At 59.0% G+C, this 57,671-nt stretch carries 53 protein-coding genes and 1 riboswitch (1 of these 54 running past the window's edge); of the genes, 29 read left to right on the plus strand and 24 right to left on the minus strand.

Annotated features, from left to right (window positions below; all coding sequences use genetic code 11):
- The 5 genes from SMC1_RS07945 to SMC1_RS07965 all read left to right on the plus strand — a co-directional run.
- On the plus strand, positions 1-933 hold a 933-nt coding region (locus SMC1_RS07945; protein ID WP_165849346.1), incomplete at its 5' end, for a PQQ-binding-like beta-propeller repeat protein.
- A gap of 119 nt (positions 934-1,052) precedes the next feature.
- Positions 1,053-2,627, plus strand: coding sequence for a hypothetical protein (locus SMC1_RS07950; protein WP_119086248.1), 1,575 nt, complete (start codon positions 1,053-1,055; stop codon positions 2,625-2,627).
- 34 nt (positions 2,628-2,661) lie between these two features.
- On the plus strand, positions 2,662-4,734 hold the full coding sequence (locus SMC1_RS07955) for a hypothetical protein (RefSeq protein WP_119086249.1): 2,073 nt from the start codon (positions 2,662-2,664) through the stop codon (positions 4,732-4,734).
- The gene (locus SMC1_RS07960) at positions 4,735-5,208 is read left to right on the plus strand and encodes a hypothetical protein (RefSeq protein ID WP_119086250.1); all 474 of its coding nucleotides are present in this window, start codon (positions 4,735-4,737) and stop codon (positions 5,206-5,208) included.
- Between the two features lie 225 nt (positions 5,209-5,433).
- Positions 5,434-6,288 carry a YihY/virulence factor BrkB family protein gene (locus tag SMC1_RS07965; RefSeq protein ID WP_119086251.1) on the plus strand — a complete coding sequence of 285 codons (855 nt, stop codon included), beginning with the start codon at positions 5,434-5,436 and terminating at the stop codon, positions 6,286-6,288.
- Between the two features lie 60 nt (positions 6,289-6,348).
- On the opposite strand, the gene SMC1_RS07970 is transcribed toward SMC1_RS07965, so the two are convergent.
- The 8 genes from SMC1_RS07970 to SMC1_RS08005 all read right to left on the minus strand — a co-directional run bounded on the left by SMC1_RS07970 (position 6,349) and on the right by SMC1_RS08005 (position 13,316).
- The gene (locus SMC1_RS07970; protein WP_119086252.1) at positions 6,349-6,825 is read right to left on the minus strand and encodes a molybdenum cofactor biosynthesis protein B; all 477 of its coding nucleotides are present in this window, start codon (positions 6,823-6,825) and stop codon (positions 6,349-6,351) included.
- Complete coding sequence (locus tag SMC1_RS07975) at positions 6,822-7,277, minus strand: MOSC domain-containing protein (protein WP_119086253.1); 456 nt, start codon at positions 7,275-7,277, stop codon at positions 6,822-6,824. Before SMC1_RS07975 ends, SMC1_RS07970 begins: the two co-directional genes overlap by 4 nt.
- Complete coding sequence (gene moaC, locus SMC1_RS07980) at positions 7,274-7,756, minus strand: cyclic pyranopterin monophosphate synthase MoaC (protein WP_119086254.1); 483 nt, start codon at positions 7,754-7,756, stop codon at positions 7,274-7,276. Before moaC ends, SMC1_RS07975 begins: the two co-directional genes overlap by 4 nt.
- 1 nt (position 7,757) lies before the next feature.
- Positions 7,758-8,723, minus strand: a complete 966-nt coding sequence (gene moaA / locus SMC1_RS07985; RefSeq protein WP_119086255.1) for a GTP 3',8-cyclase MoaA — start codon at positions 8,721-8,723, stop codon at positions 7,758-7,760.
- Positions 8,723-9,955, minus strand: a complete 1,233-nt coding sequence (gene glp, locus SMC1_RS07990) for a gephyrin-like molybdotransferase Glp (protein ID WP_207799364.1) — start codon at positions 9,953-9,955, stop codon at positions 8,723-8,725. The genes moaA and glp overlap by 1 nt, the downstream gene beginning before the upstream one ends.
- A gap of 37 nt (positions 9,956-9,992) precedes the next feature.
- Positions 9,993-10,778, minus strand: coding sequence for an ATP-binding cassette domain-containing protein (locus SMC1_RS07995; RefSeq protein ID WP_119086257.1), 786 nt, complete (start codon positions 10,776-10,778; stop codon positions 9,993-9,995).
- A complete protein-coding gene (locus SMC1_RS08000) occupies positions 10,759-11,478 on the minus strand; it encodes an ABC transporter permease (protein ID WP_119086258.1) in 720 nt (239 codons plus the stop codon). The genes SMC1_RS07995 and SMC1_RS08000 overlap by 20 nt, the downstream gene beginning before the upstream one ends.
- 26 nt (positions 11,479-11,504) lie before the next feature.
- Positions 11,505-13,316, minus strand: a complete 1,812-nt coding sequence (locus tag SMC1_RS08005) for a substrate-binding domain-containing protein (RefSeq protein ID WP_119086259.1) — start codon at positions 13,314-13,316, stop codon at positions 11,505-11,507.
- A riboswitch (molybdenum cofactor riboswitch) is annotated at positions 13,306-13,423 on the minus strand. Its footprint overlaps the gene before it by 11 nt.
- A gap of 371 nt (positions 13,424-13,794) precedes the next feature.
- Between SMC1_RS08005 and SMC1_RS08010 the strand changes: the two genes are divergently transcribed.
- The 8 genes from SMC1_RS08010 to SMC1_RS08045 all read left to right on the plus strand — a co-directional run bounded on the left by SMC1_RS08010 (position 13,795) and on the right by SMC1_RS08045 (position 28,198).
- Complete coding sequence (locus SMC1_RS08010; RefSeq protein ID WP_119086260.1) at positions 13,795-16,935, plus strand: S8 family serine peptidase; 3,141 nt, start codon at positions 13,795-13,797, stop codon at positions 16,933-16,935.
- A gap of 9 nt (positions 16,936-16,944) precedes the next feature.
- On the plus strand, positions 16,945-19,986 hold the full coding sequence (locus SMC1_RS08015; RefSeq protein ID WP_119086261.1) for a stalk domain-containing protein: 3,042 nt from the start codon (positions 16,945-16,947) through the stop codon (positions 19,984-19,986).
- Positions 19,987-20,258: 272 nt separating this feature from the next.
- Positions 20,259-23,132 (plus strand): UPF0182 family protein, encoded by a 2,874-nt coding sequence (locus SMC1_RS08020; RefSeq protein ID WP_119086262.1) that lies wholly within the window; start codon positions 20,259-20,261, stop codon positions 23,130-23,132.
- A 118-nt stretch (positions 23,133-23,250) separates the two neighbouring features.
- On the plus strand, positions 23,251-24,162 hold the full coding sequence (locus SMC1_RS08025) for a DMT family transporter (protein WP_119086263.1): 912 nt from the start codon (positions 23,251-23,253) through the stop codon (positions 24,160-24,162).
- Positions 24,159-25,064, plus strand: a complete 906-nt coding sequence (locus SMC1_RS08030) for a DMT family transporter (protein ID WP_126855194.1) — start codon at positions 24,159-24,161, stop codon at positions 25,062-25,064. Before SMC1_RS08025 ends, SMC1_RS08030 begins: the two co-directional genes overlap by 4 nt.
- Before the next feature lie 54 nt (positions 25,065-25,118).
- Positions 25,119-25,556: a chromate resistance protein ChrB domain-containing protein gene (locus tag SMC1_RS08035; protein WP_119086265.1), complete on the plus strand. Its 438-nt coding sequence runs from the start codon at positions 25,119-25,121 to the stop codon at positions 25,554-25,556.
- 82 nt (positions 25,557-25,638) lie between these two features.
- Complete coding sequence (gene eno / locus SMC1_RS08040) at positions 25,639-26,925, plus strand: phosphopyruvate hydratase (RefSeq protein WP_119086266.1); 1,287 nt, start codon at positions 25,639-25,641, stop codon at positions 26,923-26,925.
- A gap of 121 nt (positions 26,926-27,046) precedes the next feature.
- Positions 27,047-28,198, plus strand: a complete 1,152-nt coding sequence (locus SMC1_RS08045; RefSeq protein WP_413814609.1) for an MFS transporter — start codon at positions 27,047-27,049, stop codon at positions 28,196-28,198.
- On the opposite strand, the gene SMC1_RS08050 is transcribed toward SMC1_RS08045, so the two are convergent.
- Entirely contained in the window at positions 28,156-28,890 is a 735-nt protein-coding gene (locus SMC1_RS08050) for a phosphatase PAP2 family protein (protein WP_165849347.1), read from the minus strand. The genes SMC1_RS08045 and SMC1_RS08050 overlap by 43 nt on opposite strands.
- 116 nt (positions 28,891-29,006) lie before the next feature.
- Between SMC1_RS08050 and SMC1_RS08055 the strand changes: the two genes are divergently transcribed.
- From SMC1_RS08055 to SMC1_RS08065, 3 genes are read left to right on the plus strand one after another with little or no spacing between them, the layout of a single operon-like run.
- Complete coding sequence (locus SMC1_RS08055) at positions 29,007-29,726, plus strand: L-2-amino-thiazoline-4-carboxylic acid hydrolase (RefSeq protein WP_165849348.1); 720 nt, start codon at positions 29,007-29,009, stop codon at positions 29,724-29,726.
- A complete protein-coding gene (locus tag SMC1_RS08060) occupies positions 29,723-30,844 on the plus strand; it encodes a pyridoxal-phosphate dependent enzyme (protein WP_119086270.1) in 1,122 nt (373 codons plus the stop codon). The genes SMC1_RS08055 and SMC1_RS08060 overlap by 4 nt, the downstream gene beginning before the upstream one ends.
- 15 nt (positions 30,845-30,859) lie before the next feature.
- Entirely contained in the window at positions 30,860-31,741 is an 882-nt protein-coding gene (locus SMC1_RS08065; RefSeq protein ID WP_119086271.1) for a fumarylacetoacetate hydrolase family protein, read from the plus strand.
- Between the two features lie 3 nt (positions 31,742-31,744).
- Here SMC1_RS08065 and SMC1_RS08070 read toward each other — a convergent pair whose 3' ends face one another.
- Positions 31,745-32,029 (minus strand): hypothetical protein, encoded by a 285-nt coding sequence (locus SMC1_RS08070; RefSeq protein WP_126855196.1) that lies wholly within the window; start codon positions 32,027-32,029, stop codon positions 31,745-31,747.
- On the opposite strand from SMC1_RS08070, the gene SMC1_RS08075 reads away from it, so the two are divergent.
- From SMC1_RS08075 to SMC1_RS08085, 3 genes are all read left to right on the plus strand, one after another.
- On the plus strand, positions 32,010-32,459 hold the full coding sequence (locus SMC1_RS08075) for a hypothetical protein (RefSeq protein WP_119086273.1): 450 nt from the start codon (positions 32,010-32,012) through the stop codon (positions 32,457-32,459). The genes SMC1_RS08070 and SMC1_RS08075 overlap by 20 nt on opposite strands.
- Positions 32,460-32,791: 332 nt before the next feature.
- The gene (locus SMC1_RS08080) at positions 32,792-33,106 is read left to right on the plus strand and encodes a hypothetical protein (RefSeq protein WP_119086274.1); all 315 of its coding nucleotides are present in this window, start codon (positions 32,792-32,794) and stop codon (positions 33,104-33,106) included.
- 45 nt (positions 33,107-33,151) lie between these two features.
- Positions 33,152-33,469, plus strand: coding sequence for a hypothetical protein (locus SMC1_RS08085; RefSeq protein ID WP_119086275.1), 318 nt, complete (start codon positions 33,152-33,154; stop codon positions 33,467-33,469).
- A gap of 504 nt (positions 33,470-33,973) precedes the next feature.
- On the opposite strand, the gene SMC1_RS08090 is transcribed toward SMC1_RS08085, so the two are convergent.
- The 6 genes from SMC1_RS08090 to SMC1_RS08110 all read right to left on the minus strand — a co-directional run bounded on the left by SMC1_RS08090 (position 33,974) and on the right by SMC1_RS08110 (position 38,511).
- Positions 33,974-34,633: a CBS domain-containing protein gene (locus tag SMC1_RS08090; protein WP_119086276.1), complete on the minus strand. Its 660-nt coding sequence runs from the start codon at positions 34,631-34,633 to the stop codon at positions 33,974-33,976.
- Positions 34,634-34,651: 18 nt separating this feature from the next.
- Positions 34,652-35,359 carry a class I SAM-dependent methyltransferase gene (locus SMC1_RS08095; RefSeq protein ID WP_165849352.1) on the minus strand — a complete coding sequence of 236 codons (708 nt, stop codon included), beginning with the start codon at positions 35,357-35,359 and terminating at the stop codon, positions 34,652-34,654.
- A gap of 215 nt (positions 35,360-35,574) precedes the next feature.
- A complete protein-coding gene (locus SMC1_RS11135) occupies positions 35,575-35,700 on the minus strand; it encodes a hypothetical protein (RefSeq protein ID WP_279386572.1) in 126 nt (41 codons plus the stop codon).
- A gap of 48 nt (positions 35,701-35,748) precedes the next feature.
- A complete protein-coding gene (locus SMC1_RS08100) occupies positions 35,749-36,168 on the minus strand; it encodes a hypothetical protein (RefSeq protein WP_126855197.1) in 420 nt (139 codons plus the stop codon).
- A gap of 61 nt (positions 36,169-36,229) precedes the next feature.
- Positions 36,230-37,657 (minus strand): NADPH-dependent glutamate synthase, encoded by a 1,428-nt coding sequence (gltA, locus tag SMC1_RS08105; RefSeq protein ID WP_119086279.1) that lies wholly within the window; start codon positions 37,655-37,657, stop codon positions 36,230-36,232.
- Entirely contained in the window at positions 37,654-38,511 is an 858-nt protein-coding gene (locus SMC1_RS08110) for a sulfide/dihydroorotate dehydrogenase-like FAD/NAD-binding protein (protein WP_119086280.1), read from the minus strand. The genes gltA and SMC1_RS08110 overlap by 4 nt, the downstream gene beginning before the upstream one ends.
- Before the next feature lie 398 nt (positions 38,512-38,909).
- Between SMC1_RS08110 and SMC1_RS08115 the strand changes: the two genes are divergently transcribed.
- The 3 genes from SMC1_RS08115 to SMC1_RS08125 are packed head-to-tail and all read left to right on the plus strand — an operon-like array spanning position 38,910 to position 42,804.
- Positions 38,910-39,857: an AAA family ATPase gene (locus SMC1_RS08115; RefSeq protein ID WP_207799366.1), complete on the plus strand. Its 948-nt coding sequence runs from the start codon at positions 38,910-38,912 to the stop codon at positions 39,855-39,857.
- A gap of 26 nt (positions 39,858-39,883) precedes the next feature.
- A complete protein-coding gene (locus SMC1_RS08120; protein ID WP_119086281.1) occupies positions 39,884-40,879 on the plus strand; it encodes a DUF58 domain-containing protein in 996 nt (331 codons plus the stop codon).
- Positions 40,876-42,804 carry a transglutaminaseTgpA domain-containing protein gene (locus tag SMC1_RS08125; RefSeq protein ID WP_119086282.1) on the plus strand — a complete coding sequence of 643 codons (1,929 nt, stop codon included), beginning with the start codon at positions 40,876-40,878 and terminating at the stop codon, positions 42,802-42,804. Before SMC1_RS08120 ends, SMC1_RS08125 begins: the two co-directional genes overlap by 4 nt.
- Positions 42,805-42,833: 29 nt before the next feature.
- Here SMC1_RS08125 and lpdA read toward each other — a convergent pair whose 3' ends face one another.
- Entirely contained in the window at positions 42,834-44,198 is a 1,365-nt protein-coding gene (gene lpdA, locus SMC1_RS08130; protein ID WP_119086283.1) for a dihydrolipoyl dehydrogenase, read from the minus strand.
- 164 nt (positions 44,199-44,362) lie between these two features.
- On the opposite strand from lpdA, the gene SMC1_RS08135 reads away from it, so the two are divergent.
- The gene (locus SMC1_RS08135) at positions 44,363-45,631 is read left to right on the plus strand and encodes an MFS transporter (protein ID WP_119086284.1); all 1,269 of its coding nucleotides are present in this window, start codon (positions 44,363-44,365) and stop codon (positions 45,629-45,631) included.
- Here the strand turns inward: SMC1_RS08135 and SMC1_RS08140 are convergent, their stop codons facing one another.
- A complete protein-coding gene (locus SMC1_RS08140) occupies positions 45,632-46,285 on the minus strand; it encodes an MBL fold metallo-hydrolase (protein WP_165849354.1) in 654 nt (217 codons plus the stop codon).
- A 122-nt stretch (positions 46,286-46,407) separates the two neighbouring features.
- Between SMC1_RS08140 and SMC1_RS08145 the strand changes: the two genes are divergently transcribed.
- From SMC1_RS08145 to SMC1_RS08170, 6 genes are all read left to right on the plus strand, one after another.
- Positions 46,408-46,740 carry a PadR family transcriptional regulator gene (locus SMC1_RS08145; protein WP_119086286.1) on the plus strand — a complete coding sequence of 111 codons (333 nt, stop codon included), beginning with the start codon at positions 46,408-46,410 and terminating at the stop codon, positions 46,738-46,740.
- Positions 46,737-47,654, plus strand: coding sequence for a hypothetical protein (locus SMC1_RS08150; RefSeq protein ID WP_119086287.1), 918 nt, complete (start codon positions 46,737-46,739; stop codon positions 47,652-47,654). Before SMC1_RS08145 ends, SMC1_RS08150 begins: the two co-directional genes overlap by 4 nt.
- Positions 47,655-47,778: 124 nt before the next feature.
- Positions 47,779-48,201, plus strand: coding sequence for a 4Fe-4S binding protein (locus tag SMC1_RS08155; protein WP_165849355.1), 423 nt, complete (start codon positions 47,779-47,781; stop codon positions 48,199-48,201).
- Positions 48,188-49,954, plus strand: coding sequence for an aldehyde ferredoxin oxidoreductase C-terminal domain-containing protein (locus SMC1_RS08160; protein ID WP_119086288.1), 1,767 nt, complete (start codon positions 48,188-48,190; stop codon positions 49,952-49,954). Before SMC1_RS08155 ends, SMC1_RS08160 begins: the two co-directional genes overlap by 14 nt.
- A gap of 30 nt (positions 49,955-49,984) precedes the next feature.
- Positions 49,985-50,884 (plus strand): hypothetical protein, encoded by a 900-nt coding sequence (locus SMC1_RS08165; protein ID WP_119086289.1) that lies wholly within the window; start codon positions 49,985-49,987, stop codon positions 50,882-50,884.
- A 61-nt stretch (positions 50,885-50,945) separates the two neighbouring features.
- A complete protein-coding gene (locus SMC1_RS08170) occupies positions 50,946-51,965 on the plus strand; it encodes a class I fructose-bisphosphate aldolase (protein WP_207799367.1) in 1,020 nt (339 codons plus the stop codon).
- Between the two features lie 169 nt (positions 51,966-52,134).
- Here SMC1_RS08170 and SMC1_RS08175 read toward each other — a convergent pair whose 3' ends face one another.
- The 6 genes from SMC1_RS08175 to SMC1_RS08200 form a co-directional block, all read right to left on the minus strand.
- Positions 52,135-52,839 carry an ABC transporter ATP-binding protein gene (locus SMC1_RS08175; RefSeq protein ID WP_119086325.1) on the minus strand — a complete coding sequence of 235 codons (705 nt, stop codon included), beginning with the start codon at positions 52,837-52,839 and terminating at the stop codon, positions 52,135-52,137.
- 4 nt (positions 52,840-52,843) lie between these two features.
- Positions 52,844-53,608: an ABC transporter ATP-binding protein gene (locus SMC1_RS08180; protein WP_119086290.1), complete on the minus strand. Its 765-nt coding sequence runs from the start codon at positions 53,606-53,608 to the stop codon at positions 52,844-52,846.
- On the minus strand, positions 53,608-54,609 hold the full coding sequence (locus SMC1_RS08185; RefSeq protein ID WP_119086291.1) for a branched-chain amino acid ABC transporter permease: 1,002 nt from the start codon (positions 54,607-54,609) through the stop codon (positions 53,608-53,610). Before SMC1_RS08185 ends, SMC1_RS08180 begins: the two co-directional genes overlap by 1 nt.
- Position 54,610: 1 nt before the next feature.
- Positions 54,611-55,516: a branched-chain amino acid ABC transporter permease gene (locus tag SMC1_RS08190; RefSeq protein WP_119086292.1), complete on the minus strand. Its 906-nt coding sequence runs from the start codon at positions 55,514-55,516 to the stop codon at positions 54,611-54,613.
- Positions 55,517-55,579: 63 nt separating this feature from the next.
- Complete coding sequence (locus tag SMC1_RS08195) at positions 55,580-56,725, minus strand: ABC transporter substrate-binding protein (protein ID WP_119086293.1); 1,146 nt, start codon at positions 56,723-56,725, stop codon at positions 55,580-55,582.
- Positions 56,726-57,397: 672 nt separating this feature from the next.
- Positions 57,398-57,671 carry the 3' portion of an ABC transporter permease gene (locus SMC1_RS08200; protein ID WP_119086294.1) on the minus strand. Its footprint extends 176 nt past the window's final position, so the window shows 274 of its 450 coding nt (coding positions 177-450); its start codon lies beyond the right edge, outside the window; it ends in the stop codon at positions 57,398-57,400.

Below are 57,671 nucleotides of genomic sequence, written 5' to 3' on the forward strand. Positions count from 1 at the left end.
ACGGGTGCAACCGTCTGGCAAAGTACTCCAACAGTCACGTCACCTTTTGTCTTTGGAGTTCGCGGCAACATTGCCGTGCATATCAATGAGCAGAGCCATACAGCAGATCGCGTCTACGTTATTGGTGAAGAAGAACGAACGTCAACCTCAGTTCCCACTACGGAGGAAGTGCGTCACCCAGGTATATGGATCTGGGATGCGACCACTGGTGCATCGCTTGATCGTATCGACTGGACTGCACTGCCCATTGACTCAGAGACATCTGGACAGCTGTTGTGCGATGGCGCGACGTTGTATGCCGTTATTCTCGAATCCGTGTCTCCAACATCACGCTCCGCTCTTATAGCTTTCAATTGCGATACGAACAAGACGCTATGGACAGAACATGTCAGCGGAGAAGCAACAGATCTCATCAAGCAGGGCGATACGCTGTCAGTCTTATTGTCCAACAGCAAGCAAGAACGGTCGATCGACGTGTGGAAGATGCGTACAGGATTGTTCGACAAGACAGAGCGGCTCTGGACGCGTCAGATTGACACAAACCCGGCCCATTTCGCTGTCGATGAGGCGAATGTCTACCTTCAAGGCAGCAACGGAGTGCTTATGGCTCTTGACCTTGCCACGGGAAAGGAAGCATGGAGACATCAATTTGCATCGTACAAGACGCCCATCACAGACGGTCCCAATATGGGAAAGTTATATGATCTATACCCAGACATGACACTGACAACAACAACAGATGTCCTGTACGTTCAGGATGGCGGCGGACTCGTGGCAGCTCTTGACCCTGCTACCGGCAAGGAGTTGTGGAACAAGCGCATCTCTCAGGTTGTCTGGAACCAGACTTCTGTCGACAACACGTTTGTGTTTCACCCCGTGGACAAAGGATTCCTTGTCATTGCTTCGGATGGCAAAGTCGATCTGTGGAAGTAGATGTATCTGATGAGAATTGCCAATAGCGCAGACCACGATTTCTATTGTGGTGCGCTGACGGCGCTGGTGACCGGGTTCACATACACTCTCATATCAGGAAGGGAATTGGAGGGCAAGGAATGAAATTGAACAAGTTGATTGCAATTGTCATTTTGGTGTTGCTGGTGGGTATGGTTGCATGGGGTTGTTGGAACTGGCTTAGTCCTAAGAAGGCTACTCCTACGGTTGACCTTCCTGTCGGTGACGACATGGCAACACAAATCAAGAAAGGGACAACCATATACACAACAGAGAATGTCCCTGCTTTCGTCCTGAATGGAACGGACGCAGTCACTACGGATTTTTCGGCCACTGTGAAAGTCATAAATGTTCTGGACACGAGAACTATCAGAGTGGAGATACTCTCTCCTGTCTCGTTCAGCCACCAGGGGCCCGGAAATATGGGGTATCTCTATCTCTGCGTACCGCTCTCAACCAAGGCAGACCAGCTTGCTGATGGGAGCGAAGTGTTTGGCGGCAATGGGTATCCCCAGATTATCGCGGGGCAGGAATATAACATTTCCGGAGTTCTCCAACCTTATTGGCTGGATTATCCGCGTGTTTATATCCCCAGTGCGGTTGAGTTCAAGCGGGCACCTGTTTCGCTAGAAGGTCCGCAGATCAACATGATGGGGGAAATCAGCACAACAAGATATGATGTAGTTCCGCTCTCGTGGAATGTCGGGTGGAACACACTGCAGGCATCTGAATCGCCCGTTGTCTATATGAGCGATGTCAATAACGGGGGTCCGCTGTGCTGGCAACCTGGTCCACCTGTTCGAGTCGTTCAACAATGGAGCTATCTAAGCAAGAAACCCCTCATAACAACGATATCCAAGGATGTAAATCTTCTGACTCCTCCTGAGGGAATGCAGTATTTATCAACCAAAGATGGGGAAATCAAACGATGGTACGTACCAGAGGAAAATGTTTTCGTAACCGTCCCAGGGGAATTGGACACTCTGCCGCCATATCAAACGCTGGGTGGCAAGACTCTTACTATAACGGAACAAGGTATTTCTTCTGGTTCAAAGGCGAAAACACTGACCGTTCCTGTCCCTTCTGCCCTGACGCAGATAGTTGTAGTTTATGGAAGCGGCAGCATCAACAATGGGTTTGCTCTTATTGAGGCAGCAAACAAAGGAAAATACCAGGCATTTGATGGCATATGGCTTCTTCGTATGAGCGATGGGAAAGCGACGTGGATACAATGTGGCAACAGAGTTGCATTTACTGAAGGTTTCATCGCGGATCAGGAAGCAAGCTTTGCTCGTGTTGGGTCGCTCCTCTACTTCACCCATAGCCATAACGGACAAATTGGCTGCATCGATACGGCAGCGGCCTTGCCCTCAATAACCTTGCCAGAGAAAATCAATATATTGCTCCCCCAACTTTACAGTAAAGGTCCAACAAGTGAACAAACTGTAGGACCCCTTCAGGCACAGCTGGCAAGCGACAATGGTACGTTGATCATTGAGTATCCCGATGCCAACTGGGACTCTCTATATTATGCTGTAGATGCGTCTGGAACAGTTCTTGGAAACTTGCATATAGACAAGACTTCGATAACAAGTTTTGACGCAAAGGGAAAGCAGGGCTCATCCATTAGCACACCAGGCGGTATCTCCTTCCCTTCTATCGACCTTTTTGAATAGGCTGTTTATTGAAAACACGTGTTGGAGGCGCAGAATGAACAAGAGATTTCTAATTGCTGCTGCAATTGTTCTGCTTGTTGTAGTTGTTTTCGTCGCAGGGTTCTTCTTCTGGAATTCTATAAATCCAAACACGATCAAAAAAGATGAAAAAGCTGAGGTAACTGCTCTTGTTGAGAATTTCGGCTCCAAATTGAAGGAAGTTCGTTTATCCGATCCCGAGGAAATGGTTTCTCAAGAAATAAAACAAGTCTATACCCCCTTTGTAAGTTCTAACTTTTTATTGGATTTGATAAACGATCTATCTAAAGCGCCTGGAGGAGTTGCCTCAAGCCCCTGGCCTGAGAAAATTGAGATCATTTCTATGGAAAAGCTGGACTCCCATACGATACAGGTAAAAGGAAAAATCGTCTATATGACGAGCGTGGAGATGACACAAGGTGGCAATGCAGGAGAAACCCCAATAATGCTTTGGGTGAGGAACTATAACGCTAATGGCGCATGGCTTATAGACCAACTTTCGTTTGGAGATTATGCCTTTTATGACGGTAAGGAACTTTACAACATTTTGAAAAATGCATTCCCCAATATGAGCATAATTGGAGGAAGAGGAGAACCTTTTGTTGCCCAGAGTATCGATATTACAGGCGACTACATTCCCGAAGCTATTGTTGACATGCAAATAGGTGGGGCATATACAGAATACTATACTGTATGCAGGTTTGTAAATGGAAAGCTTGAGGTTGCACAGTTCAAAGATAAAAATGGGAATGTTTCTACAATGTTCATTTATGAAGGCGCTTCTGTTCAGCATGAAGTAAAGTTGAGTTTTATAAACGATGGCAAAGGCAATCATGCCATATATCAATATACGATAAATAAAAGTACTTCAGATCCAAAGGTTATTTCCACAATTACTGTCGAAGCCTATAAGTGGAATGAGGCAACAAAGCTGTTCGAATATAACGAAGAGCTTTCTATAGAATTTGAGCAAGAAGAAGAAAAACTCTTGATGCCCAAAATTGTTGCTTTTTCGTCTCTGAAATATAAGGAAATAAGGAGTTCTTTCCCTATAATTACTTCCGTTTCCGCTTTTAACGGAAAAGTTGCTTTTGCCACTGGAACGGGCAAGATAATCGTAAACGACTTTAAGGCTGCAAATACTAACCATCTCGTAATTTATGATGCCCAAAGTGGAAAACTGGAATACTCAACTAGCATAGATAAAAGTTGGGCAAGAATTTCAGGCGTACAAATAAATGACAATTGGGTTCTATTTGAGGCAATGGAAGACCCAGGAGAGATCCCTTCCGAGTGTTTTGCCATCAATAGAAAAACCAATGGACTCATCAAGTTGCTTCCCGACTACAACTGGGGTGAGAAGGTTTCGCCCGACACTACTGTTTTCACGGTGTTCAATCGAACTCTTCTTCAGGGCGACTATGCGTATCTGGTCATAATGAGCGAAGATATGGTGGCCAGCGGCGATTCTACTGTCTTTCGAGGTGGAGTTGGAGGAACGAGATTCATCCGGGTGAACTTGAAGGATGGGAAACAGGACAGCATTTTCACACCTCCAGTGCAGTCTTTTTCGATATCGCAGCTATGGGCACTTGATAACGATTCCGTTGCGTTTGGTACGTCAGAAGTCATGGCTAATGGTGATATAAAAGATCAGGTGTACTTCTACAGCCCATCGACCACCACCCTTAAGCCAATTGTTATTGATCAATGGAAAGATTCGTCGGACCCGAGATCTATTGGCTCCTATACCATCACGCCGGACAAGAGGATAATCTACTCCTCCAACAACAAGATTGTGATTGCCCCCGTAGCAACACTAGGTGCTTCTACTGAAGTTGGGATAGCCGCATCTCATGACTACATCTCTGACTATATTGTCGCTTCCAACAATTACATTGTTGCAAGACTTGATAATGGAGACATTTTTGTGTTCAATAGAAAAACCGGAGAAAGAACCCTTATTAAAGGGGCAAAGGTTAAGGACACAATTACTATCAATGCCGATGAAATAAGTTTTATTAACCGTCAAGAAAAGACAAACGATAGTGTCGTTTATCTTGATTTGAAGGGCCTTTCGCGTCCGTAATTGGTCATAACCGATAGTACTGGGAACATCTCTGACAAGACAAAACTTCCAAAAGGCGTCAGCGGGAAAGAAGTATATGCCTATCTACAGAGCAATGTCTTGCAGCCCAATCTCAGTGGAAAGATGTTCTGCGCTTACAGCCTGTTTGGGAGTGAAGTCAAGAACAACAAGACGTACATGTGTTTCTGGGCGCTATGGGAGGAATATCGTTCGGAGAATAGAAAACTTGTAGAAGGAACTGGCATGGGTTGCCCAATTACGCTGATAGCCACACCTTCTCAACAAGGTTACACAATAACTGAACATCAGCTACCAGAGAATGGAGCCGCCTATGCACCAAGTATCAAGAAGATGTTTCCACTGGAGTATTACAACGAGATATTCTCAAAGACACAACTGTTTAACACCGTAATAGCCAAAGAACTGATGGATAATGTCGAGCAGCAGGCAAGGAAATACTACAGCCTGCAATAGGAAAAGCACAGGACACAAGCCTGATCGGTCACGAAGTCCAGCTCACCCGCGACGAGCAGTCAATTAGCTGGAACGAAGAAAAAGGGTACTGACAGAGGGTGAACCATGTGCAGATGACTATCGGATGAATGTGGCAAAAAGCCATGTGCGCATTTCAGACGCAGATTTCGGGATTGAAGTATACTCTCAATAGATAGCGGTCATTTGTTTCCTGGAGATAATGTCATGAGAAAGATGAAGTCCTGGGAATTCCTCAAAGATGTGTATGCCAGATTTATGAATGATGACCTGCTTTCAATAGGAGCCCAGGCAAGTTTCTTTCTGCTTTTTTCTCTTTTCCCTTTTCTCATATTCTTGATTGCGCTTATTACCTATATGCCTATGGTCAACCTTCAGGACAGTATCCAAGCCCTTGCCGCGCTTATGCCTGCAAATGCCTATCTGATCCTGCGGGATATGGTCAATCAGACACTAGCCAATAGGAGCGTTACGCTGTTATCTTTTGGCGTGTTGTCTGCATTGTGGTCGTCTGCGAGTGGCGTTACTTCTCTCATTCGGGGCATAAACAGGGCGTATGATCAGGAAGAAACGCGTCGCTCCTGGAAGATAACAGCTGTTTCACTATATTTTACGCTCGAACTTGCTATTGCGATTATCTTCTCCTTGATCCTTATCGTTTTTGGTAAAGTCCTGGGAACACAGCTTTTTCACTTTTTGGGCTTCTCGGACGCATCCCTGCAGGTTTGGAACTATGTCGGATACATCATTACCCTGATCACAACCATCCTTGTTTTCATTTCCCTTTATCAAAATACCCCAAACCGTCGATCAAAGTTCAGAGAGGTCGTACCTGGTGCAGTAGTTGCTTCCCTCGGCTGGGTCATTATTTCTATTGCCTTTTCCTATTACATCGACAATTTCGGCAATTACTCCAAGGTATACGGAAGCCTTGGCGGTATCATTGCCTTGCTTATGTGGCTCTATGTGAGTAGCATCATCATTTTGATGGGCGCTGAAATAAATGCTTCTCTCATGTTTTCAAAGATGGGACTCGAAAAACTGAAATTCAAACGGTACTAGAATCGCGTCCAGTTTTCCCCTATCTGTTGAAGACAGACTGATAGGTTTCTCTATGCGGCTCTAGTGTCCCTTCCCCGCGATCATTTCCAGGGCGTGCGGGAGGAGAGGGATGAGGACGTCCATGCCGTCCTGGACAGCCTTGAGGCTGCCGGGGAGGTTGACGATGAGGGTGGCGCCTCGCAGGCCGGCTTCGGCGCGGGACAGACAGGCGGTTGGGACGCCCTTGTTCAGGCCGTAGAGACGGATGGCTTCACTGATGCCAGGTGCGCGGCGGTCGACGACAGACAGCGTTGCCTCGGGGGTGACGTCACGGGAGGAGAAGCCCGTGCCACCCGTGGTGATGATGGCGTTCACATGGCGTTCCATGGACCACTGCTCAAGGATTCCGGCAATTTCGGCCTGCTCGTCGGGGACGATCGTCGTTTCCTCAATGGTCCAGCCGGCATCCGTGAGACGCTTTACGATGGCGGGCCCGCTCTCGTCGACGCGGCTCCCGGCGGCGCAACTGTCGCTGACGGTCAGAACTGCTGCTTTCATGGGGTTCCTCCTTTGTTGATAACAGTGATGATGTCGCCGACCTGAATTGTGCCGGACGTGATGACGCGGGCGAAGATGCCCTCGCGGGGCATGACGCAGTCGCCGACCAGCTTGCGGATCTCACAGCCCAGGTGGCACTCCTTGCCGATCTGGGTGACCTCCATCGTGACGACGGTGCCGATCTGGAGGTGTGTCCCGATTGGCAGGGTCAGCAGGTCCAGGCCCTGTGTGGTGATGTTCTCGGCGAAGTCGCCGGGCTGCAGCACTAGGCCGTGGCCCTGCATCTTGTCGATGCTCTCCTGCGCCAGAAGGCTGAGTTGACGGTGCCAGTCGCCTGCGTGGGCATCGGCTTGTATGCCCAGCACGGTGATGGTAACGGGGCCCTCCACGGGGTGCTTGCGCGTGCCCTTCTGCTCGGAGATGTTGACCGCAACGACAATGGGCTGGCTCACGCTCTCTCCCACGTTCCGGACTGTCCACCGCTCTTGCGGACGAGGCGCAGGTCCGTGATGCGGATGCCCCGTTCGACAGCCTTGCACATGTCATAGACGGTGAGGGCGGCGGTAGAGGCGGCGACCAGGGCTTCCATCTCGACGCCGGTCTCGGCCTTGGTACGGGCGGTGGCCTCGATGTCGACGGTGTGATCAGCCTCGTTCAGCGTCAGCGTCACGCCGACGAAGGTCATGTTGATCTGGTGGCAGAGGGGGATCAGCTCCCATGTGCGTTTGGCTGCCTGGATGCCGGCAACCTGCGCGACCGTCAGGACGTCGCCTTTCTTGAGGTTGCCCGCCTTGACCAGCTCGAAGGTAGCGGGCGCCAGTAGGACGCGACAGCGAGCGACGGCTTCCCGGGCTGTCTCCAGCTTGCCGCCGACGTCCACCATGCGCGCGTTGCCCTTGTCGTCCAGATGTGTCAGTTCATTGCTTCCCATGCTATCCTCCTATGCTGCCCATGGCGCGGCCGTAGTCGCCAGCCGTCTCCGGCATGCACTCGGGTTTCTGCTGCATTGCCCGCACCAGCAGTGCGCGCAGCGCCTCCTCGTTGACGACGGGGCGCAAGGCGGGCTTGGTGTCGATCTCGTCGGCGCCAAACAGGCACAGCCGCAGGTGGCCGTCGGCGAGCAGGCGCAGGCGGTTGCACGTGGGGCAGAAATGCTCGGTCACGGGCGCGATCAAGGCAACGGTTCCGGGCGCTCCGGGGATACGGCGATATTCCTGTGCGGGACCGTTGCCCCGCGGCTTGTCGGCCGGCTCAAGAGGGGCCAGTGCTTCCAGCTTGCGTCGCAGTTCGGCGGCGGGTACCAGGTAGTGGTCCTCACCCAGCGGGCCGATGGGCATGTACTCGATGAAGCGAACCTCGACGGGAAGGCGCCTGGTGAGGTCGAGATACGGCGCCAGGTCGTCGTTGACGCCACGCAGGACGACGACGTTGAGCTTGATGGGGCTGAACCCGGTGTCCACGGCCGCTTTGAGGCCGGCAAGTGCGCTGTCCAGCGAGCCGAGGCGCGTAAGGTGGGCGTAGACGGTGGGGTCCAGCGAGGGCAGGCCGATGTTGACACGTTTCAGTCCGGCGGCTTTCAGCTCACCGGCAAACTGAGGCAACAGGATGCCGTTAGTGGTGAGCGAGAGGTCCTGCAGGCCGGAGATGGCCAGCAGCATGCGCACCAGGTCCACAATGCCGGGGCGGTGCAGTGGTTCGCCACCAGTGAGTCGCACCTTGACGATGCCCTCGGATATGGCGACGCGCATGAACGCGACGATCTCCTCGAAGTGCAGGATGTCCTCGTGCTCCAGCATGGGCACACCCTCTTCCGGCATGCAGTAGCGGCATCGCAGGTTGCACCGATCGGTGACGGAGATGCGGATGTAATCAATGGTACGTCCAAAACGGTCGATCATCAGTGGTCCTCCGGCAAGTCGGTGAGCTGTACGTGAACGGTCTGGCCGGCTTCGACGAGGGGCGTATCCTCGGCGATGACCGCAATACCGGCAGCGAGTGCCATGGACGTGAGGATACCGGACCCCTGGGGACCGGTCGGAGTGGCATGGAGGACTCCGTCGCGTTCCTGGAGACGGACCCGGACGAAATGGGTACGTCCCGCGTCGGAGCCCTTTGCGTATTGTTCGTCGAGAACGGCGGTACGGACGGGACGATACAGCAGGGTATGGCCCATCATGTGGCGTACCAGGGGGCGCACGTACTCCTCGGTACAGACCATGCAGGAGACGGGGTTGCCGGGCAGCCCCACGATGCGCTTCGAGCCCAGGGTCCAGAACGCCATCGGCTTGCCGGGCTTCTGCTTGACGCGCCAGAAGATCAGCCCTGCGCCCATCTCCTGCAGGACTTCCTTCACGAAGTCGTAGTCACCGACTGAAATGCCGCCGTTGGTCAGCACGATGTCAGCCTGGATCAGCGCTTGCTGGAGCACGGACCTCACGGCCGCATGCGTATCGGGCACACGGGCGAAGACGACTGGTTCTGTGCCCATCGCAGCGACCTGTGCGCGCAGCGAGTGTGCGTTGGCGTCGCGGATCTGTCCCGGTTCAGGCACCTCGGCGGCGTCGACCAGCTCGCTGCCAGTGGTCAGGATGGCAACTCGGGCGCGAGGGTGGACCGTGACAGTGGCATGACCAGCGGCAGCGCACACGCCGACCTCCCCGGGGCGAAGGACTGTCCCGGCGGTAAGGACGACTGTGCCGTCCATCATGTCTTCGCCTGCACTGCGCACATTGGTGCCGTTCTTGAGGGCCAGGAGAATGAGCACGTCGTCGCCCTCTGCGCGGGTGACCTCGACGTGGACGACGGTGTCGGCGCCGTCGGGAAGGGGCGCACCCGTCATGATGCGAATGGCGGTGCCAGGGCGGACGGGCTGTGTTGCGATGCTGCCCGCAGGCACATCTTCCAGGATGCGCAGGCGGACAGGTGCGGCCTCGGATGCCTGCTGAATGTCGGCAGCGAGGACGGCGAACCCGTCCATGGCGGAGTTGGCGAAGGGGGGTACGTTCCCGTGTGCGATCACATCCTCCGCAAGTACCAGTCCCGCAGCCTTGTCGAGCGGCATGGTGATCGGTATCAGCGGTGTTGCGTGGTCCAGTATCGCCTGTAGCGCTTCCTCGATGTTCAGCATCATTCCTCCCTGAAACGTGAACTGGGAATAGTCCCCAGCGTTACACCAGCAACTCGCCTGCCACGAAACGGCGGGTCCGGTCGTCGCGCGGATGGCTGAAGAAGGTGTCACGCGGCGCCTGTTCTATGATACGCCCCTCGTGCAGGAACGCCACCTGGTCGGCGACGCGACGGGCTTCAAAGATGTCCTGCGTCACGACCACAGCTGTCATGCCCAGGTCGTCCCTCATGTGCAGCAGCAGGTCCTCGAGCAACTTGGTACCGTAGGGGTCCAGGCTGGCAGACGGTTCGTCGAGCAAGAGCAGGGGTGGCTGCAGGGCAAGGGCGCGTGCCACCGACAGGCGTGCCGCTTCGCCGCCCGAAAGCGACGAAGCGTGCTGATGGGCGCGCTCTGCGATGCCTGCATCACGCAGGGCGGCCATGGACCGCTCCTCTGCGTCGGCGCGACTTATGCCGCGCAGCTCCAGCCCGTACGTCACATTGCTGAGGACTGAGCCGCTGAAGATCGCTGGGTGTTGAAACGCGAGCAGCATCTGGCGTCGCAGGGGCAGATAGCGCTTGTCCTGAGCGGGACTCGCGGTCGAGGCGCCGTAGGTGACGGTCGACACACTTGGGACAATGCCGTCGTAGATGACGGTGCCTTCGTCGGCACGTTCCAGCAATCCCAGGATGCGGAGGAGAGTCGTCTTGCCGGCTCCGTTCGTGCCGAGGATGACGGTAATGCTGCCTGAGGAGACATTGAGGTCAATGTCCCGCAGGACCTCCCGGGCACCAAAACGCTTGCGCACGCCGCGCACCGTGACCAGGTCAGTCGAGATGGCGGACATTGCCGGCCTCCGACGTGCCCTCGCCCAGGCGGGACAGGAGAGCGTTGACCAGGAAGGAGACCAGGAGCAGGATGATACCCAGCGCGATGGCGCGGTCGAAGCTGCCCTGACGGGTCTCGAGGACGAGCGCCGTGGTCAGCGTGCGGGTTGCCCCCTGGATGTTGCCGCCCACCAGCATGGCTGCCCCGACCTCGCTAATGGCGTTGCCAAACGCCGTGATGACGGCACCGAGGATAGCCAGGCGTGCCTCGCGGAGCAGGGCGATGGACGCCTGTGCGCGTGTCGCGCCGAGCGTGAGCGCGAGGTCGAAGACGCCCTTGTCGGCGCCGCGCAGTCCAAGGACCGAAAGGCCGACGATGACTGGGAGAGCCAGCGCGATCTGGGCGATCACCATCGCCGTTGGCGTGTAGAGCAGTCCCAACGGCCCGAGAGGGCCGCTGCGGGACAACAGGAGGTACACGAGGAGGCCTGCCACCACGGGTGGAAACCCCATCAGGGTGTAGACGACGTTCATGACGCCCTGTTTGCCGCGGAAGTGCGCGAATGCGAGCAGGATGCCGAGGGGGAACCCTGCGAGCGCTGACCAGAACAGGGCGCTCATGGTGACGCGGAGGGACGTTCCCAGGGCCTCGTACGTTCCGGGGTCCAAGGAGAGGATGAGCCGAACGGCCTGAACGAAACCCCGGCCGATATCACCCATCGTTGTCCCTCCGCGTCGTCTGCATGCTACTTGTGGACTTCGAGTCGGTAGACGTACTTGAGAGTATTCACCAGGAAGGTACCCTTCGTGGTCATGAGAGCCATGAAGCCGTCGTCGGTCGAGAGTGTTGCGCCATTCTTGAGATAGACGACGATGATCTTCGTACCCGTGAGCGCGTTGTAGATGTCGTCATAGTCCAGCGTCACGTGGCTGCCGTCCGTGGCTGTGGCGACGACGGTCAGGTGCCTGGCGGCTGTAAGATCGGGCGAGATGACCTTCAGGATATCGATGAGCTGGACGCCGCCGTACAGGACCGGCGTAAGCGACTGGTTGTTCTGCGGGTAGATTTTGAGCGTCGTGACGGGGAACCTGCGGACGTCATTCAGGTGGTAGGTGACCGCCTTGCCGCTGGGCAGCACGATGTCGAGGCTGCGCGTAGCCTTCCACTCGGTGGAGTCCGGGAAGAAGAGGGTTTGCCCATACTGCTCGAAGCCGAAGCTCTTGATGAGTTCCTGACCGGGCAGGCCGGTCATGAAATCAGCGAATCGAACAGCGAGGTCGACCTTGACCTGTGGGTACTTGGCGGGGTTGACGGGCATGAGGCCGTAGGGATTGAGCAGCCCCTGGGACCCCTGGACGAGGATCGGCAAGTTGATCTTGCCGCCTTTCTGATACGTGAGGTACGTGGCGCGGTCGGTCAGCGTGTACGCCTGCTTCTGGTCGGCCATCATGAGGACTTCACCCATGCCCTGTCCGGCGCTGAGATACCAGGACTTACCGTCAGGCGTGATGCCCGCTGCCTTCCAGATGTCGAGCTCCTTGGTGTTGGTGCCCGACTTGTCGCCTCGGCTGATGAAGGTCGAGCCGGAGGCGGCGAGCTTCGTGAACGCCGCGGTCGCGTCAGTCATGCCCTTGATCTTCGCCGGATCCGAGGCTGGACCAACGATGATAAAATCGTTGTACATGACGTCTTTGCGGAAGAGGCCAAAGCCGTCAGCCATGAACTGATCTTCCTGGGCACGCGCATGCACGAGCAGGACGTCGGCGTCGCCCTTGCGCCCGGTGGTAATGGCCTGACCGGTACCGACCGAGATGATCTTGACCTTCACGTGATTGGCTTTCTCGAAAATGGGGATCAGGAAAGTCAGGAGTCCAGAGTCGAAGGTGGAGGTCGTCGTAGCAAGGATCATCGACTGTGTCTCGGGTGCCTTGTAGTCCAGGATAGCGGGGAAGTAGGCGGCAGTCTGAGCACGGGTGATGGCGGCGGTCGGCTTGGTTACATCAGTGACCATGCCTTCCTGTACGCAGGCGGCAGCGGCTGTGCATGCCCATTGCGAAAGGTCCTCCGAGCCTGCGACCTTGTCCAGAACCGTGTGCGTCGCCATGCCGCGGATCTCAAAGCCCATACGCTGTGCAACGATGGCCATCGACTCCTCGCGGGTGATGTTGGCTGTCGGGTGGAAGGTCCCGTCCGGGTACCCGGTGACCCAGCCCTTGGCGATGGCGGCGTAGACAAGAGGAGCAGCCCAGTTGCTCGTAGGCAAGTCCTTGAACGTCTTGGCGGGCGATTGTACGGGATCGAGACCAGCGGAACGTGCGAGTGCCACGATGAACTCGGCACGGGTGACCGGGGCGTTGGGACGGAACGTCCCATCCGGGTAACCCTTCATGAACCCTTTGGCGACAATCCGCTCGATAATGGCCTGATCGGGACGTCCGGCGATGTCGGACAGTGATGCGGCGCGTGCAGGGGGGGCGGACGCCATGGACAGAAACGCGAGAATGAGTGCCGTCGCAAGGACGCGACGGACCAGCAGACGTGACAGACCTCTATTCATTGTTTCTCCTTTCCACAATGGGAGGCACGGCCGTTTCCCGCCGTACCCTGCCGGCTGTACGCCATGGCTTGCGCCGAAGGCCGGACAGCTCGAAGAATTATCCTCTGCATTGCAACTGCAGAGGACAACAGTATAGACGGTGGCACCCGTATGGCAAGAAATCGAGGTGGACCCCTTCCTCTACTCCGTCACTCCCGCCCGTACGAGAGTCCTTCTCCTCTCTCCGTCATTCCCCCCGAGTCCTTTTGTTCAAGACCCCCGAGTATGTTAGTCCAATGCGAGGGGTGTACTGAGGGGTGCTCTCGGCGCATGCGGGAATCCAGCGCTGTCGCAAGGTGTGGGTCCCCGCCTTCGCGGGGATGACAGGAACTGTGAGTTCCTGTCTTCATTGACCTTGGGGCGCTTTGGCTGTATACCCAACATATCTGCCTCTGTGCGGGTTGAGCATGTGGCCCGCCGGCGGCGCAGGAGGAAAACGATGACGAGGCGACTGCAATGGTGTCTGAGAATCGTGGTAGCGGTGGCTCTGGTACTGGGGTGCGCGTTGTCGGGGGAGCCTGCGCGCGGCGCAGCGAATCTGCCCACGATCGACGCCGCCTTTCTGGCCCGTGTCGGGGCATCGCCATCGTTACAGGACGTCATCGTCCGCATGCAGGGTCTTCCGCTGGTCGGCAGAGTCCAGGATGCTGGGGCGGAAGGGTGGCTGGACACCATGGCCGCGCACGCATCGGAGGCAGCGATCTCGCAGGAACAGAATGCGTTTCTGTCGTCGCTCACGGCGCAGGGTGTCAAGTATACGGTCACACAGCGGCTGAGCGTGACATTCAACGGTCTCGCACTGAGCCTTGCGGGGAGCGACCTCGCAGCGGTTGCGGGGACGAGCCATGTCTCGTTTGTCTACGAATCCCAGCAGGCGCAGGTGCTGGACGATGACGCAAATGCCGCCATGGGAGTGGATCAGGCGTTGTGGGACCGTACATCGGTGGGGGGAAAGAAACTCGATGGAACCGGCACGGCCATCGGCATTATCGACACCGGTATCGACTACACGCATCCGGACCTTGGCGGAGCGAAGTTTCCCAACGCAAAGGTGGTGGGAGGATACGACTTCGCCGACAACGACGGCGACCCCATGGACATCCAGGGCCACGGTACGCATGTCGCAGGCATTGCCGCTGCAGACGGCAAGGTGCAGGGTGTCGCGCCAAAGGCAAAGCTCTATGCCTACAAGGTCTTCAGCGACCAGGGGGGAGGAGCTGCTGATGGGAATATCATCGCTGCGTTTGACCGCTCCGTGCGGGATCACTGCACCGTGGTCAACCTGTCCCTGGGCACGTCCGGGGGGACCGCCGATACGCCCGAGAACGAGGCCATCAACAACGCCGTCAAGGCGGGTGTCGTGGTCGTGGCAGCGACGGGCAACTCCGGCCCGCGCAACCCTGAGACAAACTGGCCCCTCGGTTCGCCGGCGACAGCGCTCAACGCCATCGCGGTAGCCGCCTCCAACGACGGCCCCTATCCAGTAGTGGAGGTTGTGACGCCGACCGGAACGGGGCTGGACAACATCATGGGTAGCTATGCCGACATCGCCCCGGAGTTCAAGGAAGGCTCCACCTATAGCATCGTGGATGCCGGGTACGGCTCGAAGGCGGATTTCGCTGGCGTGAACGTCAAGGGCAAGGTCGCGCTTGTCGAGCGGGGTCCTGTCGGGACCGGCGGGATCTACTTCCGCGACAAGGTCCTCAATGCGCAGGCTGTTGGAGCCGCCGGCGTCATCATCTACAATCACAGTCCCGGCGTGCTTGGCATGACGCTCAGGGTAGCGGCCGGCGACGAGACCAAGGACTATGTACCCTGCATCGGCATCACGCAGGACGCAGGATTGGACCTGAAGATGCTGACGACGAGAGGGCTTGTCGTCCGGTTTGGAACACGGCGCAACTTGGGGACGGTTGCCGACTTCAGCTCGATGGGCCCCACCGAGGACTTTCACTTCAAGCCGGAGGTGTCCGCGCCCGGCGTCAGCGTGAACTCGACGCTTCCAGGTGGCGAGTATGCCAAGCTGGACGGCACGTCGACGGCTTCGCCGGGGGTGGCCGGAGCCGTCGCACTGATCAAGGCGGCTCATCCCGACTGGACACCAGCAACGGTCAAGCTGGTGCTGATGAACACCTCCGATGTTCTTCGCAACTGGCAGAACAACGAGGTCATCACGTGGACACTGCAGGGAGCCGGCCGGGTCGACGTACCGGCTGCCATCGACGCCCCAGCCGTGGCCGAAATAGCTACGTCCGACGGAACGACGACGTTTCAGACAGGCGCCATTCTTGTCGGCGATGACAGCGTTGCGACTGCGATCACGGTACGCAGTCTCTCGGATCATAGTGTGACCTTCTCGCCTTCGTTCGATTGGACGATGGACTCGCGGACAGGCGTGGAGGTGACCGTTGCTCCGTCATCTATCGTCGTCGCACCCGGCGGGACCGCGCAGGTTGCCGTGACCACGACCGTGAACGCGGCCATCGTCAAAGACGGGCCACACGAGGGAATGATCACCCTGCAGTCGATCAGTGGAACCTTGCACGTGCCCTACATCTTCTGGCGCGCTGGCGTTGAGGTCCCTGAACAGTTGAGCGGGATGCAGACGAGCACAGCAACCCTGGCGGCGCCCGGTGGCACGATGGACGTCCGGTTCAGCATCGGCTACGGTGGCGTACGACCTGCCGTCGAGGCAGGTGAAGGACCCCAGGGTTCCAGCTTTGCATCGGAGGTCGTGGCTGCGGTCACGGGCATAGATGGCGTGACAACTTTCGGGACTGTGTACCGGAGGTCGTTGTTGCTCGTGGGTGACCACGGGTTTACCTGGAATGGTCGGGATATTCACGGCAACCTCTTCCTCACCGACGGGGACTATCTCCTGAGGACGTCGGTCCTCGAGAGTAACAACGACCCGGCTAACCTGCAGGTCTCTGAGGCAGCGCATCAGTCGGCGCCCATTCATGTCACAGGCATGGCAGGCGTTCCGATGCTCAGTCTGAACATCATGGGCGGGAGTTTACGTGAGGGCGGGGACGTGACGGTCAACCTGAGCGTCGATACCACGACGAGTATTGCAGGCATAGCGGCTGCCGTGCAGTTCGAACCCTACTACCTTTCGGTGAAGTCGGTGAAGAAAGGAGACTTCCTGAACCAGGGGGGAACAGCCCCGTCGAGCTTTGTCTCCACTGTCGACGCTTCAGCAGGCATCGTCGCGGTCCAAGGGGCGACAGGGACGGGCCAGGTCCAGGGGCGCGGCAGTGTGTGTACGGTCACATTTACTGTCCTGCACAGCGGTTCCACGGAACTGTGGATTGGGAAGCCTCTGGCGACGAACGGCAGCCGGACGGTGGAAACGATCGCCCAGTCGCTGGCCATGACGTTGCGATCGGGGAGTAACCTCTGGGATATCGACGGCAACAAGCGCGTGGACCTCGGTGACATGGTCGCTCTTGCCCGTGCCTACGGCTCGAAGGCCGGGGACACGCGGTATGACAACACGGCAGACCTCAACGGCGATGGTCGCGTCGACGACGCCGACCTGCAGATCCTGCGCCAGCACTATGGTGACGTCTACCCCTAGGAGACGATAATGAAGAAAACGATTGGCCTGCTGTGCGTGATTGCGCTTCTTGGAGCGTTGCTGGTGCCAGGCACGGGAACGGCGATGGGCGCTGTCGCGTTGACCGAGGTCGACACGATCGGCGTGATGCCCTCTGACTATGTCGGGACACTGACCATCGAGAGTGTCAACACCGTCGAGAAGGATTACCCATCGGCACAGGCATTCCCATCGCAAGGCGTGGCTGTTCTGCCGAATGGGGACGTCGTCGTGTGCGACACCGGGTACGGCCGCATCCACGTTCTCTCGGCTGACCTTGTCCACAAGCGCGTCATAGGGTCGTTGGGGAGTGGGCGCGGTCAGCTGCAGTACCCGGCCGATGTTGCTGTGGACAGTGCCGGTAACATCTATGTCGCTGACTTCTTTGGCAACAAGGTTGTCAAGTATGGCAACGACGGCTCGGTCGTGATGGAGTTTGGCAAGGAAGGCAAGGGAGCCGGCCAGTTCGAGGGCCCTGCCGGCATCGCGGTGACGCCGGACGGCAGCATCTGGGTCGCGGACCAGTTGAACGACCGCCTGGAGCAGTTCACGGCGACAGGCACCTGGGTGACAACCGTGACAGGCATCTCCCGTCCCGCCGGCATGACCTCCGCGGGTCTTTTCCCCTATGTCGTTTCCAGTGGCGACAGCGCCGTCTACCGGTTGAGTGGAAGGAAGGCCGTGCGCGTCTTTGCGGCCCCGGGAGAGGCGGAGAACCTTATCACGAGTGCGGCCGACCTCGCGGTCGACGCCCATGGCAACATCTATGTCGCGGACCGCGGCACGGGCCAACTACCGGTCCCCGCCGTCAAGGTCTTCTCGAGTGGTGGCCAGTACGAGCGCAGTCTTGGGCAGTACCCAGCCGACATGACCGACATCCAGGACGGCGAAGTGCTCAGTCCCGGCGGTGTCGCGGTCGCGCCTGACGGCATGGTCTACGTCATGAACAGCGGGTTCTTCCGCGACGCGACCAATCCCTTCGGCAGTGGCTACCACGCGAAGCTCGTCGAGTACGCTCCTGGTGGTGGCGTGGTGGCTGTGCAGGACTATGCCATCGACGTCCGGGGACGGCTCAACAATCCTCAGGACGTTGCAGTAGACGGCAAGGGTCAGCTGTGGGTAGTCTGCAGCTCGCCCGTCATCTCCGCCGACGGTCAGACGATCGAGTGGAACCGTGGATACGTGGACGTTCTGGACCGTAGCGGCAACGAACTGTTCACTGTCATGAGCGCGGGCTCCCGTTTGATGCAGCTGGTGGAGTCCGTCGCCGCAAGCGGTGCAGGACTGGTCTACGTCGCCGCGCAGGATGCCAGGGGAGGATTTATCGCTGTCTATGATGAAGCCGGCAACTATGTCAGGACCATTGCCGCCGGCAAGGTTGACGGCACGGGCGATCTCGAGACGGCAAGCGATGGGACGCTGTGGGCCTGCAACCAGGGCGACGGGTCTGTCGTGCATCTGGCGGCCGACGGCACGGAACTGGGCCGGTTTGCAACTGCCGGTATGCCCGGCGGGCTGACCGTCCTTTCCAACGGAGACCTGCTCGTGTGCCTCTGGGGCGAGTCTTCCGAAGTTCAGCAGGTGGTTCGCTACAGCTCCACAGGGGTCGTCATCCGGGTGTTCGGAGCAGCGGGCGGCGGTCGTGGCGCCGGCCAGATGTATTATCCTCACGATGCAATGCTGCTGCCCGACGGTCTTATCCTGGTAAGCGACGCCGAGAACGGGCGCTTCGTCGCATTCCGTCAGGACGGATCGGTCGCCTGGACGACGACCAGGTCCTGGTATCTGCCGGGCAGGATGACGTGGTCGGCGCAGGGCACCCTCTATGTGACCGACGGCTTCCATAACGTGATCCGCGAATTCAGCTATGGCCAGCCAGGGGCGCCGCAGGGTACCGCCGTGACCGTCCGGCTGGACACTGTGGAGCACGCAGTTTCCGCTGGAGCGACGACCCGCTTCCAGGTGAGTCTTCGCAATCGGAGTGCTCGAACAGACACCTTCACGGTGAAGTCGATTGTCCGTGGCGGGAGCGGGTGGTCGAGTTCGGTCAGTCCCGCGAGGGTCACGGTGCTGTCTGGAGCGACAGGCACGGTGGTGGTGACGGTCCAGGTCCCGGTGGGCCTCACGCCGGGGACAGTCGGTGACGTGGATGTTGAGGTTCGCAGCGCGCTGGACCCTGCGAGTATCACGACCGTCCACGCCCAAGTCGTGATTCGTACTGCTCCCCCTGTTGTTGTCGGCGGAGTGTCGTTCGAGACGTTCATGGGAGCGACGGTGCAAGTGCCGCTGGATGCACGGGATGCGGAGAATCTCTACGGAGCGGGGTGTCGTGTCACCTATGACGGCAAGGCGCTGCAGTTCGTGAGTGTCGCGAAGGGCGACCTCCTGGGCACCGACACGTTGTTCATCGAGAATCACGGCACCGCAGGCGAAGTTCGCGTCGCGTTGACACTCAAGGGCGACGCCCAGCCGATCAGCGGAAACGGCAGTATCGCTGTTTTGACGTTCCGCGCGCTCGAGGCTGGAACGACGCAGTTGGACATCGACGAGCTTCAGTTACTCGGTGGAGACGGGGGGAGGCAAGCACTTGCGGGCAAGGCGCGTTCCATTCCCGTGCGTGTCCTCGCAGAACACGCCCGAACGGTTCTTGTCCTTCGCGTCGGCTTGCCGACCATGAAAGTCGGCAGTTCCAGCATCGTTCTGGATGCGCCGCCGGTTATTGTCGAGGGACGCACGTTGGTCCCGATCCGGGCAGTCGTCGAATCACTTGGTGGAACCGTCGTCTGGGATGCTGCCAGCCAGACGGTGACCATATTGCTTGACGGGACCAGACTCAAGCTCATCATTGGGAAGTCGAGTGCATTGGTGAATGGCAAATCGATGCCTGTCGACAGCACAAACTCAAAGGTCGTGCCTCAGATCCTGAATAGTCGCACGATGCTCCCTCTGCGCTTCGTCGCCGAGAGTCTGGGTGCAGATGTGCAATGGGAAGGTTCGACTCAGACGATCACCGTCACGTACCCCAAACCCTGAGGTTCCCATGGGTTGCAGGTATGAAGATGCCCCCGCGAATGGGGGCGTTTTCATATCCGGCCCTGCGGCGCGATGCGCATGAGTCCGCTGTCTGCGTTGTCTCGGCCAGTGAACGGCATAAACTGTTATGAGGAGTATCTCACACTCTCAACGGCATGAGGGTGATGCATGTGTTCTCCCAATGGTGGCAGGAACCTGACCGGCTCCAGCTGCGTGCACGTTGATTTGCTCCAGAGTTGTGGCTCTGCTTTGAAACAGGAGGTTGACATATCATGACTGGACAGACGGCAATGATATCGGCGTTCGGCGTACTGCTGCTGGTGGCTGTCGCCATCTTCATCTGGGTGCGCAGGAGCAAGTTCGGCAGCTGGGCCCTGGGGCTCAGCGTGGCGCTTCTGCTCGTCGCAGTCGCGGGGCTGCTGTTCTCGGCGCTGGCAGGCATCTACACAGATTTCCTGTTCTTCACCGAGGTCGGCTACCGGCAGGTCTTCTGGACGAGGACACTGGCGAGAATCGCCGCCTATTTAGCGGGGGCCGTCGTGGCCTATGCCGTGGTGTGGGCGGTGACCGGGCTTCCGCGCGGCCTGTTTGCGGGGATGAACGCGGACGACGCCCGCCACACCTCCCAGGTCCTCAAATGGACGCATATCGTTATCGCTCTTGTCGCTGCGAATTTCGTCGGGCTGGGCGCAAGCGGTCTCAGTCTTCAGCTCCTGGCGGCGGTACGCCAGGTGGCCTCGACGGCGTACACCGACCCCATCTTCGGGCATAGCATCAGCTTTTACTTCTTCACCTACCCTGTCGTGCGAGGGCTCCTGGGCATTCTTGCGGGTATCGCCGTAGGTGGTATGGCGGTGATCGGCGCGAGTTTCCTCATGGCGAGTTCCGTGCCGGGCGACGCCGCACTGCGCCGTGGGCTGCGTAACCGCCTGAGCTTCTTTGCAGGCATCCTGCTGCTGATCGCGGCTGTGGGAGTCTGGATCTCGATGTATGGACTCCTGTTCCAGAGCAACGGCGTCGTGTTCGGCGTGAGCAACGCAGATCAGGTCGTCCGCATCCCGCTCATCAAGGTGACGGCCGTGGGTGTCCTGCTGTGTGGTATCGTATTCCTGCTGGCTTCGTTCAAACCACGGTTGGCAAACCCGAGATTCCTCGGCTGGGTGGGCGCCATCACGCTCATCGCGTATATTCTGCTTGTGTCCGGCATTCCAGCGCTCTATCAGCGCTTTGTCGTCAAGCCCAACGAACTCTCGCGCGAAACGCCCTATCTGGCCAACAACATCGCGGCGACCAACACCGCTTTCGGCCTGTCGGCCGTCAACGTGATCCCCGATCCCGGCACGCAGACGACCTTGACCACAGGTGCCGTCATCGCCAACAAGGACGTGCTTCAGAACGTGCGGCTGTGGGACTGGCGCGCGCTGGCCGACACCAACGAGCAGCTGCAGTCCATCCGCAGCTACTACAAGTTCAACGACATTGACATCGACCGCTACACATTGAACGGGACGTCGCAGGAGGTCATGATCGCCGCGCGCGAACTGGACCAGTCACTGTTGCCAGACACGTCGCGCAGTTTCGTCAATGATCGCCTGGTCTACACCCATGGGTTCGGCGTGGTCGCAAATGGCGTTAGCGACTTCTCGTCCGAAGGCGCGCCCGTGTATGCGGTGAAGGACATTCCCCCCGTCAGCAGCGGTGGGTTTGTCGATATTTCTGAGCCACGCATCTACTATGGTGAAGGCACGAGCGGGTTTGCCATCGTCAAGGGCAACTCGTCGGAATTTGACTATCCGCAGGGCGATGCCAACAAGCAGTACCAGTACACGGGCAACGGCGGCATCCGCTTGTCGCTGATCAACCGGCTCGCCTTCTCCTTCGTCAACCAGAATGTCAACATCCTGATATCGGGACAGATCAGCAGCGAATCACGTATCATGGTCTACCGCAATCTCCAGGAACGCATCAAGCACATCGCGCCATTCCTCGAGGTGGACAGTGACCCCTACATCGTCGTGGACCCCGAGGGCAAGCTCTTCTGGTTCGGCCAGGGGTATACGACGTCGCAGTACTTTCCCTACAGCGAGTACTACGATGCCGGCACAGAGTTGAACGGCAAGGTCGTCAACTACATCCGCAACAGTTTCATGTACACCGTGAACGCATTTGACGGGACGACGATCTTCTACCTCATCGACAAAGCCGATCCCATTGCGGCTACCATCGACCGCGTTTACCCAGGGCTGTTCAAGTCGCTCGACGACGCTCCATCGTTCGTCAAGGAGCACTACCGGTATCCATCCGGGCTGGGCGCGTTGCAGAGCCGCGTATTCTCGAAGTACCACATGACGGACCCCCGTGTGTTCTATGGACAGGAAGACCAGTGGGCGGTGGGGAAGGAACGCTACCTGGGAACAGATACCCCTATCGAGCCCTATTATATCTTCTTCAGGCTGCCGGGGTCGACGGGGCCTGTGTTTTCGCTGGTCACGCCGTTCACACCCGTCGGCAAGGACAACCTCGTGGCGCTGATGGCAATCAGTTCCGATATTGGCAGCCCCGACCGTGTGTCTGTCATCAAGTTCAGCAAGGACCGTGTTGTGTACGGTCCATTCCAGGTCGAAGCCCGCATCGATCAGGATACGGAGATCTCCAAGACGTTGACACTCTGGAACCAGCAGGGTTCGCAGGTCCTGCGGGGCAACATGCTCATCCTGCCGGTCGACGGTTCGCTGCTGTATATTGAGCCCATCTACCTGCAGTCCAGTAGTTCCAAGATGCCGCAGATCAAGAAGATCGTCGCGGCCACCAAAGACAAGCTGGTATGGGGGGATAATCTGGACCAGGCTCTGAGCAGTCTCCTGGGAACTCCGGTGGACATTGGCGGGGTAGGCCCTGCGACCACCGAACCTGGGTCGGTTGTAACACCTGGTCCGGTCGTACCACCAGGGACGGGGACGACGGGTGGGAATGTCACGCCCGGGATGGTGACTGCTGAACAGAAAGCGCTCATCGCAGAGGCAGTCGCCACGATGACCCGCTACAAGCAGTACACGGCGACGGGTGACTTCGCGAATGCTGGAAAGGAACTCAAGGCGCTCGAGGATGTCCTGGCAAAACTGGACGCCCTGAAGACGACGCCATAACACCAACCCCGGAGTGTGCAGGCGGGCCACAGCGCGCGCTGTGGCCCTTTTTGCATATACTGGACAAAAGGCACCGGCTCTCCTCCAAAATCCCGGTGTCTTTGGTGGAGAACTGGACATGATGCGACAACCTGACGTACGGCGTGGAATTCCTCTGGCATTGTGCGCCGGTACGCTGCTGGGAGCAAGAGCTCCTCTTTCAAAGCTGCTGGTCTCCCGGATGGACCCCGTAGCCCTCGCAGGAGCGCTGTTTACCGGTCCGACGTTCATCGCTGCACTGGCGCTGCTGCTGGGATTTGGCAGACGAGGGCAATATGTGCCCGTCACGCGCCGGGATGTTCCACGTCTCGCGGTAGCAGTGCTGACCGGGACGATCGCGGCACCTGTCCTCCTCATGTATGGGATCCGTATTTCCAGTGGATTTGCTGCTTCGCTCATGCTCAACATGGAGGCTGTCGCAACGGCGCTCATTGCACTGGCATTCTTTGGCGAGCGCGTCTCTCCATCGATCTGGCTTGCTGTCCTGTGCATGACGGTCACCGGCATTCTTGTCACCGGTACGGGAAGTGCAGGGTCAGCGCCTGTCGTGGGAGCAATGCTCATTCTCGGCTCCTGTGTCGCATGGGGGATCGAGACAAATGTCGTGACGACGCTCTCGTCGCGTGATCCGCTGATGGTCACGCTCTTGGAGTGCCTGCCTGCGGCATTGACACTCACGCTGGTGGCTGCTTTCCGCGTGGGTGGCCTGCCCCCGGTGCGCGATCTCCTGTTGGGAATGCTGTTGGGATCCGTGTGCAACGGAGCAGGCCTGCTGCTCTACTTCATGTCCCTGCGGACCATGGGCGCGGCACGAACAGCCGCTTTCGCAGGCGTCGGGCCCCTAGCTGGCGCCCTGCTGTCGCTCGTGGTGTTTAGAACGCCTGTTACCTGGGTCGTCGTTGCTGCGCTCGGACTGACGGCGGCAGCCATCCTCGTCGTGGGGCGCGACGACGAGTGGTGTTCACTAGTGTGGGAGACGGTGGAGCGGTGAACGTCCGCCGTGGTATCCCGCTGGCGCTGGGAGCAGGAGTCCTGTTCGGGCTCAGTGCCCCATTGTCAAAGCTCATCGTCGCCGGCATGGATCCGATCGCACTCGCGGGTGTCCTCTATCTTGGTGCATTCGCGGCCGTGTCTGTCGGTCGTCTGCTCGGGGTGACGCGTGGACTGCAGAGCGAACCACTCCGGCGCTCCGACATGCCGTACGTGATTGCGATGATCACCATCGGCGGGATTATGGCGCCGGTGCTCCTGATGTTCGGCGTGCGCGCGGCGTCGGGGTTCACGGCATCGCTTCTCCTGAACCTCGAGGGCGTGACCACGGCGCTTATCGCATGGATGTTCTTCAAGGAACGTGTTTCGGGGGCGGTATGGGGCGCGGTCGCGCTGATGACGATGACCGGTGTCCTGCTCACCGGGGTCACCACGGGCGGGAGGTCCAGCATGATCGGACCGCTGCTGATCATGGGTGCTGCCATTGGGTGGGGCGTCGACAACAACGTGTCCGCTCGGCTGTCCCGCTGTGATCCGCTTATTTTGGTCAGTATCAAGGGACTGGCGGCGGGGCTCTTCTCTCTGGGACTCTCGTGGGCGACCAGAGGCGGCCTGCCTGCCCCGACTAACCTTCTGGCCGGCCTTGGCGTCGGCTGCATCTCGTATGGGGTTTCCCTTGTGCTGTTCATCCTTTCGCTCAAGGTCATGGGCGCGGCCCGCACGGGAGCTTTCTTTGCCGTGGGTCCTCTGGCCGGAGCCCTGCTGTCGCTGGTCATCTTCCGCAGTCCGTTCACGTGGTCGATGGCGGTGGCACTAGTCCTGACAGCAGCGTCGATCGCGCTGGTGGCAAGCGAGGGCCTGCGCACCGATGGAAGACAACGAGCCGACCAGTTGACCGACTGACCGTTCTGGGCAAACTGTAATATCTGAAGGAAGTTCGTCATCCGGGAGGCTCATATGAAGTGGGTAACGCGCGCACACGTGCATGTGGACAGGGTCGCGTGTCCATGGCTGATCAGCCGGTTCGTCGACAATAACGCGGAGTTCGTGTTTGTAGCGACCGACATCGTGGATCAGTTCGCCAAGGACGAGGTTGCGACACCGTTCGACATTGAAGGCGCCGAGCTGGGTCATCAAGACGGTCACTGCAGCTTTGTCTCCATCATGGAGAAGTATCATCTCACGGATAAGGCGCTGTTGCAGCTTGCCGAAGTCGTCAACGCCGCGGACACGGATCAGCTGGACACGAACCCATACGCCAAGGGGCTCGAAGCGCTGGCGCAGGGATTCTCGCTGATGTATCCGGACGACACCGACAACCTGGAGGCTCAATTCGCCGTCTATGACGCCTTGTACGCGTTCTTCCGGCTCAAGGTCGCCCGCGAGAACACGTAAACTCACACATCACTCACACTGGAAACACTGATTGGCTGAACAATACTGTGGCGTCCACAATCCTGTACCAGGAGGAACAACAATGACAACAGCTATCAAGAGTGTCCATGCACGAGAGATCCTTGATTCACGCGGCAATCCGACGGTCGAAGTGGAAGTCACCCTCGCATCCGGCATCATGGCACGGGCGGGCGTTCCATCTGGAGCGTCGACAGGGATTCATGAAGCACTGGAACTGCGTGACGGCGACAAGGCCCGCTATGGCGGAAAAGGTGTCCTGAAGGCCGTAGAGCATGTGAACAATGAGATTGCGTCTGCTGTCATGGGCAAAGATGCCACTAACCAGGCGAGTATCGATCATGCAATGATCGAGCTGGACGGCACGCCGCACAAGACGAAACTGGGCGCCAACGCCATTCTGGGCGTCAGCCTGGCAACCGCACGGGTTGCAGCACAGGCCTGCGACCTTCCGTTATACCGGTACATCGGCGGCGTCACGGCGACAACACTGCCCGTCCCCATGTTCAACATCATGAACGGTGGCGTCCACGCCAACTGGCAGGGAACCGACTTGCAGGAATTCATGATTGCCCCAGTGGGCGCACCCACGTTCCGGGAAGCTGTGCGCTGGGCAAGCGAAACGTATCATACGCTCCAGAGCGTTCTCAAGACTGCCGGCTACACCACCGGCGTCGGTGACGAGGGTGGATTCGCGCCGGCGCTCAAGCGCAACGTCGACGCCATTGAGCTGATCGTCCAAGCCATCGAGAAAGCTGGGTACAAGCCGGGCGAGCAGATCGCCATTGCCCTCGACCCAGCCTCCAGCGGCTTCTATGAAGACGGCTTGTACAACCTGCGCACGGAGGGGCGCAAAGCGACCTCCGCCGAAATGGTCGCCATGTATGCCGACTGGGTGGAGAAGTATCCCCTTGTCGTCCTCGAGGACGGCTTGGCCGAAGACGACTGGGACGGCTGGAAGCTGCTGAACCGGACCATCGGGCAGAAGATCGAGCTCGTCGGCGACGACCTGTTTGTCACGAATGTCGAACGCATCCAGCGCGGCATCGACGAGAACGCGGCCAACGCCGTGCTCATCAAGCTGAACCAGATTGGTACCCTGACCGAGACTATTGCGGCCATCACGATGGCGCGCAAGGCCGGATGGGGTGCTATGGTCTCCCACCGCAGTGGCGAGACGGTCGACAGCTTTATTGCCGACCTCACCGTCGGCATGGGCACCGGGCACCTGAAGACGGGCGCGCCCTGCCGTGGTGAACGTGTCGAGAAGTACAATCAGCTCATGCGCATCGAGGAGGAGCTGGGCAACCAGGCGTCGTACGCCGGACACGCCGCGTTCGTACGGCCTTAAGTAGCGGGGAAGAGCACCTGAACGGCGCGGCACGACTCCTGTCCACGAAATGAATCAGGACAGCGTGCCGCGCCATCGCATTGCTGGTACCATCCGCAGCTTCTTTGCGCTGAACTCCAGCATGATCGCCCTGCTTGCCATGGTTGTCCTGGTGGGCATGGGCGAGAAGATGGCCGAGCGGTTCCTGCCGCTCTATCTCATGGCCGTCGGCGGCACGACGTGGGCGGTCGGCTCGCTGAACGGTATGGACAACCTGCTGTCGGCACTGTACAGCTTTCCCGGCGGATACCTCAGCGATCTCCTGGGCTACAAGAAGGCGCTCATCGTGTTCAACCTCGTCGCGATGGCGGGATATGTGATTGTCATTCTCGTCCCCACGTGGTGGGCGGTTCTCATCGGCGCCGTCTTCTTCATCTCCTGGACGGCGATCTCCCTGCCTGCGATTATGTCGCTGGTGAGCAAGGCCGTCCCAAAGGATAAGCGCACAATGGGCGTCAGCCTCCACTCGCTGACACGGCGCATCCCCATGGCTCTGGGGCCACTCGTGGGTGGCGCGCTCATCCAGGTGTTCGGACGCATCAAGGGTGTCCAGATCTCGTTCGGGGTTGCCCTCTTGCTGGGGGCCGTGGCCATCGTGCTGGAGGTCTTCTTCATCAAGGAAGACCCGGACGCAGGCAAGAAGGACCGTGCTGTTCACCTCAGGGATTCCATCCGCTTCATTACGCCCGACCTGCGCAACCTGCTTATTTCGGACATCCTCATCCGGTTTGCCGAACAGATTCCCTATGCGTTCGTCGTCCTCTGGGCCGTTGACCGGAACGGCATTACGCCCCTGCAATTCGGCGTCCTGACCACGATTGAGATGGTGACGGCGATGCTTGTCTATATCCCCATCGCAATCCTGGCAGACCGCAACAGCAAGAAACCATTTGTACTGACGACCTTCGTCTTCTTTACGGCATTCCCGGTTGTGCTGTACTTCAGCCGGTCGTTCCCTGCTCTTTGCGGCGCCTTTGTGCTGCGTGGGCTCAAGGAATACGGTGAACCGACGCGGAAGGCGCTGATCATGGACCTTGCTCCGGAGAATGCCAAGGCGTCGACGTTTGGCACGTACTATCTCCTGCGCGACATCATCGTCTCGGTCGCCGCGTTTGGTGCCGCGTGGTTGTGGAACAAGGGACCGGGTGTCAACTTCTTCACTGCCGCCGCCTTCGGGGCTGCCGGCACAATCTACTTCGCGGTGTTTGGGCGCGACGTGAAGTCTGCCGCCTGACGTTTCGTGGCTCTCCGCCGACGGACAAAGCCGGGCACGCCCAAGACGAGAATGGACCACCACAGCCCGATACCCCATCCCGCGAGGACGTCCGACAGGTAGTGCGCGCCGAGGTACAGGCGACTGAACCCGATTAACAGAGGGAAGAGAAATGCCAGGGCCAGCCACAGTCTCTTGAGCCTCGGTGACCGCGCAGAACGGAACAGCAGGTAGAAGCCCAGCGCGTAGAGAGCTACCGAGATGTTCGCGTGGCCTGAAGGGAAGCTGCCATCCAACTCTGTCACGACAGAGAGAATCGCCGGGGGACGTGGACGTCCAAAACCAGCCTTGCCAAAGTAGACGACCAGTTCTGATCCGGCACAGGCCAACGCCAGTGTCAGGGCTGCCCGTTGTCTGCGGTTCCACAGGAAGATGACTGCGGCAACCACCATCAGGGTTGCCACCTCCCAGTTGCCCACAAACGAGACTGTTTCGAAGAAGCCTATGCCGAACGGCGTACGGTGCGCGGCCAACCAGTGCACGAGCCAGCCGTCTACGCGGACGATGCTCTCATTGTCGAGTATCTCCTCCGCGAGACCCGAAGCAAGGAAGGCGACATAGATCAGCGCTGTACCGACAAGCACCGCAAACGGCCATGGGTTCTCTAGCCACTGATGGGCGCGGTTCGCGATGAACGAGGCCTGTTTTCTCATGCAGACATGATAGCAGAATAGACGCGAAAACATGCATGTCCGGGCTTGCCTGAAGGGGTTGTCCCGATACACTTCAGAGGCAGGAGCCCATTTCCGGAGGACTCCAGGAGGTACGAGTGCGCGACGTGAAGACCAGAGAAGCCTTTACTGCCGAACACCATGCGCTGCTGTTCGCATGGATCGCCCGGGAGGCGATCGTGCGTATTGGCGAGGAGGAGGCTGCGCCTGTCATACGCGCGGCCGTTCGACTGTATGGCGAACAGCGCGGCCATCGCATGGCGTTGCGGGCACAACAGGATGGACAACCCCTTTCCATGGCGAGCTATCTGTCGTATCGCGAGTGGGAGGTCCCTGCCGGCGAGATACAGCAGACCGGTCTGCCGTGGGGAGGAGACCTCCGGGCTCAGGTGCGCCGCTGCTGCTGGGCCACGACGTGGCAGCAGGAAGGACTCACTGACTACGGCAAGTACTACTGCCAGGAGATCGACAAGGCTGTTGTGCGTGGGTTCAACCCCGACCTGGTCATCGACGTGAAGGGGACCAGGACGAACGGAAGCTGGATGTGTCAGCTCGTCTACCACGGAGCGTTCGAGGGGACCCTGGTCCACGAAGAGGCACAGCGGGCTCAGGAGAAGCGGATTCTTCCGTGGAGTTACCACACAGCGCATCTCTATGCGACGATGAGCGCAGTGCTGCAGCGGGAGCTGGGTACTGCCGGTGTCGCTGCCTCGCAGGCGGCGCTGGAGACCTTTTCCGCACGATTTTGCATCGCCATGGCAGATGTCCTGGCCGGGGATGCCGGTACCGATTTCGACGTGCTTCCGGAGGAACGATGAGGTATGTCCTATGCTGTGCCCGGTGCGGCCGGGACTACGACGATGATAGGAGATGCCTGCGCTGTGAGTGTGGAGGAATGCTGGACCTGTGGTTCGAGCCGTCCTTCCGGCCCGGCATGACGGCCGGCCGACCGCATGATCAGTGGCGTTATCGCGAGGCACTGCCAGTCGGTGATGACGTCGTGACGATGGGAGAGGGCTGGACGCCCCTCCTTCCGGTGACTTTCGACGGCCGGCAGCTTCTCGTCAAGCAGGAACAGCTGTTCCCCACCGGTTCCTACAAGGACCGGGGCGCGGCAGTGCTTATGACTCACCTGCGCGAGCTGGGGGTCGAGCAGGTCGTCGAGGACTCCTCAGGGAACGCAGGGTGCGCGGTGGCCGCTTATGCTGCTCGCGCGGGCATCGCCTGCGACATCTACGTACCCGAGGATACTCCCCCCGCCAAGACGGCGCAGATCCAGGCGTATGGGGCGACGCTGCACCGCGTCCCCGGAACGCGTGAAGACACGGCGCGTGCGGCGCTCGAGGCGGCTGCGACGTGTGTGTACGCCAGCCACGTGTACAGCCCGTGGTTTCTGCAGGGGACCAAGACGTTTGCGTATGAGGTCGCCGAACAGCTCGGCTGGACAGCCCCCGATACCCTGGTCCTGCCCGCAGGCAACGGGACCCTGCTGCTGGGCGCGTACCTGGGGTTCACGGAGCTGGCGCGCGCGGGAATCGTGAGTCACGTGCCGCGCATCATCGCGGTACAGGCTGCGGCATGTGCGCCTCTTGCAGGCGCGTTCGCGGACGGCCTGGATGAACCCATCGAGATCCATGCGAGCCATACGGCTGCTGAGGGCATCGCCATTGCGACCCCGGCACGTGGTTCGCAAGTGCTGGCGGCGGTGCGTGCCACCGAGGGATTGTTCGTGACCGTTTCTGAACAGGAGATCGTCGGAAGTCTTCGGGATTGCTGCCGAGGAGGCTGGTTTATCGAGCCGACGTCCGCCGCGGTGATCGCGGGCGCGCGCAGGTATGCCCGCATCGCAGCGCCGGACGAGACGATCGTGACAGCGTTTACCGGACATGGGTTGAAGGCGGCGGCCAAGATTGCCGAACTCGTGGAGTCTTTCTGACAGGAGGAGGTCCTCATGCAATTAGCAACATTCTCATACCTGGGTCGTGAGCAGGTGGGACTCGTTACACAGGACCACACCAGGATCGTGCCGCTCAATCAACTGCTGGGTATCGATGCCCCCGCGACGATGATCGAGCTCATCGAACAGTGGAAGGACCTGGGTCCCCGACTGCAGGCGGTGTCGGTCTCACCGGACACGGGCTTGCCCGTGGTAGATGTCGGACTCGTCGCTCCCATCCCACATCCACGACGCAACATCATCTGCCTGGGCAAGAACTATCGAGACCACGTTGCTGAAGCTGTCGCGCTTGGGGGTCTCACATCAGGCATTCCGGCTGCTCCTGTCTACTTCTCCAAGATGGTCGACCGTGTACGCGGCTCAACCGAGTCCGTTCCCGTCCACACGGGTGTCACGAGTATGCTGGACTACGAGGCCGAGCTTGCCGTCATCATCGGAAGGGCGGGCCACGACATCGACCCTGGGAGTGTACACGAGTACATCTTCGGCTACTCCATCCTTAACGACATCACGGCGCGGGACCTTCAGAAAAGTCATGACCAGTGGTTCAAGGGAAAGAGCCTGGACGGTACGTGCGCAATGGGCCCCGTCATTGTCACCGCGGACGAGATCGCGTATCCGCCGGCTCTGGACATCGGGTGCAGCGTCAACGGTGAGTCGCGCCAGAAGGCTGTCACGTCGGACCTCATCTTTGGCATCACGGAGATTGTTAGTGATTTCAGCAGAGGTCTGACCCTGATGCCGGGCGACATCATCAGCACAGGGACGCCGGCGGGTGTCGGCATGGGCTTCCGTCCGTTCAGGTGGCTCAAACCCGGTGATGTCGTCGAGTGCCGGATCGAGGGTATCGGTACCCTTAGAAACACGATCGAATAAGCGTCAGGCGGCTCTGACGGCGCGGAACAGAATCCAGGAGCTCAGGATAGCCAGTGTGGCTATGGAAAGGGCAAGTGTTGCCCGGTACTCCTTGCGTTCTTCTTCAATCATTCGGCCGTGGTCGCGCAGCAGCATGGTCGCAGCCACGGAACCGGCGATAACCAGCAGCAGCACCGACACGATATTGCTGGGAACATAGAGGTTACGCCCGCCGGATGCCATGGTCCATCCGTCCCAGACGTAGTTGCCTAGTCCCAGCAGGCCTCCTGTGAAGGCCATGATTGTCATGAGTCTTCTCATCCAACACGCTCCATCATTGCTGGCCGGCTGTTGCCAGCACACAGGTCATTATATCAGGGTTGTGCCAGGAGACAGATCTGATTCCAAAGGAAACGCTGACTGGGCAAAACTCATTGGTAGGGACGAGGGCCTTCAATTAGTTCAGGAGACATTAGATAAAGGCTACATTGCGATAGGACTGGCTGTTTTCAAATTTGATTCAAGAGGAAATATAGGAAAGAATAGCAACTGTCTAACAGATTATGACCCTGAGACGGTTGTCCCTCCATTTGAAGTTGAAGTGACAGATATAACGAAAGAGGTCAAGATAGAACCAGAGCTTTCTTTTGGGTCAGAGCTTATTAATCTTTCTTTCATTGCAAAAGACGTTCAGGTTACAACAATCTGTGATGGGAAGTGGAGGATTTGTTTATCTTAATATACTTTTGCAATTATGACTGCATTACAAAGGCTTATAATGAAAAGGGAGTATTGTTGCATGTACCCCCCTATTTATTCTTCACAAAAACCTCAGGAAAATCTGCAATGAAAGTATGGTTGTACATTGCTTCGAAATTCTCTCAAAACTGTGGAAAACTCTTCGAGGTTCAGAGTCCAATATATAGAGGAAAATTAACCTGCTGAAAAGGATTGCAAGTTACAGAGGAGCAAAAAGCCTGTTGCAAGAAAAATGGATTAAGCTATTAGTAGAAGAGGAACAAATCTAGCCCTCAGAAAGGAGGCGATGGTTGTGCGAGAGGGAATAGCCCAATGCTGGCATTCGGATTGCCTCTGATTAACGGTATAATAGCCGGAATAATTGCTATCCCATTTGGCATCGTCATCGTGACTTTTTCGCGCAATTACCTCATCGAGATCTTCATGCTAATAGCAGGTGCAGGCTGGATTGTCGGCGGCAGCCTGCTTCCCGGTTTATTCTGGCAATTGGGCGCTTCTGCGGATGGTTCTAAGAGAACGGCAATAAGCCCCACAGCGTCATTTTCCGGAGTTGTTCGCGAAAGCATGCCTGTCTACGCCCAGGAGATCGAAAAACGAACAAGCCCCGATGGGATAAGCACTTGGTAAGAATTTACTAAGTCATTCGTTATCAGCAAAGGAGGATAGAAAGAAATGGCTCAAATCAAAGTAACCCGTAAAGCTTATGTACGCAAAGACGGCACCGTGGTAAAAGGTACCTCCTACTACACCAAAGATAAAGGGAAACTCGGCAAAACGCCTGAAAGTGAAAAGTGGTACCAGCATAATGTGGAAATGAACTGGCACAAGGACGAACCGGCTGAAGTGAGGCGAGCCAACGCGCTTAAGGCACACAAAGGCGATGAGCTAGCTACCGCCAGGACTTTGCAGGCGTTAGCCAACGTGACTACGGACCCAGAGACTAGCGAGCTGGCAAAGAATGATGCTGATTACTTCTTCGCCAAGCATTAGTAGCTGATACGCAGGTTCTCACGGACCTTCGTGGTTTAGTCCTTTTCTTTCGTGAAGAAGTTTAGTGCACCGCCATGACCTGCCCTCAATAGTTGTACCACTTCTTATATTAGTACAAAGGACATTGATTAGTACAAAGGACATTGATTAGTACAAAGGACATTGATTAGTACAAAGGACATTGGGCTAAGCAGCATGCAAATGGAAAAGTTTAAGGAACTTGGTCTAAGAGAACATTCTATTTGTCTGGAGGGAGAAATTCCTCCAGACTTTATCAATTGATCCTGAACGGACCCGCATAAATCCTAAGACTTCAGTTTTGAAAACGCAATCAGTTGTGAAAATGACAAAACCCATAAGAGACGATTATGGGTTCAATACCTGGGACGGACCTGGTGACCGAGGGGGGCTGACGATCTCGAAAGCGATCCAGCTGGTGTGACAGGCCAAAGGCGACGAGCGGAACCTGCCGGCCTTTCCGCCGTACTGCGATGAAGAGCTGGTCTAGCGAGCTCCCTGGATTTCGCGCAGGTCGATCACTGTCTCCTCGAGCTTGAGGAGACTGCGCATCGTGTCCTGGTCCACATCTGCCACCTTGAGGATGATGCGGATGCGCTTGGGCGATGCTGCAGGGAACGACGACACGGTCGTGACGAGCCCGCCCGCTTCGACGATGCGGTTGAACAGCGAGGCGAGAGCCCCCTTGCGGTTGTCTATCTCAAGAGATGCGCGGACACCCGGTGCGCGTGAACCGAGCATTTCGACGAACAACTTGAAGATGTCCGTTTCGGTGATGATCCCGACAAGCGCATGCGACTCCGGAGAGCTCACGACGGGCAATGCGTCGACGTTGTGGTCAGCCATGGTCGCAGCAGCCATCTCGATGGGACAGTCAGGGCAGACTGTGACAACGTCCTGCTGCATGACTTGGCGTACAGGCAGGGCAGCGGCTTGGGCGCTGGCTTCCACCCAGCTGATGGGTCGGTCCACGGAGGGCAGCGCATACAGCAGGTCCTTCTCGGAGACGATGCCGATCAAGAGGTTGTCTTCGACGACAGGAAGACGGTGGACGTTGCGCGCGCGCATCATGTTGAGAGCGTCGGACAACCGTGCTTCGGGCTCGATCGTCACGAGGTCGTACGTCATGCATTCACGAACAAGCATCGGCTTCTGTCCGGGACCTTAGCGCTTGCGCGCCGTGCCGACCAGGAACGCACCGGTCAGCGGCCTGAACATACGGCCGAAGGACTCTTGCCTCGAGGCGGTGCTGTCCTGGAATGTGTCCTCGTCAGGAAGTGTGTGGATGCAGCTTTCCATCGTCAGGGCGCCAAAAGTGCCCGTGCGGTGGAACAGCAAGCGCAGGTCGGACGACGAGAAGAAATGCGCTGCCCCGTAGATGGACTCCTCGCGCTTGGCGTGTTCACGGCGAGCGTTGGCCCATGGAGAATCGTTGTTGAGGACGCCGACGACCAGCTTGCCACCCGGTCGTAGTACCCGGGCCATTTCCATGAGGGCCAGCAGCGGGTCCGTGGCAAACTCGAGCGCGGTAATCGACACGACCATGTCGAAGGTCCTGTTTTCGTAGGGGAGCTTCGCCATGTCGGCCTGATCATACCAGATGTACTGGCCGCGGTCCTGGGCCTTGCGGCGAGCTACCTCGATCATCTTCGAGGAGATGTCTACGGCAGTGACGTCGGCGCCGCCTTCGGACAACCGGATACTGTACAGTCCGGTGCCACATCCCACGTCCAGGACGGTCTTGCCCCGCACGACACCCACATGCTTGAAGATCAGAGCGCTTTCGAGCTCATCTTCATAGGCGCCCAGGGGTGTCATGTACCAGGTATCGTAAGTGTCAGCCCTACTGTCGAACAATGCTTCGTCTGCCATGTGGCGCCTCCTGGAGAACAACCTCTTCATTCATTGTCTGCGAGACACGCAGGAATGCAAGTGGAGCTATCATAGATCGCTTGACCGGAGGAGGCTGCCAGGCGACACGGTTCTCAGAACACCGCTGGAGCTGGCGAGGAACTAGCCTGCAGAGCAGACTGACGGCCCGACGACGTGTTCATCGCCGGACCGTATTGCCAAAGGAAACCTGAGGTTCAAGCTTCCGTCTTCAGGTTGAAGATGTGGTACGCGACGAGATACAGCGCGACCGCCAGCAGACTGCCGACTGCGTCCGCGATAACATGCTGCTTGAGGACCTGGGTGGCGATGACCGTGACCACGGAAAAAGCCGTCATCAGCCAGGCGACGGGACGGTAGCGCCTCTTGACCTACCAGAAGCTTGCGGCAAGAGCAGACAGGCCGCAGTGCAATGATGGGAAGCAGTTGTAGGGGTTGTCACTGGCATACTTCGCCAGCAGAGCGTCGACGTATCTGCTGCTACCAGCGACCAGGTTGGTGGGACGGGGTACGTACGTCTGGAACACGATGTAGACGCTGTTGCTGATGGCCTGGATGGCGATGAAGGCGACGCCGAATGCTGTAAAGATCTTCGGATGAACAACGAAGAAGAACAGGAGACAGAAGTAGAGGACGGGTTCCAGCCAGTTGTACGGGATAATGAACTGTGGGATGACCGGGACCCAACGATCGAAGGCAGTCTGGAGGGTGCGGACGTTGGCGGTGGCGTGGTTGGTCATGACGTACCAGGTCGAGGACCAGTAGACACCGCCGGCGAGAACGAGGTTCATCAGGTATCTCCACCAGTTCTCCTTCATGAATCGTCGCAGTTTGTCCATCCGTAAGTCTGGTCTAGTCCTTGGCCTTCTCGGTGGTTCCTGTGAGCCAGGCGTGGATGGCACGTGCGGCCTTGCGGCCCTGACCCATGGCCAGGATGACTGTCGCAGCACCCAGCACGATGTCGCCACCAGCGAAGACTCCCGGGACCGACGTCTCCATGGTGTCTTCGTCGGTGATGATGCCCCCGTGCCTGTTCATCTGCAGACCCGGGAGGGCGGCGGGGATAAGCGGGTTGGGGTTGTTGCCGATACCCACGACGATGACGTCCGCAGGGACATTGCTGGTCTGGCCGGCTATGGGCAAGGGACGCCTGCGACCGGATGCGTCCGGTTCCCCGAGTTGCATCTTCTGCACAGTCAGGCCGGTGACCCATCCCTCACGGTTGCCGAGGATCTCCACGGGGTTCTGGAGAAAATGGAACTCGACTCCCTCCTGGATCGCATGATGATATTCTTCTTTGCGGGCGGGCATCTCCTCCTCCGAGCGTCGATAGATGACCATGACCTTGAGAGCTCCCAGCCGCAGTGCTGTCCTGGCCGAGTCCATGGCGACATTGCCGCCGCCCAGGACCGCCACGGACTTACCACGCAGGATGGGAGTGTCAGAGTTCTCGTCGTAGGCGTGCATGAGGTTGGCGCGCGTCAGGTACTCGTTGGCGGAATACACGCCAAGCAGGCTCTCGCCTGGGATGTGCAGGAAATTGGGAAGGCCGGCGCCACTCCCGATGAAAATGGCGTCGTAGTCCTTGCGCACTTCGTCGACCGTGATGGACTTGCCGATGACCGTGTTGTACTGGAAATCGACGCCGAGCTTGGCCAGGTAGGCAACCTCTTGATAGACGATCTCCTTTGGCAGGCGGAACTCGGGGATGCCATACCCCAGGACGCCTCCCGGCATATGCAGTGCTTCGAACACGGTGACGGCGTGACCCAGCTTGATGAGGTCGCCGGCCACGGTGAGTCCTGCGGGACCGCTGCCGATGACGGCTACTCGCTTGCCGCTCGAGGGTGGAATCTGAGGGATGACTGCCGCGTGGTTCTCCCGTTCCCAGTCGGCCAGGAATCGTTCCAGTTTGCCGATCTGCACAGCCTGCCCGACGTCCCGGTGCGCCTTGCCTACCGTGCAGTTCTTCTGGCACTGGTCTTCCTGGGGGCAGACGCGCCCGCAGACGGCTGGCAGCAGGTTGGTCCCCTTGATGATTCCTATCCCGGCGAGCTCGTCGCCGGACTCGATGGCCTGGATGAACTCAGGAATGCGCACGCCGACGGGGCACCCTTCGACACAAGGCTGGTTGGTGCAATGAAGGCAGCGCTGCGCTTCCTGCAACGCCATCTCGGGTGTGAACCCCAGTGGCACCTCGCGGACGTTGTGGACGCGTTCGGCAGGGTCCTGCTCGGGCATGACGACGGGTGGCAGCTTGAACCGAGTGGCAGCGTTCATCGTGACTCGCCGGCGTCCAGACCGACGCGGCACTCGTGGTCATAGCGGTCAGCAGCAACCTGCTCCGCTGTGCGGTAGGTCCCGAGACGGCGGATCATGCTGTCCCAGTCTACTACGTGCGCATCGAACTCCGGGCCGTCCACGCAGGCGAACTTGATCTCGCCGCTCACGGTGACACGGCATCCGCCGCACAATCCAGTCCCGTCGATCATGATGGGGTTCAGGGAGGCCATCGTGGGAATGCCGAGTTCTTTAGTGAGAAGAGACGTGAACTTCATCATGAGAGGGGGACCGATGACGACAGCCTGGTCGATGTGGGTCCCGTCGCTCATCAGAGAGCGAATCGCGTCGGTCACGAGTCCCTTGGTGCCGTATGACCCGTCGTCGGTCGTGACGATGAGCTCATCGCTGACATTACGCATGTCGTCTTCGAGGATGAGCAGGTCGTGCGCTCTGGCTCCGAGGACTGTGATGACACGGTTGCGGGCTTCCTTCATGCCCTTCGCGATAGGGTAGAGCGGGGCTATTCCGATACCGCCGCCCACGCATAGCACGGTTCCGAACCGCTGGATATGCGTCGGTCTGCCCAAGGGGCCCACGATGTCGTGGATGGCATTTCCGGGTCTGAGCATGGCCATCTCACGCGTGGTCTTGCCCACGGACTGGACAATCAGCGAAATGGTCCCCATCTCGGGGTTTGCGTCGGCAATCGTCAGTGGAATCCGCTCACCGTGGTCCGTCACACGGATGATGACAAACTGCCCGGGTTTTCTGTGCGTTGCGACGAGTGGTGCGTCGACGACATATCTGACGACGTTGCGTCCGAGCTCTTCTCTTTTGCGGATCGTATTCATGCATGCCTCTTGGTTTTCGTCGTATATGACTTCGTTACAGTATATTCCGAAAAGGCGGGAGGCATCAGACTAGTTACTGCGAAGACGCCGGGAGCTGAGGGTGCGTGCGGAAGAACTGGAGAGCAGACAACCGAAGCCGTCCGCTCTCCGAGGAAGGTTGGGTGGTGAGGGAAAGCCGCAGCCTTTCCTTCCGTGACCGTGCACAATCATACGTAGTGCGACATCTGATGCAAGCAAGGCCGTGTGATAGGCTTCATCACAATCTGTTAAGGTTTGATGGCGCCAAAATTCTCATGAAGACTGACATCTGCCGGCTGCTCCGACAGGACGGCGTGGCTGTTCACAGGTTTGCAGTTCTTTCCCAATTGTCGTATAACCTAGTCTAGAGAGGAGCGGACGTGAGCGAGAAAACAGACAGACTGCAGGCAGCGACGGATACGGTGACCGCCATAGCGGCCAGCGTCGAGACCGTGGTGCGGGGCAAGCATGAGCAGGTCTTGTTGGCCCTGGTTCCCATGATCGCAGGTGGACACCTGCTCCTGCAAGACGTGCCGGGCGTCGGAAAGTCGACGCTTGCACAGGCGCTGGGGCAATCCATCGGCGCTTCCTACAGCCGCATCCAGTTCACGTCCGACCTTCTGCCCGCCGATATCCTCGGCGTCAACATCTATGAGGCTGCTACCGGGCAGTTCCGGTTCCGACGCGGCCCGATCTTTGCGAACGTCGTCATGGCCGATGAGATCAACAGGGCCAGCCCCAAGACCCAGTCCGCGCTTCTCGAGGCCATGAACGATCGACGCATCACCATCGACGGGACGACATGGGAGTTGCCGGACCCGTTCTTCGTCATCGCCACGCAGAATCCCATCGAGTATGCGGGCACCTATCCTCTTCCTGAGAGCGAGCTGGACCGCTTCCAGCTGTGCATGGGCATTGGATACCCGGACGTCGAGGCGGAACGCAGGATCCTGACCGAACGCCCTGTACGGCAGCATTCCATCAATCTGCAGCCGGTAGCCTCGGTCCAACAGGTGCTGGACGCACAGGCTGCGGTCGACGAAGTGACGGTGGCGCCGGCGATGCTGGACTACGTCCTCGCGTTTGCGCGCGCGACCCGCTCCGAGACGCTGTTCGAGGTCGGCGTCAGCCCCCGGGGCGCGATCGATCTGCTCAAGGCAGTTCGCGCATGGGCGCTGCTTCAGGGACGCACGTTCGTCGTCCCTGACGACGTCAAGACGATGGCTCCCTACGTGACATCTCACCGTATCCTGCGTCGCGGCAGTCGAAAAGGGGCATCGCGCGCCGATATCGACCGCATCTTTGAGCAGGTGCCGGCGCCTGTGTGACGGGGGTCTCCGGCAGCCGGAGCGCCATGAGTCTGGTCGAGGTGCGATTCAGGAAGTACCACCGGGCTGAACGATTGACGCGCAGCGGCCTGTTGTTTTTCCTTGCCATCATCGGCATCGGGGCGGTCGCCATCAACTCGGGCAACAACCTTCTGTATCTCGTCTTTAGTGCACTCCTTTCTGCACTCATCTTCTCGGGACTGCTGTCGGTCGCCAACCTTCGCCGTCTCGATGTCTCGCTCGACACGGTGGACGAGATCTATGCAGGCCGTCCGGCATCGTTGGCCGTCCGGGTTCGCAATACCGGTTCGTTCCCGTTGTTCTTCGCACGCGTCAGTGTCCGGGCGGATGGAGACACTGTATCGCTGAGTGTTCCCTTTGTGGGCGCTCGTTCTGCCGTGGAACTTCCGCTCACCCTTACCCTGCCCACGCGTGGGCGTGTGACGGGACTGCGGGCGGACATTGCGTCCACGTTCCCGTTCGGTATCGTCGAGATGCGAAGAGACGTAGCTGTCGGTGGCGAACTGATCGTGTACCCGCAGGTCCACCCTATCCTTCTGCAGCAGCAGGACGAACAGGGTGAGCACCGTCTCGAGAGGGCGAGGGCAGGCGACGACGGCGATTTCTTCTCTCTACGCAGGTACCATGCGGGAGACGATTCTCGCCACATCGACTGGAAAGTGTCGGCGCGGAGGGGCGATCCCTACGTCGTGGAGCAGGAAGCCAGGTATCAGCAGGAGACCGTGTTCTACCTCGACACGGCAAGGGGCGCCTGGCCTGACAGCCAGGCGTTCGAACTGGGCGTCTCGAAGATTGCGAGTGGCCTGACGTCGGTCTTCGAGTCCGGAGAGGCTATCGCGCTTGCGCTTCCCGGATCGTTCCTGGACGGACGTGACCGCAGGGCGTGGCAGCAGGCAATGGAACTGATGGCCCTTACGGAACTCACCGAGGACCCACCCCATCCTGGACCTCTGCACAGCTTCACGCACGAAGACATTAGCTTCGTGAACGGTGCCCCATGAGGAGTTCGCTGGACATCCGCCGCATGCTGGGGTTCCTGCTCGGCCTTACGGCGTGTGGGTTTCTGTCCATCGTCGAGCCCTGGTATGCTCTGTATGCTGTCGCATTCGTCGTGGCCCTGCTCCTGGCCGGGCACGTTCATGGGCGCTGGGGACGGCGTGCCTTCGAAGCACTCCCCCTCGTCTGGTTCCTCGTCCTCATGGTCCTGGGGACCCAGCTTTTCGCCCTCCTGGCGCAGGCGATGCTGGCAGCAATGGCGTGCCGATTCGTCCTGACGGACAATACCCGTGACTATCAGGGGCTGGTGCTCATCGCTGTCTTCGTAACTGTCCTGTCTGCCGCCGGGTCCATCTCGGTGGCGTTCGGGCTTCTGCTGCTCGCTGAGTTTCTGATCGCGACTGTCCTGCTGATCATGGCCCAGTTCGAAGGCAGAGTCCCGCATATCACCCGGGGATTCTATAGTGCCATCGTCGTGTCTGCGCTCGTGTCGTTTGTGTTTGCGTTTGGCGTGTTCTTCGCCCTTCCGCGGTGGACACTGGGCTATATCAAGGGCAGTCCTGCGCTGGCGACCCAGACGACAGGTTTCTCCAAGGACGTCACGATCACCCCTGGGGAGGTGCAGCAGGACAATACCGTTGTCATGCGTGTCGAGCCCGGGAAGGGTGGGTCCCGGTTGCCCCTGCCCGCCTACATCTCGGGCATGCGCTACACGACCTTCAGTGGCAGGCAATGGCTAGTCGCGGCCGGTCGCCCCGAGTCCGTGTACGCGTCCACCGGGATCGATTCGTTCGTAGTAAGCGACCAGCAGCCCGATACGCTGACGACCGTCTACCTCGAGCCGACCGGGACGGACGTCGTCTTTGGGCTGGAACACATTACTGATCTGCGAGGGCAGTTCCAGTACCTCCGCCGCGACGCAGAGGGCAACCTGTTCACGGATGCGCCCTACTACAAGACCATCCGGTATGACGTCTCGTCACTCGATCAGGACACGTTCCCTGTCGACAGTCTCGTGGCTCGCCGACCGGCATTGCTGGACAGGTACCTTCAGGTCCCAGAGCTTTCGCAGGCTTTCCGGGACGTTGCCGCACGCGTCGTTCGGGGCCTGACGGTCAGAGACAAGGCGCTGGCGACTCGCGACTATCTCCTTGCTAACTATGAATACTCACTGAACCCGACAGCAACGTCGGTCGAGGACTTCGTCGTCAACCGGCACACCGGGTACTGCGAGCATTTTGCCACGTCCATGGCGTTGCTGCTGCGTGTCGAGGGCGTTCGCACCCGCCTGGTGTCAGGCTTCGTGGCCACAGAGTGGAACAAAGCCTCGGGGTATCTCATTGTGCGGGCCAAGGACGCGCACACGTGGGTCGAAGTCCTGGACAGGGAAACCTGGGTCCGCTACGACCCGACGCCCAGTTCCTTCCAGCAGGTGTCGCTGATTACGAATATCCTCGACAACGTTCGCATGGCCTGGTACCGGAACGTCGTCATGTATGACCTGGCCAGGCAGGTGCAGACAGCCAACAGTCTCGGCCGGTTTTTCACGGGCAGCGGCCGTGCCATCGCCTCTGCGTTCGAGTCCTTCCGGACGGTGGCGTCGCGCCTGCTGCGCGATTGGCGTGTCCTTTCCGGTATTGTGGTTGCAGCCGCCCTGGTGTTCCTGCTGATGCGAAACCGCGAATGGCGCAGTCCCGACCGCCTTTCCGCCGCGCTCGAGGGTCTCATGGGCGAACGGCGACGATCGGGAGAAACGCTTCTTGAGCTGGCTGGGCGCGTCGACGCTCCCTCAGCCGTGCTGGACCTTGTCTGGAGGCTCTACCGGCTGCATTTCGAGAGCGGAGTGACTTCCACTGACAGCGAGCAAGCTCTTGCACGAGCGATCCGCGGCGTGCAGCAAGCTCGGGCAACCGCTGGCCCTCAATTGTGAATTCCCTTGGTGTCAGGCACTATGGGGGTTCACAATTGCAGTGGCAGTCCGATCGAGCCTTCTGCCGCCTCCATGATCATCTCCGTCATCGTCGGATGCGGGTGAATTGCTTGAAGCAGCTTTTCCGCTGTCATGCCGAACTGTACGGCCAGGACTGATTCCATGACGAGGTCGGTGGCTTCGGCGCAGTAGAGGGCGATACCCAGAATCTCGTGGGTTTCGGCATGTGCCAGGACCTTTGCAAAACCGATACTTTCCTCCATCGTTCGCGCCTTGCCACTGGCGCTGACGGGGAATGTGCCCGCCTTGTACGGGACTCCTTCTGCTTTGAGTTCATATTCTCTCTTGCCCACGATACTGATTTCCGGGTCGGTGAAAACAACGGAAGGGACGGCGGTATAGACCATGTGTGCGTCGTGCCCGGCGATGTTCTCGGCAGCGACGACTCCTTCCTTCTCGGCGACATGTGCCAGCATGTAGACCCCTTTTACGTCACCGACAGCATACACATCGGGGACGCTGGTGCGCATGTGATCGTCGACGACGATGCCTTTCTTGGACAGAGTGATTCCTGCGGCTTCCAGTTCCGGACCGACGTTCGACCGGCGTCCGATGGAAAGCAGAACGTGATCACCGTGGACTTCCTGCGTGGCGCCGTTCACATCGAGTGCCAGGCTATAACCAGCCTCCGTGGGGGTGACCGACTGGGTCTTCGCCTCGGTGATGATGGTGATGCCTCGCTTCTTGAGGGTTGCAGCGAGGGCCAGTGCCACGTCCTCATCCTCAATAGGCAGGATATGTGGCATCAGCTCGACGATGGTGACCTTCGTCCCGATGGCGCTGAAGAATGTCGCCATCTCGACGCCGATAACACCGCCACCGATCACGACCAGTTCCTTCGGCTGCTCCCTGTTGCGGAAGACGTCGTCACTGGTCCAGACGCCCGGATCGGTGAAGGGGGGAAACTTGATGGGAGAGCTGCCGGTGGCAATGATGACGTTCTTCGCTTCAACAACCTCGCCGGTCGCGTCGATGCACACGTGTGTCGCATCGCGCAGGGTCGCCCGGCTGGTGTACACCTGGATCTTGTTCTTCTTCATCAGGAATTCGATGCCTTTGCGCAGCCGGATGACGACCTGGTCTTTGCGGGTCATGACGGCACCGAAGTCAACCCCCACGTTATCAGCAGTCAGGCCAAACTTGCGTGCCTCTTGCATGTGCGTGAAGAGCTTGCTGCTGGCCAGCATTGTCTTAGTGGGGATACAACCCCAGTTTGTGCAGACCCCGCCCATGTCGGCCTCTTCTGCCAGCGCGACCGACAGACCTAGCTGAGCTGCCTTGATTGCAGCGACGTACCCTCCGGGTCCGCCACCGATAATAAAAACGTCGACCATGTCAACCTCCGTGAACTGTGTCTTGTATCAATTTATGATACCACCGGCATGGTGATGCCCAAAAGGAGGAATGTGCAGATCTGGTATCTGACACCAAAACTGTGGCTGGACACGTCGCGTGAGTTGGCGTACAGTAGTGGCAGGTAACGTCCGGAGAGGTGAGGATGAAGCACCGACGATCCAGCAGGTGGGCCGTACTGGCAGTACTGACCCTCTTCACACTGCTTCATCAGGCAGACCGGCTGCTCATTGGCCCACTGACAAGTTCTATCATGGCCTCCTTCAGGATCGATGAGGGACAGATGGGTGCGGTAGTCTCGGGGGCACTTATCGTCAGCGGTCTGCTTTTCCCGGTCTGGGGATATCTCTTTGACCGGTTTTCACGGGCGCGACTCATTGCACTGGCCGCGACCATCTGGGGCGCAACAACCTGGCTCTCGGCGCTCGCTCCCACCTTCGGCTGGTTCGTCATGGCACGGGCGGCCACCGGCGTCGATGACGCCAGTACGCCCGGCGTCTATAGCCTGCTTGCCGACACGTTCGATCCGCGCGTGCGGGGGAGGGTGTATGCTCTGCTCAAGACGGCGATGCCGGCTGGGTATGTCCTTGGCGCGGTCCTGGCGACGACCCTCGCTCCGCGCGTCGGCTGGCGGTGGATCTTCGTCGTGACGGGAGGGGCGGGCCTGGTCGTTGCCGTGCTCGTCGCGCTCGTCGTCAAGGACGTTGCACGGGGAGCGACAGAGCCGGAGCTCGCAGGGGCGCCGGCTGCGGCGGCACGGTTCAGCTGGGCGGTCGCGCGCAGCCTGCTGCGGCGAAGGACCCTCGTGGCACTGTATGCCCAGGGGTTCTTTGCCGTTCTGCCCATCAATGTTGTGACATTCTGGTTCTTTCGGTATCTCGAGACTGAACGGGGCTACACTGGCACAGCGTCGCTCTCGGTGGCGACCCTGACAGTCCTGGGACTCGGCGTAGGCTTTCCGCTGGGGGGAGTGCTCGGTGACAGACTGTTCCGGAGGATGCCCCAGGGCCGTCTCCTTGCGGGCATAGCAACGCTCCCAGGGTCTGTTCTGCTGTGCGCGGCACTTCTTACACCGACAACGCAGCCGGTCCTGTTTGCCCTGCTGGCGGCGACGGGAGTCTTCCTGACCTCGTTTGCAGCTCCGAACATAGGGGCGACGATCAGTGACGTGAGCCTGCCGGAGGTTCGGAGTACCGCCCTTGCGATGCAGGGCCTGGTCGAGACAACTGGAGCGGCCCTGGCACCGTTTCTGGCTGGGCTTGTGGCGGATCGGGCGAGTCTAGGGACGGCATTCGTCGTAGTTGTCGCGGGCGCTGCAATGTGCTGGACACCTTTCTACCTGATTGCGCTTGCCAGCATCTCCCGCGATCTGGAACAGACGCGCTCGCAGCTGCGAACGAGGTCCCGGTCCTGACTACAGCCAGGGATTGTCGCCCAATTCGGTGCCAATGGTGGTCGGTTCTCCGTGTCCTGGGAAGATGCGGGTCGCCGGCGGCAGGAACATCAGAGTGACACGGATGCCTGCTAAGAGCTGTTCGAACCCCTCCTGGCTGGTCGTGCGCCCAACGCTTCCGGCAAACAGCGTGTCGCCGACGAACGCATGGTCTCCCGCGATAAGCACGCTGCTGGCCGGCGTATGCCCCGGTATGGTCGCAATGTGATAGGTGATGAGCCCCAGGGGTATTTCCTGCCCAGCAATCAGTGGAGATGACTCAGCGTGCATGGCGAATGTGGACCCCATCTGTGTGGCGTAGTTTGCCACTGGGTCTCTGGCGAGTTCAACCTCCCGCGGGTCCATGAGCAGCGTCGCGTCGGGGAAACGCTTCATCGCCGTGTCGACGCCCGAGACGTGATCGAAGTGCCCATGGGTGCAAACGATCCACCGGAGGCGAGCATTGGCGCTCTCGATGACAGTGGCCACCTCCTCAAGCTCCCGGTTCCAGACCATGCCAGGGTCCACCAGCATGAGCTCCGTCCCTGACTGCACCAGGTAGCAATTGGTCAGCAGGGGACCGACCGGCATGCGCGTGACCGTGGCTCCCGCCATCGTCTCATGAAACTGTTCCATCAGAGCCTCCCATGCGAGATGGTGACAGTATAGTGGAAACACCTCTTGACATACTGTGTGATACATGGTATATGTAGTGCACATGCCATATGGTACACAGTACAAGGATGCGAGGTGACCGGATGAGTGAAGTGCACAACTTTGAGAAGGAGATGAACCGCGGGTTTATTCAGCTCGTCGTGCTTCTCCTGCTGGAGAAACCCATGTACGGCTACATGATCGTCAGGGTGCTTGAGCAGAATGGCGTCGTCGTCGACGAGAACACGCTGTACCCGCTCCTGCGACGGCTGGAGGAGAAGGGTGCACTGAGCAGCCGATGGGACGCCCCCGAAGCCAAGGCGCGCAAGTACTACCAAGTCACCGACCAGGGACGGGCCCTGCGGGGTAGTCTGCTGGAGATCTGGCAACAGCAAGGCAAGGCTATTGAGGCACTTCGACAGGAGGTCGAGTCATGAACGCACATATCACCGAGTTTCTGGAACGCGTACGGCCGTTTCTCGTTGCGGCGGACGAACAGGACGTCCTGCGCGAGATCGCCGGCAGTATCGAGGACAAGGAAGCAGTCATGCCCGGAGGCGATACGGACGAGAACATGATAGCGGCTATCGCAACCATGGGCGACCCTCGCGACGTCGCTGCTGCCTGGTCGACCGCCAAGCCGGCGGTGGCCGCCAACTACAGAAAGGTCCACTGGCTTGTTGCGGGACTGCTCTTCGCGGTGACGGTCGGACTGGCAATCATATCGGCCATCACGGGAGGCAGCACGTTCGTGGTGCCTATCTTCTATGTGCCAAGCCTGACGCCTTTATCGCTGCTCTACTACTTGCCCTTCGCCTTCGTGTTCGACTACGGTCTCGCTTCCATTCTCATCCAGGTGAATGAGCACTTCGGAAACCGTGTGGGCATCGAGTGGGTGCGGGGCATCGTGCATCATGACCGCAAGCGTGGCAGGCCAACTGTTGGCAAGGTAGTCGGCGCACTGGTGGGCGTCGCTGGAATGCTCGTTCTGTACCTGTTTGCACGGTTCAGCATGCTGTACGTCCTTAACTTGCAGGGTCCCGTGCACTTCATGGCGGTCCCGTTCTTCGTGCCTTTTGCCATCTGCCTGCTCGCGCAGTCAGGGGCCGTGTTCGTGGTGACCTGTCTGCAGTATGCCAGGGACTGGCCGGGTTATGCCTTCGTCAGGCCGCTGGCGGGTATGATTGCCCTGCTCGTCGCCGCGACTGTCATCAAACAGCCGGTCCAGTCGGGGCTCGCAGAGGGAGCACTAAGAGGTCTCCTCGTGCTGATCGTCCTCCTGGAGACGTGGAACCTGTTCAAGGGGGTCGCGGAGGCCTTCTTCGCGTGGAACGCGGCTCCTGAGTTATAGCTTTCTCTACAATCGTGGTTCGTTGTGACGCGGCCGTTCATGCACATGATGGCCGCGCCGCGCTATACTATTGTGAGGACCGGCCGTGACGCCGGAAGACGCAGCACTGCAAGGAGAAGAATCCATGAGACTATCCGTCATTGACGCGGAACGCTGTACAGGCTGCCAGATATGCATGTTTGCGTGCACTCGCCGGCTGGGCTATGCGGGAATGGGCAAGACGGCAATCCATATCAAGTCCGTGGGTGGCATGGAACGTGGTCTTTCGGTGGTCGTTTGTCGAGCATGCCAGGATCCCCCGTGTGCCAAGGTATGCCCGGAGGACGCATTGGTCCTGCGCAAGGGCGGAGGAGTCCTTCTGAACCCCTCGAAGTGCACCGGCTGTGGACTGTGCCGGGAAGCGTGCATCGTCAGCGCCATCTTCTGGGACAAGGAAGCTGAGAAGCCGATCATCTGCATGCATTGTGGCTACTGTGCCAAGTACTGCCCGCATGGAGTGCTGGCGCTCGAAGAACGCCGCGAAGAGGTCTCCAATGCTGCCAAATGATCCGCTTGCCAACGTCCTATACGTCGACCTGAGCAAGAAGCGCTCATGGGTCGAGCGTCGCGAGGACCTGTTTGGGAAGTACTTCGGAGGGGCGGGAGTCGCTATCCAGCTTCTGACCGAGAACTGCCCCGCGGGCATCGATCCGCTGGCCCCCGAGGCGCCTGTCGTGCTTGCGACCGGACCTCTGGATGGACTCTTCCCTCTCGGGTCCAAGACCGTGGCGATGTTCAAGTCGCCACACACGGGCAACCTGGGCGAATCGCATGCGGGCGGCCGTAGTGCAGTCGCCATCCGCATGTCGGGGGTCGGCGCCATCGTCATCACCGGCGCCAACACCAATCCGGGGTACCTCAGCATCGAGGGAGGCAAGGCATACTTCCACGATGCCACCACGCTGTGGGGCATGAGCTCCAGCGTGACGGCAGGGCGCATCATACGGCAGAACGAGAGTTCATCGGGTCTGCGCAGCATCATGCGCATCGGTCGTGCAGGGGAGAACCTGGTGACCTACGCCGACGTCAGCACGGAGACCTACAGGCACTTCGGGCGGCTCGGCATGGGGGCGGTCTTTGGCAGCAAGAAGCTCAAGGCCGTCGTGGTATCGGGCAATCGGACGCTTGAAGTCGCGGACAAGGTCGCGTACCGGGCACTCTACGACGAGATCAACACCGCGGCGGTCAGCAGCCCCATCATGAAGAAGTACCACGATCTGGGAACAGCGGAGAACATCCAGCCCCTGTCTGCGCTCGGCGGGCTCCCGACACGCAACGTGCAGGCGGGACGCTTCGAGTCTGCTGAAGCCATCTCGGGGGAGCACTATGCTGAGCACTACCTCGGCCGTCGCCTGGCCTGCTCGCATTGCCCCGTCGCGTGTATCCACATTGCGGCGCTGCGCGAACCCTATCAGGATGAGGCGTACTACTACAAGACGACGATGATCTCCTATGACTATGAGCCCATCTATGCGCTCGGCTCGATGCTTGGCCTCAGCAATCCTGAGCAGGTGCTGAGCCTCATGGACGAGGTAGAAGTCCTGGGACTGGACGCCATGAGCTCCGGCGTGTGCCTGGCCTGGGCGACCGAAGCAATGGAAAAGGGATTGGTCACCGAACAGGATACAGGTGGCCTGAAGCTCGAGTTTGGCAAAGCCGATGGCTATGTCGCAGGCGTCGAAGCCATCACCAGTAAGTCCAACGAGTTCTGGAGCATCCTGAGCCGTGGTGTCGACGCAGCTGCTGCCCGTTATGGCGGCGCCGACTTTGCCATGGCGTTTGGCGGAAACGAGATGCCCGGGTATCACACGGGCCCGGCCGGCTACCTCGGGTTCATGCTGGGAGCACGTCACAGCCATCTGGACAACGCCGGTTATGCCATCGACCAGAAGGAACTGACCAAGGGGCTCATTCCGGCCGAGCAGCTTGCTCAGAAGCTCATGGACGAGGAGCGCTGGCGCCAGGTGCTCAGTTCCCTCACGGTGTGTTTCTTTGCCCGTGGCATCTACACGCCGGAGTTGACACTGCGGGCGCTTGCCGCCGCGGGATACAATCTGACCGCTGAACAACTGGCAGAGACCGCAGACGATATCTATCGGGCGAAGTTCACGTTCAAGCTTGCGAACGGTTTCGACTTCGACAAGTTGACTATCCCGCAGCGGGTGTTTGAGACACCGGCCGTCGTAAGCGGGTTCGACGAGGCATACATGCGGCGCGCAATCGCGTTTGCCGCGGGTCAGCTGGCCAGTCCGCGCGCGTAGTCGCGGCAGAGCAGCACAGGAGGACCAAGTATGGCAGACAAGAGCAGGGAGCCCATGAGCAGCAGCGCAGAGGACCGCAAGGACCGCAGGCAGCGGGAACGCCTCGCGGAGTTGACGCGTTCGTTTAAGAAGGACCCCAAGGACTTTGTTCAGAAGGTGGAGCAGGCGTGTCCGGCGGGCACGCCGCCCGCGACTGTGTTGCTGGATGCCGCGGTAGTTCTTGCTGAGCAGGATGAGTTCAAACCCGCTCTGGCCCTGCTGGACAGGGCGGTCATGCTGTACGAGGCCAAGCATGATAATGCCGGCCTGGCCCACGTCTATGTCAACATGGGTCCCCTGTACGGCATGCTCGACGAGCTGGAGAAGGGCATCAGCTTCTCGCTGAAGGCCGAAGCCCTGGCCAAGGGCCTGCCGGCCGATCCTGAGCTCATGCTGCATTACGCGAGTGACCTCGGTGGCATGTATACGGAGATGGAGGAGTGGGACAAGGCGATGCACTACTTCCAGGTCGCCTGCGCCACATCGAAGGGCATGGGCAACAAGGATCTCGAAACCGACGCTCTTCTCATCATGAGCCAGGTGGCCGTCGCCCAGGGAGACGCAGCCAAGGCACGTGAACTAGCGGAAAAGGGCGGCGCTCTTGGCAAGGCTCTGCACGATAAGCTTTTTCAGGCGCGTGCACTGCAGACGATCGGCGATGCGAGTGCACTCGACGGAAACCATGAGCAGGCTGTCGTCCTGTTCCAGCAGGCGCTGGATCTCGAAGCCGACCAGCCCGATCTCGATCTTCGACAGCAGTTGTTCTGGGAAATGAGCGAGTCGTACGAGGAAGCGGGAAACAAGGAGCTGGCAGAGGACTATCGCAGCCGCGCTGCCGACCTCGACGAAACCGATGAGGATATGGACGAGCCGGACGACTCAGCCGACTGATCGTGTATTGGATGCGTATGTGCCGCATGGTCATGGACGACCTGTGGATAAGGAGGATGGTATGTTGTACGAACGTGAGTTGAAGGAGACGGCCAGAGCTCTGGTGGCACCGCACAAGGGAATCCTGGCGGCCGACGAGAGTGTAGGAACCATCGGCAAGAGATTTGCGAAACTGGGCGTGGCGTCGACTGCCGAGACGCATCGCACCTATCGGGACATGCTGTTTACGACGCCCGGTGTCGAGGAATTCATCTCAGGCGTCATCCTCTATGACGAAACGATTCGCCAGGAGTCCCTCGGTGGAACGCTGTTCCCCAGGCTGCTGGCCGAGAAGGCTGTCATCCCCGGCATCAAGGTCGACACGGGAACGGTTGAGTTGGCGCTTCACCCCGGTGAGAAGGTCACACAGGGACTGGATGGCCTTCGTGAACGGCTGGCCGAGTATCGGTCGCTGGGTGCGCGGTTCACCAAGTGGCGTGCCGTCATCACTATTGGGGCGGGTATCCCCAGCAGGGCATGTGTCAGTGCCAACGCCCAGGCCCTTGCGCGCTATGCGGCCCTGGCACAGGAAGCTGGACTTGTTCCGATCGTCGAACCCGAGGTTCTCATGGACGGCGATCATGATCAGGAGTGGTGTGAGCTCGTCACCTTGGGCGTTTTGAGGTCGGTCTTCAATGAGCTTGCCCGGCAAGGGGTCCTGCTCGAGGGTATGCTGCTCAAGCCGAGCATGACGATCTCTGGCAAGTCCTGCCCCCGCCAGGCGGGGGTCCAGGACGTGGCCGAGGCGACCGTGCGCACACTGCGCCGTACCGTCCCTGCCGCCGTCCCGGGCATCGTCTTCCTTTCGGGTGGACAGTCGTCCGAACTGGCGACCGCTCATCTCAATGCGATGAACAAACTGGGACCGCATCCGTGGGAATTGAGCTACTCGTACGGACGGGCATTGCAGGAGCCGGCACTTACCATCTGGCACGGCGAGCAGGCAAACGTGGCGGCGGCGCAGGCGGCCTTCTATCATCGAAGCGAGTGCAACAGCGTGGCCCGTTCCGGCTCCTACAGTCCCGAACTGGAGCGCGGCTAGTACGCAACAACGTGCTGAGGGGTCTGACCCCCTGGTTCGAAAGGTCGAGACAGCGAGCCCCTCCGTCAGGAGGGGCTCGCTGTTGCAGGGTGTCCAGAACATCGTGTCGGGCAGCGACTGCTCGTTTGCGCTGCCCGACAGGCTGTACAGGAGGAAAAGGGCGGGGAGGTTAGCCGCCCAGATAGGCTTTCTTCACGTCCGGGTTGTCACGCAGCTCCGCTGCGGTCCCTGCGAGAACAACGGACCCGGTCTCCAGCACGTATCCCCGATTGGCTATGGACAGTGCCTTGAATGCGTTCTGCTCGACGAGCAGGACCGTCTTGCCCAGCTGGTTGATCTCGACGATGACGCCGAAAATCTCCTCGGTCAGCACGGGCGACAGGCCCATCGAGGGTTCGTCGAGCAGCATGAACGGGTTGTTCTGCATGAGACCTCGGCCGACAGCCAGCATCTGTTGTTCGCCGCCTGACAGTGTGCCGGAGATCTGCCGTCTGCGCTCCTTGAGACGTGGGAACAGCGAGAATACCTTATCCTGGTTGGGGCCGGCCGTCTTCTTGTCTTTGACCGACGAGAGCGCCACGTCCAGGTTTTCCTGCACGGTCAGGTTGCCAAAAATGCCACGACCTTCGGGAACGTGGGAGATACCCATACGCGCGATGAGATGGGGCGGCGTGTGGGTGATATCGTGTCCGTCATAGATGATGCTGCCGGACGCTGCACGCAGAATGCCGGAGATAGCGCGCAGGGTCGTCGACTTGCCGGCGCCATTGGCGCCGATGATCGAGACGATTTCACCTTTTTCTACGCTGAAGGAGACGCCCTTCAGCGCACGGATGGAGCCGTAGAAAACGTCGATGTTCCGGACTTCGAGCAGCATGTCAGGCCCCCTTTCCAAGGTATGCTTCGCAGACCCGGGGGTCGTTGCGGATGTACTCGGGCACGCCTTCGCAGATAGTCTCGCCGAAGTCCATGACCTTGATACGTTCGCACACGCCCATGACCACCCTCATCTGGTGCTCGATGAGCAGGATAGTCAGGTCGAACTTTTCGCGGAGCCAGTGGATCATTTCCATCAGTTCGTCTGCCTCTGCCGGGTTCATGCCGGCTGCGGGCTCGTCCAGGATGAGGAGCTTGGGTTTGGTGGCAAGAGCGCGGGCGATTTCCAGCCGGCGCTGAGCCCCGTAGGGGAGGGAGCCGGAGACGTCTTCGGCGTGTCCCTCCAGGTGGAACAGGCGCAGGAGGTCGATGGCGTAGTCGTCGACAAGTTGCTCGCCCTCCCAGTACTTGCGTGTGTGTAGGAACGCATCAATGTTGCCGTAGGACATACGGAAGTGATAGGCGATCTTGATGTTGTCGATAACACTGGACTTGCTGAACAGGCGGATGGTCTGGAACGTGCGGGCGATCCCTGCCTGGGTGATCTGGTAGGTTTTCCTGCCCACAATGTTCTGTCCGTCGAAGACGATGGTCCCCTTGGTCGGCGTATAGACACCGGTCATCACGTTGAAGACGGTTGTCTTGCCAGCGCCGTTGGGTCCGATGAGGCCGACGATCTCGCCGTGCTCGAGCTGGATGTTGAAGTCGGAAACGGCGCGCAGGCCGCCAAAGAACTGTGTGAGATGTTGAACGTCGAGGAGAGCCATTATACGCTCACCTCCTTCCTCTGACGCTGGGGAATGAGGATGAAGCTGAATTCCTTGAGGCCCATGATGCCTTCCGTCCGGAAGATCATGGTCAGGATGAGGATCAGCGGGTAGATGACCATGCGCCACGACTCCAGGCCGCGCAGCAGTTCGGGTAGGAGCGTGAAGATAGCTGGACCGACTATGGCGCCGCTGATTGATGTGGAGCCGCCGACGTACAGATAAATGAGATACTCCAGTGACTTCACGAAACTGAAGTTGTCCGGGTGGATGAACTGAAGCAGGTGCGCGAAGACACCGCCCGAGACGCCGGCGAAGAAGGCCGAGAAGACAAACACAAACACTTTCTGCCGTGTTGTGTTGATACCCGTGGATTCAGCGGCAATCTCCGAGTCGCGGATCGCCTTCATGGAGCGTCCATGCGACGAGAACAGGTAGTTGCGCATGAGGACGACGCTCACGATTGCGAACACGAAGACGACCTCCAGCGTCGTGAACTTTGGGATGCCGCCCAAACCACGGGGACCACCCAGGGCGTCGGTGACACGGATGACCGTTCGGATAAGTTCGTTGGCCGATAGCGTCACGATAGCCAGGTAGTCGCCCTTGAGACGCAGCGACGGCGCGCCGACAAGATAGCCTGCTGCGGCAGCCAGCAACCCCCCTGCAAGAATTGCGACGATGAAGACAGGATACCCGACCCATGGATTGGCGGTACTCGTATGCAACCAGACCGTCGTAATCATGGCTGACGTATAGGCGCCGACAGCCATGAACCCAGCGTGTCCAATGGAGAACTGGCCGGTGAAACCGTTGACCATGCCCAGGCTGACAGTCATGACGATGTTGATGCCGACCAGGATGATGAGCTGGATGTAGTATGCGTTCAGGAGGGGTTCTCCGTTGACGAGGGGCAGGATGCTCAGTAGCTTGATGACGACATAGGCCAGCACGGATGCAATGACTGTGGCCATCGTGCGGTGTGTACGAAGAAAGGTCATGTCAGACCTTCTCCGGCATGAACTTGCCCAGCAAGCCGCTTGGTCGAATAAGCAGGATGCCAATAAGGATGGCGAACGCGATACCGTACCCCAGGTTGGAGTTGACCGACGTCGCAAACGCCTCCGAGATGCCCATGATGTATGCGCCGAGCACGGCGCCGGGAATGTTGCCGATGCCGCCAAGAACCGCTGCGATGAACGCCTTCAGACCCGGCCATATGCCCAGGAAGGGGGATGCCAGCATGCCGTAGGTCGTGCCGTACAGGATGCCGCCGGCGCCTGCAAGCGCAGGGCCCACGATGAAGGCTGTACTAATGACGACGTCGATGTTGATGCCCATAAGGCTGGCTGTCGGCTTGTCGAATGCCACCGCGCGCATCTGCTTGCCGATGAGAGTCTTGTTGACGAACCAGAACAGCAGGACCATCAGGATGACGGAAACGCCGATGTCGAGCAGCAGCACGTTGGAGACGGAGAGGCCGAGGTTGCCGGGGATGGGAATGTTCTTGGCCACGATGAGGTCAGGGAACGCGCGGAACGTCGGGCCGAAGACGAAGGGCATCGCGCAGAAGTTCTCAAGGAATATCGAAACACCAAGCGCGGTGATCAGTGCCGAAAGGCGGGACTTGTAGCGCAGCGGGCGATACGCAAGTTTCTCCATGACGAAGCCAAGCAGGCCGGTAATGAGCATGGCTGCGATGATCGTCGGGATGAAGGCGCCACCAAAGACCTTGGCCATGACGGGGGCAAGGAAGAATCCCATGTAAGCGCCAAACATGAAAATGTCGGCATGAGCGAAATTGATAAGGCGCACGATGCCATACACCATTGTATAGCCTAGGGCAATCAGGGCATAGATACTGCCTATCTGAATGCCGTTGATGAGTTGCTGCAAGAACTGGCCCATGTTTTCTCCTCCAACAGGGGGCGCAGCGGGGATACTCCCCGCTGCGCCGAGATGCGTGCTAGGCTATGGGTTGACGGTCGCCACGTACGTCTGCTGGCCGTTCACGATCTTGATGATGACGGCCGACTTGATCGGGTCCCGGTTTTCGTCGAACTTGTAGGCACCGGAGATGCCGACGAAAGTGGTTTTCTTCATGGCATCCCTGATGTCCGAGCCTTTGATTGAGCCGGCAGTCTTGAACGCGTCGAGGAACAGTCCTGCAGCGTCATACGCAAGAGCAGCGAGTGCGTCGGGTGCCTCCCCGTACTTGGTCGTGTATTTTGCGACGAAATCCTGGACTTTGGGGCTTTTGTCGTCCTTGGAGAAGTGGTTGGAGAAGACGCCACCCTCGACAGCCGCGCCACCTATCTTGACGAGGTCAGGTGAGTCCCAGCCATCGCCACCCCCGGCGGGAACGTTCAGGCCCATCTCGCGTGCCTGCTTGAGGATGAGTGCGGCCGAGCCGTAATAGTTGGGCAGATACAGGAACTCAGGATTGGTGGCCTTGATTTTGGTCAGCTGGGCCTTGTAGTCGACCGTCTTGTCTTCATCCGTGAAGGCTTCATAGGCGACGACTTTGCCGCCGTTTTTCTCAAAACCGGCCTTGAAGAACTCAGCCAGTCCCTTGTTGTAGTCATTGCCGTTATCATAAAGGACGGCCGCCGTCTTGAGCTTGAGGGTATTGTACACGTAATTGGCCATGACGGTGCCCTGGAACGGGTCGATGAAGCAGGCACGGAAAATGTAGTCACCAACCAGCGTGACCGTCGCATTGGTAGACGTTGGCGAGATCTCCGGGACGCCGGCAGCCTGTGCGATAGGCGCGACGGCCAGGGAGACCTTGCTCATGACGGCGCCGATGATGCCGATGACCTTATCCTGGTTGATGAGCTTCTGAGCGGCGCTGGCGCCGACTTCGGGGGAACCAGCGTCGTCCTCGTTGATGTAGTTGATCGTTGTCTTGACGCCTCCGACCATAGCTCCGCCGGCAGTGTTGAATTCCTCGACGGCCATGGTTGCACCGTTCTTGCTGGAAGTACCAAAGGTGGCCGAGCCGCCGGTCATACAGAAGATACCACCCAGGTTGACAACCCCAGTTTTTGCTTTGCATCCAACGCCAACGCCGGCAATCAGTGCACAGACAAGAATAATGGCAAACAGTCTCCTCATGTTTTCTCCTCTCTTGATGTGGATGTGTGGTACTGGTTCGTGGAGCGACAGAGCATCGTCAGGCTTGCAGGCCCGTTGACGCCCCCTTCCCAAGAAAGCGGAAAGACCTCAGGGTATGATTTCCGTGAGGTCTTCTAGTGACTGTGCAGGCAGTGGGCTTGGGTCCCTGCTTACTGTGGACTCCGGGCAGAGTTCTGCTCGTTGAGTCCGAGGCAAAGCCATCCGGCACAAGGCGTGAGCATGAGCCGAATGGGTGTGGTGAGTCAAGGTATGAGACAAAGAGGGGGAACCATCTGATGTCCATAATGCATTCTCGCAGAGTCGGCAGAAAAGTCAATAGGCAGAGGCCGAGGACCGTGAAGAAGCTATTGGAGCGCATTTGACGGCATCTTCCGGCATGACGGAGCGCGCGGGTCTGTGAACAGGCTACAAGGGAGAGGTTCGACGTGCTGTACTGTGATCGATGCGGGCATGCCAACGTGAGCGGCGGGTCCAATCACGACGGAACAGACCTCTGCGCACCGCGTTTCAGCGCCTCACATCAAGTCTGACGTCCCTGCTCCGGGACATTCCACATGTCGTTTCATGCATTCGGCCTTATCTATGCAACACTATTGCGGTGCCGCAAGAATTGTCAAGGTGTAGGTGACATCCTGTCCATCCGGCGTTTCATCACCTCGAACCGAGCCGAATGTCAGGCTGACTGTCTGCGGAGCGAAGAATAGCCAGGAGGACAAGGCCGGCGGCAGAGGCAATCGGCAGGGAGGAGGACAGCAGGACGGAGCGCACGCCGAGTCCCCGCTGCACGACGTTCTCGTAGGCGTCGATGACCCATGTCCCCGGCGTCGCCCGCGCTACCCTCTGGAACGCCGTGCCGGTAAACTGGAGAGGGACCCATGCGCCACCGAGGCCCGCGAGGACGAACATCAGGATGAGCGAGAACGCC

The organism is Candidatus Cryosericum septentrionale, from assembly GCF_003570995.1.
Taxonomy (GTDB): Bacteria; Caldisericota; Caldisericia; order Cryosericales; family Cryosericaceae; genus Cryosericum; species Cryosericum septentrionale.

Excerpts from the sequence above, each read along its gene's own strand:
- SMC1_RS07950 (WP_119086248.1), top strand. The coding sequence starts at position 1,053 with ATGAAATTGAACAAGTTGATTGCAATTGTCATTTTGGTGTTGCTGGTG.
- SMC1_RS07955 (WP_119086249.1), top strand. The coding sequence starts at position 2,662 with ATGAACAAGAGATTTCTAATTGCTGCTGCAATTGTTCTGCTTGTTGTA.
- SMC1_RS07965 (WP_119086251.1), top strand. The coding sequence starts at position 5,434 with ATGAGAAAGATGAAGTCCTGGGAATTCCTCAAAGATGTGTATGCCAGA.
- SMC1_RS07970 (WP_119086252.1), bottom strand. The coding sequence starts at position 6,825 with ATGAAAGCAGCAGTTCTGACCGTCAGCGACAGTTGCGCCGCCGGGAGC.
- moaC (WP_119086254.1), bottom strand. The coding sequence starts at position 7,756 with ATGGGAAGCAATGAACTGACACATCTGGACGACAAGGGCAACGCGCGC.
- moaA (WP_119086255.1), bottom strand. The coding sequence starts at position 8,723 with ATGATCGACCGTTTTGGACGTACCATTGATTACATCCGCATCTCCGTC.
- glp (WP_207799364.1), bottom strand. The coding sequence starts at position 9,955 with ATGATGCTGAACATCGAGGAAGCGCTACAGGCGATACTGGACCACGCA.
- SMC1_RS07995 (WP_119086257.1), bottom strand. The coding sequence starts at position 10,778 with ATGTCCGCCATCTCGACTGACCTGGTCACGGTGCGCGGCGTGCGCAAG.
- SMC1_RS08000 (WP_119086258.1), bottom strand. The coding sequence starts at position 11,478 with ATGGGTGATATCGGCCGGGGTTTCGTTCAGGCCGTTCGGCTCATCCTC.
- SMC1_RS08005 (WP_119086259.1), bottom strand. The coding sequence starts at position 13,316 with ATGAATAGAGGTCTGTCACGTCTGCTGGTCCGTCGCGTCCTTGCGACG.
- SMC1_RS08010 (WP_119086260.1), top strand. The coding sequence starts at position 13,795 with ATGACGAGGCGACTGCAATGGTGTCTGAGAATCGTGGTAGCGGTGGCT.
- SMC1_RS08015 (WP_119086261.1), top strand. The coding sequence starts at position 16,945 with ATGAAGAAAACGATTGGCCTGCTGTGCGTGATTGCGCTTCTTGGAGCG.
- SMC1_RS08020 (WP_119086262.1), top strand. The coding sequence starts at position 20,259 with ATGACTGGACAGACGGCAATGATATCGGCGTTCGGCGTACTGCTGCTG.
- SMC1_RS08025 (WP_119086263.1), top strand. The coding sequence starts at position 23,251 with ATGATGCGACAACCTGACGTACGGCGTGGAATTCCTCTGGCATTGTGC.
- SMC1_RS08035 (WP_119086265.1), top strand. The coding sequence starts at position 25,119 with ATGAAGTGGGTAACGCGCGCACACGTGCATGTGGACAGGGTCGCGTGT.
- eno (WP_119086266.1), top strand. The coding sequence starts at position 25,639 with ATGACAACAGCTATCAAGAGTGTCCATGCACGAGAGATCCTTGATTCA.
- SMC1_RS08045 (WP_413814609.1), top strand. The coding sequence starts at position 27,047 with ATGATCGCCCTGCTTGCCATGGTTGTCCTGGTGGGCATGGGCGAGAAG.
- SMC1_RS08050 (WP_165849347.1), bottom strand. The coding sequence starts at position 28,890 with ATGAGAAAACAGGCCTCGTTCATCGCGAACCGCGCCCATCAGTGGCTA.
- SMC1_RS08060 (WP_119086270.1), top strand. The coding sequence starts at position 29,723 with ATGAGGTATGTCCTATGCTGTGCCCGGTGCGGCCGGGACTACGACGAT.
- SMC1_RS08065 (WP_119086271.1), top strand. The coding sequence starts at position 30,860 with ATGCAATTAGCAACATTCTCATACCTGGGTCGTGAGCAGGTGGGACTC.
- SMC1_RS08070 (WP_126855196.1), bottom strand. The coding sequence starts at position 32,029 with ATGACAATCATGGCCTTCACAGGAGGCCTGCTGGGACTAGGCAACTAC.
- SMC1_RS08080 (WP_119086274.1), top strand. The coding sequence starts at position 32,792 with ATGCTGGCATTCGGATTGCCTCTGATTAACGGTATAATAGCCGGAATA.
- SMC1_RS08085 (WP_119086275.1), top strand. The coding sequence starts at position 33,152 with ATGGCTCAAATCAAAGTAACCCGTAAAGCTTATGTACGCAAAGACGGC.
- SMC1_RS08090 (WP_119086276.1), bottom strand. The coding sequence starts at position 34,633 with ATGCTTGTTCGTGAATGCATGACGTACGACCTCGTGACGATCGAGCCC.
- SMC1_RS08095 (WP_165849352.1), bottom strand. The coding sequence starts at position 35,359 with ATGGCAGACGAAGCATTGTTCGACAGTAGGGCTGACACTTACGATACC.
- SMC1_RS08100 (WP_126855197.1), bottom strand. The coding sequence starts at position 36,168 with ATGAACCTCGTTCTCGCCGGCGGTGTCTACTGGTCCTCGACCTGGTAC.
- gltA (WP_119086279.1), bottom strand. The coding sequence starts at position 37,657 with ATGAACGCTGCCACTCGGTTCAAGCTGCCACCCGTCGTCATGCCCGAG.
- SMC1_RS08110 (WP_119086280.1), bottom strand. The coding sequence starts at position 38,511 with ATGAATACGATCCGCAAAAGAGAAGAGCTCGGACGCAACGTCGTCAGA.
- SMC1_RS08120 (WP_119086281.1), top strand. The coding sequence starts at position 39,884 with ATGAGTCTGGTCGAGGTGCGATTCAGGAAGTACCACCGGGCTGAACGA.
- SMC1_RS08125 (WP_119086282.1), top strand. The coding sequence starts at position 40,876 with ATGAGGAGTTCGCTGGACATCCGCCGCATGCTGGGGTTCCTGCTCGGC.
- lpdA (WP_119086283.1), bottom strand. The coding sequence starts at position 44,198 with ATGGTCGACGTTTTTATTATCGGTGGCGGACCCGGAGGGTACGTCGCT.
- SMC1_RS08135 (WP_119086284.1), top strand. The coding sequence starts at position 44,363 with ATGAAGCACCGACGATCCAGCAGGTGGGCCGTACTGGCAGTACTGACC.
- SMC1_RS08140 (WP_165849354.1), bottom strand. The coding sequence starts at position 46,285 with ATGGAACAGTTTCATGAGACGATGGCGGGAGCCACGGTCACGCGCATG.
- SMC1_RS08145 (WP_119086286.1), top strand. The coding sequence starts at position 46,408 with ATGAGTGAAGTGCACAACTTTGAGAAGGAGATGAACCGCGGGTTTATT.
- SMC1_RS08150 (WP_119086287.1), top strand. The coding sequence starts at position 46,737 with ATGAACGCACATATCACCGAGTTTCTGGAACGCGTACGGCCGTTTCTC.
- SMC1_RS08155 (WP_165849355.1), top strand. The coding sequence starts at position 47,779 with ATGAGACTATCCGTCATTGACGCGGAACGCTGTACAGGCTGCCAGATA.
- SMC1_RS08160 (WP_119086288.1), top strand. The coding sequence starts at position 48,188 with ATGCTGCCAAATGATCCGCTTGCCAACGTCCTATACGTCGACCTGAGC.
- SMC1_RS08165 (WP_119086289.1), top strand. The coding sequence starts at position 49,985 with ATGGCAGACAAGAGCAGGGAGCCCATGAGCAGCAGCGCAGAGGACCGC.
- SMC1_RS08170 (WP_207799367.1), top strand. The coding sequence starts at position 50,946 with ATGTTGTACGAACGTGAGTTGAAGGAGACGGCCAGAGCTCTGGTGGCA.
- SMC1_RS08180 (WP_119086290.1), bottom strand. The coding sequence starts at position 53,608 with ATGGCTCTCCTCGACGTTCAACATCTCACACAGTTCTTTGGCGGCCTG.
- SMC1_RS08185 (WP_119086291.1), bottom strand. The coding sequence starts at position 54,609 with ATGACCTTTCTTCGTACACACCGCACGATGGCCACAGTCATTGCATCC.
- SMC1_RS08190 (WP_119086292.1), bottom strand. The coding sequence starts at position 55,516 with ATGGGCCAGTTCTTGCAGCAACTCATCAACGGCATTCAGATAGGCAGT.
- SMC1_RS08195 (WP_119086293.1), bottom strand. The coding sequence starts at position 56,725 with ATGAGGAGACTGTTTGCCATTATTCTTGTCTGTGCACTGATTGCCGGC.